The sequence below is a fragment of the Methylomonas sp. HW2-6 genome (assembly GCF_052474525.1).
The window spans coordinates 57,672-114,114 of sequence record NZ_CP184122.1; the positions used below are offsets into that span (position 1 = coordinate 57,672).

Consider the following 56,443-nt stretch of genomic DNA (forward strand, 5'->3'; position numbering starts at 1 on the left):
GAACGAAAAGAGTGGTCATAGTCACATAACAATACTCAACAACGACCGTCGCTACCACGTCGGTTGATTCGCTTCGGGGCTAGGCGGAATACAAGGCGCTCATATGCACGTGAAAAAACATGAAACGTTTACCATCCCCAAAAAACACTTTTTTTGTCTTGTATTGCTACTGATTGGCAGTCAGGCAGGTGCCTATCTGGCTGAAGACTTTTTAATGAAAAATAACCATCTTATTGGGTATATCGTAATTTTCATTCTTGGATATGGTTGCCTGGTTTTCGCCATGATTTTTTACAAGCTATACCATGTTGCATGTCCAAGTTGTCTTGGAAAGACGATAACAAAAAATTCAAGAAAAGAAGTTCCAGACAGTTGGAGCGCATACTGTCGCAAATGCAATGTGCTTTGGGATTTAGGTATTGCCAATGGCGACTAAATCGCCGGACGATTAATATTCAGAAAACGGAGATTCGCCGGCTTGAATACGATGAAGATGGTTGCATTTTCGAGTAGAAAATCGATAGTTATAGGATCCATCGGCGCTCCTTATCGTTTCCTCAATCAACGCATCAATCTTGTCTCGCACTACCCTTCTACGTCGCCATTGCTCTTTGCCTGGAAATGAAAGAACCGAATTTAGGATCAACTCTTCCAACGCTGGCCAGCGCCTAAAGGCCAGAAAATTTTATGTCGGCTTTCGGCTTTTTTTCCGAATCCTGTTGCTACAGATTTTGAGGATAGCTTTGACGACAATCCACCGAACTATCACTCCTCGTTGAGAAGTATCATAGGCACATTCCGAGCACTGTGTAAAACTCGCAGGACGTCAATATGGTTTTCCCGTTCGAGATAAAATACCAAGTGTTTTTCAAACCCTTCAACTGGCCAAAAACGTAAACCGCTCAGCATGGGTAGGTGGGCATACCGCCGCGAACCAATCCCGGGTTGTTCGCGAATGCGATCAAAAGTTTGCTGTGTGGCCTCCAGAAAGCGCAGCGCCGCGTGGGGGTTGTCGCGGGCGATATAATCCGCCAAAGCGTCGATTTCTGTGTCAGCCAACGGGCGGACACGAACGGGTTTTGTCATTGCCCCGGATGCTTCTGCTGGAGAGCCTCGCGTTTAGCCTTCCAATAGGCATCATCAATGGCAACGGCAGGGCCGGATTCCAAGCCTTCCGCCATGAGCGCGACAATCCGTAGCTCAGCCTGTTGAACCTGATCCTTACGAATCAAGGTGCGGACATACTCGCTGGAGGTGCTATAACCGTGTTCTTGCACCTGTTCATCAACAAATTCCTTCAGGGGTTCGGGGAGGGAAATATTCATCGTGGCCATTGTTCGACCTTAGTAATGGATTCTGTTGCCGATCATGGCAAACTTTGCCAAATGAGTCCAGCGAAAGTCTGTCACCCAGCCAGTCGACTGGCTGGCTCTCCGCCTGATTTAATTTGCAGTTAAAGCGGACCCACAGAAATGGATTGATGCCCTGAGCGAATAAATCCAAGCTAATTTGCATTTAATTTGAGCCGAAATCGGCGATATACGTTTAGTCCCTATCGGACGCATCACGCTAATCGATTTGGCATGTACGAGCTTCGGGAGAGGGATTTGGAGCCGATTGACTACGGTGTGACATTCCAGATGTAACCAAAACCAGGGATGTTACTCATTTACGAAGGAATCCTTACGGTCCCCCATATATTTGAGTTCGATCATTTTTCATTGCGAGCCGTTACATCTAGTGGTCGCTATACGTCGTCGTGCAGACTTGTTGGGCATTGCAATTTACCGTCTTTTTCACCTTGGTCACTCGCTTAATTTCAGGTGTTGCAATCGGTTGCTCGACGGCCAGTGTGGCGGGTCGAACTGGGGCCGGGAACATAACAGGCGCCCTGACTATTTGTTCCGGTGAAGAACCATTGGCCACCAGCGTCATCCTGTTATGGCTTTGGGTAATGGTGAAATATTTCAAGGTGTTCATGCCAACTAAGACTTCATCCAGATGCTGATTGATCGTCGCATCGAGATTTCTGATTTCAGCATTCCCAATTTTCAGGCTATTTATTTGGGTCAGCCGATCAATAACCTGTCCACCCGCGGTATTGCTATTAATGGGCCTGCCGACCGGTAGATCAGCGGCATCGGCAAAGCGCGCTGGAATGGAGGTCATGGTCGCGCCGGTATCGATCAAAAAAGGCATCGGCACATTATTGATCAACACGGTTCCCCGGAAATGTCCTTGTCGATCGGCCACTATTTCAAGCCCCCCAGAAATAGGCATAGCAACCGGGGTGTTCTCTGCAGGAATTGATACAGAGGGTGATGCTGGAAGATGCCCCCCTTTCAGCTTTATAAACTTATCGGTCCCCCACCAAAGGCTAAAGAGGATCATGGCCGGCGTTATGAGGTATTTTAAGCTCCCAGTAGACCGGTTGGTCGGTTGTGGACGGTGTCGCCGCAACTTGTCGAAGTCAGAAACGTTTACTTTTGATGCCGCCTGATGTCTTTCCCAGTAATAGTCTCGATCTTGTATGCCCATAATGCGTCCTTAAGGTTGTAACGCCCGCCATAATCCGCCTAATATAAGCTGGGAAGCGTCATCAGGATGATAAGTACCGCATGCAGCGAGCAAATCACTCTCCGACTTGTGCAACCAAGCATTCCGGATCAGCAGACCAAGACTAAAATGGAGGTCGCACAAATCATCCTCGGTCATTGCCGCGATAGTTCGTTTATCTTCCTCACGCAAAATCAATAGCAATCTCTCGATCGCATCGGAAAGTGTAGTGGGCTGGCTGTCCAGTTTTAATTTGAACGCTGACCAAGTGTTAGCCAATTGGAACGATCCCGGCAGTAGTGGCAAGTTAAATTGTTTAGATGCATGTTCCCGCAAATTCCTCCCGTTTGCTACGATGCAAGTCACAATCTGAGGGATGGTGAATATTCCAACCCAAATCCACCACCCATTCCGGTCGAAAAGTCGTCATTGGTCTGCTTAAAACTCAGCCAGATTTTGAAGGCCTTGGATCGGCCAAGAGCTGTCATTGACGATTACCCTTTAACTGGATCTAATGACAGCTCTGTGGTGACATCAAAGAATTGGCGAAACCATCAATTGCAGACATTCACACATCAATGCAATGGTTTTAAAACTCATTCACTGATTTGTACTCAGTCGGTCGCGGGTTCGATTCCCTTCACCAGCTCCATTTATTTAAGGCCTGTATAGTATTTCCTTAACATCTTTGTTATCTCCATACTCTTCTGCAACAGTTTTAATCAAACTATCGACATTTATATTACCCCCCCCACCTAACTTCAATATTCTAATAGCTTCGACCCATTGACCTTTACCTGATTGACCTAGATTTATTAAAGACAAATCCCCGCCAGCAGCTATCCATATTTGATTATCTCGCAATCCTCCTGGATAAAGCTTACACATAATTTCAACTAGCTTTTCTTCTCGGGTGCTTTTGGTTGTTGCATCTGAAAAATCCAGTTGCTCCAGTAGGCCAAACAGGAAGGCGGCTACGTTGGCCGAAGCGTATGATTGGGAGCCCTTGCCGTCCATTTGCCCTTTATCTTGCACAAGATCGGAAATTCCGCGAAGAAGCAGGGTTTTGACAAGTGGACGCATGCGGCATACTTCGAGAAAACCGAGGCCTTCCATTTCGATGGCGAGGGCATGGCTGGCGTTTTGTTCCAGGAATTGATGAAGTTCTGAATCAATGGAAGAATCTACCTTTTCACCAGAAGCAATGGTGCCGGTGTAAGTACTGATGACGGGAGCAAATTCCGGGTTCAGTAGCTCCTCAGCTGTTTGTTTCCAGGCTTCGCTTTTTGCATACTGACCAGCCAACCGCTCGAGCGCATAAGTGGAAGCGCCAAATTGTGGCCGGGGTTTAAAATTGTTTTTTTCGGCCTTTCCGCGCTCGTAACCGTAAACATCCCGACCAATGACAATGTCTCCGACTTTTACGTCCTTCAATCCACCGGCCACGCCAACAAAAAAAGTGTATTCGGGATCAAAATGAGCGATAGCGCGTTCAGTTTCGATGGCGGCATTCACATTGGTTTGATCGGTACGGGCAACAATGACTTCAAAGGATTTACCGTTGGAGCGGTAGGTGCCTTTGGTGTAGTCAGTGCCGGTTGCGTGGTGTGCTACCGGCTCAATGTTTTTTAAATACTGCTCGATGGCCAGTCGCTCCACTTCCAAAGCGGTAAGGATAAGGATAGGTTTGTTCATAACGTTTCTTGTAGGTTTTTGAGCGTTTCGTTGCCAGTATATGTTTCGCGCATCTTACGTAGCAGTTTTTTTGTTGTTGGTTTTCCATTGTTACGCAATATTTGAACAGCGAGGCTCCACTTGTAACGACCAGTGCCAGTTGCGCAAAGTTGTGATAAGTCACCTCCTGCACTAATCCACAATCCATTTTCCTCGGGTCCGTTTGGGAACAGCTTACACGCAGCTTCCAAAAATTCATTCCACCATTCCTCTGAGCTGATAGCATCTCGTTTTAACCCACTAGCTGAAAGTTTGAGGCGTTGCCAAACCCCGAGTAAGTGGCTACATTGCAATAAGGCAGGTACCAAGTCCTTTCTATCAGATCTATGTTCATACAGATCGTCAGCTACCGTTTCCCATCTGTTTTTAGAAACAAGCCGACCAAATTCTTCCGCTTCTGCGGGTGAAAAGCGATTGTCTCGTATCAACTGCTGTGCGTGACATTCTCCCAAACTAGGCAGTACATCAAACAGCCGCAGTTTCTTGGTAAGCGGAATGGTTTTGCTGCTGACAACATGCTGTTGCACATTCTGCGATTGCACTCCGTTTTTTAACTCAGCTTCGAGGTCGTTGAAGCTTAATTTACTGGTGGAGAGGTCATCGAATAGCTCGAAAAGCGTTGCGGTAATGAACCCGGTACGTGCTTTCTCTGGAAGCGCATGCCAGATGGACGCCCGCTGGGGATAGTCTTTTAAGCTGCTATACTTTCCAATGCTTATGGCATGTAGCAGAGTTCCGCTAAACGGATTTCCAGCCAGCAGGTGATCGAGAATTTCGAACAGGGTGTGCTGTGGGTTAGAAATGCCCGACCACACATCACTGCCTCGCTGAACAGCTAATTCCCAGCACTTCTGCCAACCTTCGCTGGCAATGTCGATGCCTTTCAGTAACTGTTTGTTCTCATAAATAAATTTTCCAGCGATGCGGTGCAAGCGGGCATCGGTATGACTGGCTGCTACAGACACAAAGGAGCTTTCGCTGATGCATTCAGACAAGGCTTCTAGCGCTACGGTATGATCTTCATCAGTGTCGATACGCAACTGGGCTTCGATGGCTTTTTCAGCAGAATAAAGCTGCGCAGCCACTTTCGCGTGTAGCACAAGCCAGCCCTTTTGTTCTGCCATGTACAGAACCGCTTCGGCAACTGCAGTTTCCAGCTTTGGGATTTTTGGGGTTAGCTCGTTTTCAGCATCATACGGCAACCAAGAAGTGTGTTGGGTGATCAACGCAGGTTCATTTTTCATCCACTGCCACAAAATGGAGGCGTCACTGGGTTGTCGTCTTTTCAGCCGGTTATTGACATACTCCAAAACCGCATTGACCCACCAGTTTTTCGTTTCAGCTTCCAATGCTTTTACAAGCACAGCCCCGCACTCTTTAACTTGTCTTCCTTGAAGAAGATGGTTGGTGAGCCATTCAAGTACCGCACCAGAAACGGAAGTTATTGCATCCGGGAATCCTTTCCAGCTTTGGTACGTGAGAGCCATGAACATCTTGACCGGTGCAGTTGGAATGGCTTGAAGAATTGCGGTCATCAGCTTGTTTTTGCCTTTGATGCCAACCCTTTCATTTGGACTAATCTGTGAAACAAAATGGGCCAAGACCAACAAGTGGTTAAGCCCAGGGGCCTTGTCGATTTGGTGGTAGGCCTTACCATAATCCTCAAGCCGGTTGAGCGTTTCTATGGAGTCAATTATCGGGGCAAAATCATTGAGCAAGATTTCAAAGGGGATAGCCTTTTTAACATCTCCTACCAACCAGTTTGCGGCTGAGGATCGCAGGGGCTGTGATTCACCCACACCAAGCACACGAAAGGAATGCCGCTCCCATAGGGTTTTAGCGTCTTCGGGAATATAGAGTAGGCTGAGGCATTCTTTATTAACATAAGATGGACCGAATGCAGCTCCGATTTTTAGCATGTGCTTTACTTTGGCCGGTAGCTTGGGCCAGATTCGGGCTACCCACTCCCAGTAGCCTTCCTCCCCCAACCAAACAAATGGCTGTTTTTCCAGCAAGGCATTGGTGGCGGCAGCTTCCCTTCCATTCACTGCCCCCGTTATCGTCATAGCTTCCTGCGAGAGGTATTCCAGTGAGTGCATTTTTGCTTCTTTTTGAATATCGGGCAGGTGATATTGAAACAGGTCGCTGAGCTCGCGAACTCGGTGCAGGTCAGCTTTTGGTATGAATAGGGCGTGCGAAAACACCCTCCCCGAACGAAGCCCAGGACTTTTATCGGGAAATGTTTTAATCAGCAAAAAATGATCTTCGGCAAAGAAACCACGTACCACGGGACTGGACAAAATTCCTCCTACAGGTCGGTCGGCCAAATCGGTGTAGCCGCTTACTCGTCTAAACAGCTCGTTTTTTTCATCGGAAGCAGCTAGCAGATCGTGCCCGGAGGTTTTCCCCTGCAATTCTCCGTATATGGCCTGGTGGATAACTATCATAGGCTCAGGACTTCTTCGATGAGGCGGGTCAGGTCTTTTTCCTTCGGATTGTCGTCCAGCACCAGATAGCCGAAATTTTGAGGCATCTCGTCCAAGTATTTGTCGCGGGCCTCATCAGTTTTTAGCGGGAATTCCTGCGCGGATACTCCAATGATCTTAAAGCCTCCTGCCAACCAGTTGGCGGCAATAAAATGGGCGAATAGTGGCATCTTCTGCCGCAAGATTTCTTCCGGTGTCGAATCGGTGCTCAGCTCGTCCCAGCAGGTTAATGCAATGAGCAATCGGGGAGTATCAATTGGGTTTTTCATGCCTGTGCCGCGCGCGTGCAGCAGCACTTGCACCAGCTCAATGAATTGCGATTGATCGGATGTACTGGAGATTGGGGCATTCATTTCTTTCGGATCTTTTGTAGCATGCCCCTTCTTGCTTAAATCGAAGCGGTGTTCAATCTCCGACGGGCGAATGAATAGGATCCATCGGTCGTTCGTTTTCGCCCGAACAATCCACGTTTTATCGTATTCCATCAGGGCCACGAGGTCGCGTACCTGTTCCCCACCATAATCTTTGCAATGCAACACAAAATCCTGCCCTTCATAAATGACCGGGATTTTTACCTCCAGGTTATCGGTAGAAGCAGTCGGTTCCGTTTCTTCCCCGACAGCTAATCGATCGTAGGCGTTTTTGATACCATCGATGTTGTCAGGTGCGGAAGCCAATTGCAGCTTTCCTTTTTTATCCATCAGGCGACCATATAATTGGGCCAGAAAGGTGGTTTTCCCTGAGCTCGGCGGTCCGATGATCAATATCTCGTTATTTGTTGCCATAGCGGCCTCGGTATAAAAAGAAAAAATCATCTGTTTGGATGGCTGCAGGTGTGATTTGCAGAGGATGAGGGTTGGCTAGATGGTTGAGCACTGTTTTTGCCACTTCTACATTATTGACGTGACAAAGCTGGTCGGAATCGGATTTCGAATAATTGCTAATCTCCAGTGATACAGCACCGGGAAAGGTTTCGGCTAGGCTGCCTGTGATCGCCTCGACAATATTTTCACGCATCTGCCCGGCTAGGTCAGCTTTAGACCATACAATCACCACCGGTCTGCCCCGCAGCCCCCTTTTCACCTGTTCGGCCAATTGAACGATGTCGCGCTTCGCCCTGCCCCGCTGCTCGATAATTGCCTCGCAATCCACAAACAACAGGAATGCATGGGCGTTGTCATAGATCCAACGGGCATTTTCAGCAGCGGGGTCGTTCACGTTATCCGCCCATTTTGAAAATACTTCGCCTGATGAGTCAGCAAACAAAATATCGTTTAAAAAACCATCGTGGCGCAGCGCTAGGTGGTAGAGGCTGTAAAAATCCTTGTCAGAAGGCGTGGCATCAGGATTTCGAATTGATCCATCTTCTTGAATTTGCAAAGTTTTTGCCTGCAACTCCCACCCGTTCAAAGTATAGCTTCCCGCAAACTCCCAGTTTTCGATGCATTTACCGTTGAACAAGAGCGAGTACAGCATGGCGAGGTAGGTGGTTTTCCCTGCCCCAGACGATCCGACCAAACCGATGATCCTGGGCGTACCTCGGTGCGTCAAAAGGTCGAGCTGATCGGGTCGCAACCATTCTCCCGTCCAAGGAATAGACTTAGCCACAGCCAACCTTTTCACAGCTTTTGCCGGTGCTTCTACTGCTCCTACTTTTTCGAAGAACTGACATTGCTCGTGCAGTGGGCCAGCTAGTTCCAGACAAAAATCATCAGGAGCATAGCAGTCATCTTTGTTACATCTTCGCTTTGCCATATCCTGCCTTAGTTATCAATTGCCAGTTTTTGCGCTTGCAACCCGTGAAACAACCACACTGCCAGATCGGATGCAGTCAGTTTGGCTGTTTTGTCGATACCCGTTTCGCTGAAAAAGTCGGTGGGATCACCCGATTGGACGACATTGGCCCACGCGTTAAGAAAGGGCTTACGTTCGTCTCCTCCAGCAGCATGTTCTTTCAACGCTGATTGAATATCACCGTGCAGGCTGCCGCGGTCCATTAACCAGTCGGAGATCAAGCGTTCTTCCTCCGCTTGTTCATCGTGCACGTCTTTCAGGGTTTCCCGCAGCAGGTAATCAACACTTTCCGGGGAAATAGCACCTACTTCTTCGGCCAGGTCGAGCGCCATGCAAACGGCTGCATTCATTGGGTTTAGGCTGCGGTAGCTGGCGTTCAACAAACGGGAATACATCGATTCCTTCCACCAGAGCAGCTCGCTGCGCTTGTTGTTGGCAGTTATGCTGTTGGCGAAGGAAGTATTCAGGTCTTCAAAAAAAGGTTGAAGCTGGGCAAAGTAAGTGTCCAAGCTATCTTGGATGGAGGTAGAAATAGAGGAAATGGACTTGGCTTGTTGGGATAAGGCGGAGTTCACAACTTTAGTAATTCCCATAGCTGAATGTTCAGCCATAAACTGAGGCCACTGCCAACTGTTGTTACCTTGAGATTGAGGGTTCTTTCCTCCTCCAGCTTGCGAACTCCATCCAGAGTGGACCATCGCATCGAGTAAATGTACCTTTAGAACTTCTCCATTAATTTGAGCCGCGTTTACTGCAGAAATGGAAATCTCAGCACCTTTAAATTTATTTGCCTGAAATTTGTGGCTGATTCCCCAGGCCGCCCGTCCATTTTCCTCCGTTCGATCGGCCAACTTCTGTAAAAACCCGCTGATTACGTTCTCTTCCGAATCAAGCTGGTAATGCCCGATCACATCGCGGGCTGTCAGCCAGACCAGTGCTGTCGTAGCCGCATCGTCTTTCGATAGTTGGCTCAGCGATTCTAGGATCACTGCCCGTATGTAGGTGGTGGATTTATCCTGGGTGGCAGTCACACTGTTTTTAAAAGTAGGCCACTTTTTGATAATGATCGTTTCAACCTGCTGCACCACCGGGTCGATGTCTTTCACCTTCGGGTCGAGCGCCACTAGGGTATAGGGGATGATGTCGGATTTTATCTTTCTTCTTGTTAGGTGTTTTTTAACTTCGTTCACAGCCTTATTCAGGCTATCAATGTTGTCTTGGACATCAGTTTTGATGTGCTGTTCGTTAAGGTAGGATTGAAGTATTGCTTCAGTCATTCAAAATTGTTCCTTTTATATTGTCAAATTGGTTGTAAAAAAGCCATATAACAAGTGTTTATCAAGACCTGCATATCTACGCTCAGAATTAGCTAAAATGCCACTGAAACGACTTTAGGATAATTTGTCAAAACTGGATGCGAAACAACCTTCTACTTGCACACTTGTAACTGTCCGTGATGAACACTACTTGTTTTTCCAGTTGCACACCAATTGCATTTAACTGCACGATTAACAAATTTAACCTTTCCGGTCTTTAACGAGCCAGAGCAGTTGAGAACCCAAATGATACGCACCGAATCAATGGCAGGTGATCAGTCTGAGGCACGATTGTCGAAAAAGGATAGAAACCTTCATCGCGATCGAAAACGCCAACAATTTTTGGCTTTTCAGACGAGAGCGAATTTCGCAATGGGCATCCGATACCACGTCCGGTGGCTGTGCTGCTTTCAATTTCAGCGGTGCGCGGCACCTACACCCCGAGATTAGAATTTCTCTGGTCATTTTTGCCGCGTCACATCGTTGCGCAACCTAACGTTCGAGATAAACGGTCTGCGGAGGCCGAAGGTTGGAGCAAACCTACAAGTGCAACTTGCAGGCGGTCCGGTTGACGGAAGTGTTGGGCGTCGCGCTAACCATGCAGACAAGCTTCGACGATTTGCTGAACACGAGCCATTGTGATGCCATGCTGCTGTTCAAGTGACAGCGGATGATCGGAGGGCTCCAGAACAATGTTGGGGCGCTCGCCAACAGGCATGGTTTGGACGCTGGTCTTGAGACTCAACGTGTTGGGTTCATAGGGCAATTCACTTTGTAGCCACCCGAAATATGGCGGCTCAGTTTTTTCGCGGCCTTCTCTATGCCAGAGTTTGCACGCACGAAGGAAGTTCTTCTCGCTCAGCGAGACCCACGCTAGCCAAATGAACGGGCCAGGCCCATCAATGACCGGGATAAGAATGCGGCCGAGGACAAAGAAGTGTTTGTCATCCAATATACATTGGTCGGAGTTGAGTTCGCCGCGAGCATTGCGCTCAGCCTCCGGCAGAGAAAGCCAGAGTTCGGGAGCGCTAGCACTGAAGCACATGGGCAGTTCATCGTGATACTGCTTGCAAGTGGTGCAAACGAAGCCTGTCATTGAAACACCCAACGCCAAGCGAAGTTGCGCGGAGCCGTATCGCGGCTGAGCGTCCCTTTGAGCGACTTGTTAGACTGCGCGCTCAACGCAACGAGCCCCAAAATAAAAATAAAAAGCCAGCCACAATTAAGGCCGCGCCATACATGGGCAACCATCTCCGAGAATTAGCATACATAGCTTCCACCTTGTTTTCGGCCTCGACATGACCATGAGAGCGCCAGTTTTGAGTATTGCGCAGATTGTCTTGTTTCTATGGATTGCCAATAATCACTGCGCGGCGTGTACCAGAATGCAGCGCCTATTGAGGCAAGGGTAATTTCCGTCGTCATGCAGTCTATGTTTCGTAAAATTTCGATTATGAAATCCATTGAATCTTCTGGATGAGATAAGAGAGTTCGATCACTCTAACGCATAGCAAACCGTTGCTGCCCGGTTTTATCGCGCAGGGTCCAGCGACTCTGAAGAGGTCCAGGCTGAGCGCAGGGTTAGAAACTCTCTGTTCTTGCACTTTTGGATTCCTTTCTTGGATTATGCGGCCCGCAGTAACCGTGCCCGGAAACAGTATGATTTTTCTTCATATCGTCTGTAATATTCACCACGAGCTTGAAAAGACTACCCCACGTTGCGATTGTAATGTGCTTTCCGGAAGGCGGTTCAGGCTTGAAATCAAGCTCGACGGTCACGGATGCTAACCAGTTTTCCGGAATGCCCTCTGCATAAAGATGCTTTTTCAGGAGTGAGTGGTAGCCACAAATAAGCTTTGAAAATTCTAAACTCACTGGAATTATTGATTTCGCAAGAAGATCAATGCGAACTACTTGCACGCCATTTTGTTGCGCAAGAAGACGAAGTTTTCCAATACCCCAATAGCCGCCTACATCGTTGTTGCGGCTTATGAACGAACCATACAACCCGGATGCAATGTTTTTGAATTGTTTCCGTCGTGCCATGATGAGCCTCTAACGTGGAGCAAACCCAACGCCCGTCAAGTCGGTCGCGTTAAGCGCAGGATTAAGCGTTAAAATCCGTACAGTGAACGGATTCACAACAAACCTCCACGAGCTGCTCGATCTCTAAGTAAGGCGACCCATTCATCGCTTGAATCAACCAAGCAATCGGCCAATGGCCAGCCTGGCGAGGATTCGATTAGATGAAGTATTGACCACGCCAAACCAAAACAACCATCAGGCCCAAACAGTTTGACCAGAGCGCGAGCCTCTTCATTTGACACCGGCTTGGTTACGGAAAGAAGCAATGCCTCCACTTGACGCAGATGCTCTACCGACGCCTCAGGCTCGGGCGACAGTGGACCTAGCAGAACGAGGCGATTAATCTCAGGACGCATAGATCATCTCATCCGACGAAAACCACAAAGCGATTTTTGGTCGGGTAAAGCGCCGTGTTATGCGCTTTGCCAAATATTAAACCTGATAACGTCGTTATGTATGCCATATACCATAGCGACTTTTGATTTTTCGTTGAAATAGTAGTCCATCCATCCGTTATTCATTCTTAACTCCCAGTCTTCCTTGTTGCCATATCTTTCCAGGTAGAGGCTGATTTTTCTTTTCTTACCAAACTTCCATTTTCTGCCCAGCGGGTCGTTATACCAAACAGACTTAACAAAAGCATTTTCTTCATATATTGCCATGTCAAACTCAGGTGTATTTATACGATAAGAAATATCTTCACCAGTTTTTTCTATTTCCGGCATACCTAATGTGCTCAATATCTCCAAGCCTCCTTCGATTGAAATGCCTAGAGGTATTACAGGAGTGCATAACTTCTTTGGGAGAATAATGTTCATTTTTGTTAATTGCGCTTAACGTAAAATTCAGCCGACGCTTGAAGCGTAGTGCAAAGTGATGGGCTGAAATAAGTAGTTAGGTTTCATTGGCTTTCAAACCATTTTCCAATCAAAAAACCAATTAGCCCCAAAAGCAAGAAAAACCCGATAATGGTGTGAAAGATTTTTTTTTGAGACGAAAAATCTTTTTGCAGCAATGCAGCCGACTTTTCCTCGTCAATTTTTCTCAAAACAACATCATCAGGATGAGTGAAGATTTCGTCAGCAGAGGTATAAGTTTCAAACTCATCGCCTCGAACCCTGCCGCCAAGCTCTTTTGCAAAATTGATTACATGGTCAATTTCCCAAATTTCAGGGGTCTTTATCCAAAGCTCGCCATCGTTGTACCAAAGCGTGGACTCTCCGTTTTCAGTTAACAACTTAAATGAGTCCGGCGTTTCTGAATATTTCCAACCTCCGATTTTAGTTGCTGCAAACTTTGCTTCTTCGAGAGAAATTGGTAGCTGTTTGCTATTTTCACTGCGTAGTATTGTGAGATGGTAGCTCATAACTATTTTTTTAAATCTAAAGTAGAGCTAACCCGGCGCGGTACGGAAAGCTGAAAAAGCATAACGGCATCGTAACCGCACTCCGGTTGAGCGACATGTTATACCTTTGATTTATCCTGGAACCCGTATCCATAAAAAATATTATTACCAAGGGATTATAAAGTGATAAAAATCGCCAAAAATTTGCATTGCTTTAGATGCTGAAGTTTTAATTGATCTGCCTTTAAATAACCAAAAAGTGAAAATAGGAATAAACAGTGCAACAAAAACCAATATTTCAATTGCATAAAAACCGAAAAAATAAATAGCGGTATTTATCCCACCAAAATATCCTCCAGTTAACGCAAGGATGGAAACCATGGCATTAACTATAATTAGATATTTAAGCTTTAACTTTGCACTTAAAATTAGTTCTTTGTTTTCCATCTCTCAACATGTCCTTAACTTGCATAACGTAGAAGTATGAGGCAGCGGACGCATCGCATTGAAAACGCGGCACGACGCTTCCGCCCGTCCGCACCAATGCGTTATTAAATGGCACGAACTGATTGACCTGCGCCGTGAGGAACAAGGAAAAAATTTTCATATTTTTGAACATAGCCTCTCTCTAATTTTGCCAGCGGCTCTGGATAAGCGAGAAAAGCTTTGTCTAAATTTTCCAGAATATCTTCTTGCTCGGGACCCCATGACTCCATTTGTTTCTCCCGTTGAGCTTGATCTGTGGGTGGTTGACTATTGGGAAATAGCTCAAGCGCTTTTTCAACAATAGATGCGACTTGAGATGCGCCCATAGCGCGCAATGCAGAGGGTGTTGCGGCTGCAATATTGCCACTTAAGTTATGGAAATACTGCTCAAATCCGCCGTTGTTTATTTCCTGTTCCAGTTTGTCGAGACAAAAGACTACTCTTTCTGGATCAGTAAGCGCATCGAAACCGATCGTGGCTTCGCGAGCGTAGACCAGATTGCTCATCGCAATGGCAAAATCGTTGTCGGAAACGTGATTTAGCGCCTCCTGCACAGAATTTGGGATGCGCTCATATATAGGAAGGTTGCTCATTATTGTGCCATTTTAGGTTGAAAATCACCGGACGAAGGCAAGCTATGCTTGCCTTCGTCCGGTGGATTGGAAGGTTAGGCATTTTCACCATAAGTGCCACCATGGCTTAGAGACGGCGGCAAGCAAGCCCTCACGAGAGAGCTCAAGAATCTCAAAACTTCCGTCTTCGACCCCAGGAATGTCTTCATCGTGCTTGAAGCCGACATAGGATTTTGCGAGTTCTAGCGGAATCTCAAAAATCCAGTCGACCTCGGCTTTTTTTCCACCTTCAGCGTCTTGCTTCGAGCCATAGTGCACGCGTAAATCTGAAAACAATTCGGGAGGTGCGCCCTCAAAACTGAGGTCTGTAGGTCCGTAGTCCCCACCTCTGTGCTGGATGCGCCAGTTTTGTTGACCATCGTTCCATTCAGCAGACGATGAGAACATGACGTGTTCCTCAATCGAGCACGCTATCGCAGTGCAGTTCGACGATACGTGTTGAACGACTACATTGGAGATGAGTTTGTGATCACAACCTTTGGCCACCATCAAATACCAACCCGAATGCAGTTGACGCCCCACGACGAGGGCATGGCCATAGTCACTAAGTTTTCCAGTCGTGCTGAGTCCCAGTTGCTGATGGATAGCTTCAACCGTTTTGCCTTTTATGGCGAGCCACGACAATGCGTACCCCATGGTTTCTCCTATGTCCAACGATAAGGGTAAGTTGACAGCGAAGGCGTAGAGACAATAGCCGCGTAGCTTTTACCGGCCAAATTTACCTGTTGTTTAGGGTTTACCAAAATTTCCACCAAGACTTCCCTTTTCGAGTAGCGATTTTCAGGTTTCCATTTTTGAATTCATTAAACTTGACATCCAGAAAGCTAGCGAGCCGGTCAAAGTCGATACTTTCCCATTCGCCGTAAACAACATTTGGGAAAAAGATACCAAGATCAGCAAGATAACTCTCGTAGTACGCTGATGTGAATTGGTTGCCGACATCATTCAAGTTCCATTCTCCAAATTTCCAATCCATGTACTCATCGAAGTACGTCGCTGCGGATAGTTCCCCCTTCCGAACTTGTTCCAGCACCTCTGAATCTTCCTTCGCAATTTCTTCAGCGATCAGATTTCGTTGAATACACCAACGAACGTAGGCGGCGATATGGGTCGCTGCATTTTCCTCAGGCAGACTTTTTTCAGCGCAAGTATCCGTATGCCAATCAGCTCGATCATAAGACATTTTTTAAACCCTAGCGATAAAGTTCACTCGTTGGTTAGCCATTAGCCCATTGCATGTAGGTTTCCCAATTTTTTTCAATAGTAGCAATGCATTGCACGTTATGAGAAGGAATTCCGTTTTTTAATTCCTGATGGAAAGATGCAACGTCAATCTCAGGCTTGGTGCAGTAAACAAACTCTTTAAACGTGCCAGTTGTGATTGCTAAAGCTTGAACAGCAGATCCTTTTGATTTCAGCATCTCTAAAACTTTGTCCTCAATGATACTGACAGTCTTATTTTCTTCCGGATCGGGCATTTCACCGTGGCGAGGATTATTTAACGGAATTGCAATTCCAATTTTCAATACGAGTTCTGAGTTACCGACAAACGAACGAAGATTTGCATTTATTCTGACGACGATGGGGCTACCATCATACTCACCCTGAGCGACTTGCCAGTTGTCATCGGCGAACATCATTGATGAATCATGCACTTTCTTAAAAAGTCCAAACATTATGTATTTTCCTTTTTGGCACTTGATGGCTAACGCCGAGCCCACCCGACGAAAACTGCATAGCGATTTTTGAACGGGTAAATCGACGTATTATGCGTTTGTAAGCCCAACTAGACTCATTTTTGTTTGTTCATATTTGTCTCCGACTAGCCCTACTGTGGGATGGTAGCGAAATCCTGATTTTTCCTGCGCTGCTGCTTCAAGCGCTGCCTTTGCATACTGCTGTGCCTCGGAGATGTTTCCTGCGTTTTGCAACAGGATTGCATAGGTGGCGGACCAAATAAAGTGATCAACTGGAAACATTAATCTGGTTTTGGTCTTTTCCAGGAGTGTAATGCACCCCTGATAATATTCCTTTAGGCCATAAGTCGCGACCAAGTATGGATATTCGAGGTAAGCTCGGGTTTGTAGTTGAGGATACGCAACTTCCCTAGCAAGAGCAGATTGATACGCTTGGATTGCTAGATTCAATTGGTCAAGCGATAAATGTGCTTTGGCTTTATCAACCCATGCTTGTGCGCAATCGAAGTGCTCGCCAAGAGCAAAGTACTGATCAAGTAGTTGTAAAGTTATCTCTGGTTGGGATTCGGCAAGTATGCTGGCTTGGATGCGCAGGTATTGACTTTTATCACGCGCACGCTTCAGTTTTGCCGTAAAAGCAACTTCGATAACTCCATCCCACGTATTGTTTCGATACCAGTCGTGGCGGCTCATTTTAGCGACACATCATGTAAATCTAATATGTGGGAGCGATAGCCACCGTACCGCTTGAGCGTTAAGTTATAAGGTATTATTGATTCCATTCGTCACCAGTTGATCTGCGATATGGCTTTGGTTTGTCATCTGCCGGTATGGAGAACTTACAGTTACAGCAAGAAAGTTTTTTGATATTTATGAAGCAGGACAAAGCCCATATGCTAAAAAATCTTTTATCGCAGTTTGGGCACGTCGCCGAAATAACATGGAATGCTATCAACGCCCAAGTGGAATAAGCTCCTATAGAAAATATAAGATCATAATTATTAATGCCGAGTCCGACCATTTCAGATGTTGCAACTGAAATAAATGCTAATAGTGCAGGGATGCCACAATATTGCAATTTCCGTTTGATTTTATGTAACTCTATGAGTTTTTGATCTTTGTTCATTATTATCTCAAGGACTTATAACGTGCTAGGTAACCGACCGCCGCAGCGCGCAGCCTAAAGGCGGTCCGGTTGGGCGTCACTTTACGTAGCCCTGTAATGGTCAACAAAAACCGGACACCACATCAGGCAGCGTTTCTATAAAATTCCCGCTCGAATTCAAGCGGGGATTGATAGCCCAATGTTGAGTGCGATCGGCGGCCGTTATAAAAAGCCAAATAATCGATCACGCTCAGTTTTGCCGCTTCTTGGGTTTTGAATTTTTCGTAGTTGAGTTGCTCATGCTTCAAACTGCGAAAAAATCGTTCGGTTGGGGAGTTGTCCCAACAGTTGCCTTTGCGGCTCATGCTTTGTTGCATCTTCATCACCGCCAAATGTTGACGGTATTCACGACTCGCATACTGACTGCCACGATCCGAGTGATGCAGCAAGCCGGGTGGCGGTTTACGGCGCCAGAAGGCCATTTGCAAGGCCCGTGCGCAGAGCGAGGTGCGCATGTGATCGTCAATCGCCCAGCCCACGACTTGGCGGGAAAACAGATCGATCACTACCGCGACATAAAGCCAACCTTGCAGGGTCCATACGTAGGTAATATCGGTCGTCCATACTTGATTGGGCTTAGCCACTTGGAATTGCCGATCCAGCCGGTTGGGCGAAATGGCCTCGTTATGATGACTGTCGGTCGTGACTTTAAATCGCTTGGGATAGCGAACCTGTAATTTTAAATCTCGCATGATGCGGCGCATTTTAAAGCGCCCAACGGTAAAGCCTTGTTTTTGCAACCGATCCGCTAAACGACGCGAACCAAAGCACTGCTTATTGTCGATGAAAATCTGCCTCGCCTTTTCGGCAACACTTTGATCTTGTTGATCTTTGTCGCGTTCTTGCGGGGCTTTTAACCATTCATAATACGCACTGGTGCTCACCTGCATCACTCGACAGAGCACGGTCACTGGATACGTCTTCTGTTGCGCCTGAATAAACCCGTACTTTATTCGGCTTCTTTCGCAAAGAAGACGGCGGCCTTTTTTAATATCTCACGCTCCATTCGCAACTGTTCATTTTCCTTGCGCAAGCGAATCAGTTCATCGTGATCCCCCAAACTCAAGCTTGGCTTTTTCGTCGACGAGCCCTTGGTAGACGGCTTGCTCTCCGCTCGAACCCAGCGCCTCAGGGCGCTTAATGATATGCCCAGATGATCGGCGGCTTGTTGCTGGCTGTAGCCTTTTTCAAGAACCAGCTTGGCGGCATCTTGCTTAAATTCCAGACTGTATTTGGGCCGTTTGTGTTTTTGCTCGTTTGTCATGGTCACCTCTGCTGACAGTATAAAGTCTGCCTTTTGAAGTGTCCGGGTTCATTAAACCATTTCACCCAAGGCGGCTGTTCTTGGAGTGCGCCAAGGATGGAATGCTTGATCGCGATAAGTTGCCACAAACGTGATTGCCTCCTTGAGCGTTCGTGGATAGGGCACTACTTGATTTCCACCCGCAGGACTATGGATATAGATAGATTGAAAGAGAAAGCCATGGGCTGCGAGAAGTTGAACTTTCTTCCATTGCATTGCCTCGGTCTTTTTCGGTGCATGAAACTTGCGGCCCAACATTGTCATTGGCGTTGAGCACTGCGGGCAGAGGCGAACGTCGAGTGAGTGAGGCATTCGGAACGACTTACGGCATTTGAAGCAAACAAAAGGAAAAAGATAGCGCTGGATGTCACGCTCCTTTGGGAAGTAGGTGTGATGATTAAAGCCGACCATGGGTGCGAATTATTATGACGCCCAACGTCTGTACACACTGACGCTACGTGGTTTCATCGCGTAGCGTCCGGCGGAATGATAGGTTGGGCAACAGGTTGATTAAGCAGTGCGAGAACGTTGCGCTCAATATCAGTTGGTTCGACATCGTAGCCTGTTGCATTTGGGCCGCTCCAGTTTAAACCAGCCAGCATTCCGTCCTTCATTAGCCCAGGAATCCAGCGCTGGTTAAATGTTTCCCAAGCAATTGGCTCTGGCCTGAAATCTCGATAAGCCTCCACGTTTGTGATGATTTGCAAGGCTCTGGATTTTGACGACCAGAATGGCATCGCGCGTTTTTTATCTCCGTTGATTGGCGCAGGAAATCCCGCGCTATCTCGAATGGCCCAAACAACGCGGGCTGCAGCAACCTCGCGGTAAAAACTAGCGGCGTTTGGGGCGGCGATGCTCATGGTATCCAACCTGGAGTTAAGCGACCGACGGGGCTGTTTGCTGCAACGCCGGGTTGGGCGTCTGACGTTGGTGATATGTGTGCTGTTCCACAAGGGCTCCTTTGTATTCGATCTCGTCTGTTTTTATAGACGAGCTACAAACAAAGTCGAAGGAAATGATCTTCTTCCGATTTGTGCTAATTCGTTCGGTACTATGCTTGAGTTCAATGGATGCGGCTCTTATTTGGTCACGATCAATATTCTCCGCTGCAAAACGATTGTTCAGCCACATGCTCAATTCGCCAGTGATCCTCAGCGCAGGAATTGAGCCGGAACTGTGTGAGTTGCTCGCATTGATGAGGTCGACATGAAGTATTCCGTCTGGCAACTCAGCCAAGGTTTCGTAATCTTCGCCCAGACGCCAGCCAACAATCATCTGACAAATGGTGTCGCTATACCTTGTAGCACTTTTCGTCTCATTCTGACACCCAGCGATAAGGTTAACTTGACGGTGAAAGCTTAGCGACGACAGGCGCGCGGCTTTTGCCGGTCAGTTTGACTCGCGGATTAGGGTTGCTTTGATAATTCATCCAATTTCTCTCCAATATCCATTCGATTTGGGTTCTCTCGTTGAGCCTTTTTGAGTAATTCAATTGCTTGCTTATCCTGCCCGTAAGCCATGTAGACTTCAGCTTCCGCAATAGGATCAGATTTTTGCCCCTTACGTTTAGGGTACTTGATCCGTTGCCAAATCGTCAGTCCGAGAAACGCAATAAAGAATGTTCCTGCAAGTAACAATCCGGCTAGCTGTGAGTTCTGAACGACCATAGTCACCCGACAGCAGAGTTAACCGGCTGCCGGAGCCAATGCGGAGGGGCCTGCAAGCCTAGCTTGCAGTCGGTCCGGTTGAGCGCCAAGTCATGCGAACTTTTCGGCGAGTTGCGGATAGAGTTCATAGACTTTGTCTTCATCCCATGCTTGGCCAGACGGTTCATCGGGATGGGGACTTTCGCGATTGACGATTGACCCCACGGCGGCCTTGACACCGTCGGTCACCGCATACTGATAGCCCTCATAAAACCATGCGTCTTCGTCAAAATCTTCCGCGGCCAATGACTCAGGATCTGCGAGTGCGCGCTCAAACGCAGTGCGACCGCGAGAAATAAGTGAGGCTCGAAAATCAGAAAAGGTGTCGTCGCCGCAGCCACCGTTGATGACATATGCCGCGCCCCACAATGGATACGAATAGGCACGATCCATCATTGCACGGAAAAGAGCCGAAAACGCTCTCGCATCATCTTTGGGTAGTTCGGAGAGCGCTGTGCGAATCAACTCGCATTTCTGATCCATGTCGCCGTTAGATTGCTCGTGCGCCGAGTCGATGATCGTCCAGAATTTCATTTCATCCATAAACACCTCCTTGAGTGCCATGTTAGGAATTATTGATTTGCTGCTGAATAGCGGGGATAGCTTTGTTGCAAATTGCGTCTACGACTTCACTAACTAGGCCCTGCAAATTAGTGGTTGAATCAACTGACCACCAATAATCTTCGCCTTGTGGCATTAAATAGCCAATCCGTTTAACCCACCCAACCGGCCAATGAATATTTGCTGAAGGTTTGACAGGCAAATAACTCAACTTTTGCCGGGCAGACTCCCAATCTTCCTTAGGCACGACATAAAGATTGATTGTGAACTTTAGGCCATTAGAATCGCTAAACATGGATTTTTGTAGCCCGATTAATGCCCAATGCTTATCTGATTTTATAGTGTAATTCTGGCCCGAACCCTTAAGGCCATATTCTCTTAACTTTGGAGCTACTGAGTCTTTTAATAGATATTTAAACGTGTCTTGGATCTTGGTCATTCTGATGCCTAACGTAAAAGTGAGGGGTGCGACGCCGATAGGCAGAGTTTCTTACTCGGCTGTCGGGTTGGGCCGCTTATCGCTGGAAGAACCATTGCATAAATTCCTCGGCGACTTTCGGCGATAACTCCTGAGCCGCCTCAGCAACTGCAACTTGACCTTTTGATGCAGCGATGGCCGAAAGAGCACAAGCCAAAAAGGTTTCATCCCATTCACGGGCAGAGGCGGCTGCAACTAAAGCAGGCAGCCGCGACAGCGCATTGAAGTACGAAGGCGCAATATCTTCTGGAACGGATATACCATTCTTTTTGCGACATATTTCCACCCAAGCGGGAAACTGAAAATAAGTGAATTCCGCTTTCAACGGTGACGAAGCAAGAACTTTGACCACATGCGGAACTGCGGCAAACGAGGCCGTATAAACATCACCTTGATGAGCAAGTGAACTCCACAATGAAAACCAAGGCTCCTTATCGTCTGACGAATCAGGAACTTCAGCGAGTTGCTTCAACAAACCAGGTATATCGGACGCCTGCCCATAAGCGTGCTGCAACTCAGACCAGCGCGAACTTTCGAGACTTAGCAATACGACCTCCTTTTGATAGTTCACTCAATCAAAACCGCATCGCGGTATTTGGGCGGGTGGAGCGCCGTGTTATGCGATTTAGACAACACTTACTCTGTCTTTACTGGTGAAAAGCCCACCTGTATTTGTCACAATTAATTCCTTTAGCTCATCTGACGATGCTTTCTTGGCGAATTCTAGTTCTGCCGGAGTAATGCCTACCACTTGCAGTAAATCAACTCGCCCTGACTTAATAGAAAAACTTTTCGGAAAATTAATTGGTTGTGTAAACATCATGGTTTTTATACCCGCTGATAAAGTGAGAGGAACACGGTTCCCATAATCAAGAGGCGGATAATCCCCTATTTTCCCGGCAAAAAGCAGCAAGTTATACGCCATTAAAGTTTGTAACACCTCAACAGCCCACATTTCTTCTTCATTGGTTTCCATCAGAAACTCTACACCCTGACCTGAATAGTCTTCTGGGGATTCGGCTTCCCATGGATTTGACATACCAGATGTAATATATGCCCATGTTTTTCTATTTTCAGTTGGAGGGCATTTAAATACACCGTGCGTCAACCAGCGAGGGTCAACGGCATCTGCATTCATCCGGTTAAATATCTCGGTTGATAATGGGTAAATGCCTAGTCCAGTATCACCAAATATTTGTTTGTATGCTTTTTCTTCCCGCTCTTCCCAACATTCTTCAAGAAAACTCATAGCCTTTCCTTAGCATAACACTGAGCTAAACCGAACGCTGAAGCATAGCGGAAGCTGGTTGGATTGAGAAACATCTTATGTTTTTCATGACCATCCTTTAAATTCATGCACTCTGAATTCTTCAGGCGTTAATGAATTTTCATACTCGCACACTTCTTTAAGTGCTTGGGAAACTATCGTATCACTACTAGGCCACGTGTCTGAAAACGCTTGCCAGCATATACCTTTCGTTACCTCAGTGATTGTTGCAGATGCAAGTAATGCCATTCTCAGATCAAAAGTATCCGATGAGCCAAAATTGAATAAGGTTGATTTCGTGCACTTTTTAAGATGTTGATCTATTTCCGCATTAGCGAAGTATGCAACCGGTACTGGTTTTTTGAGGAGTTTATCTAACCAAGATTGCTTAGGCTGCTTTATATGCTTATTGACATCGAAATCGTCGTAATAGAACTCAAATCCTGCATAGTAATCTTTGCCTATTAATTCAGGGTGTGAATGGTCCTGTATATTGATTTTAAAAGGCAAAAATCCCGAATGCTTGCTAAACGAGAACTCAGGATGAATTTGGCACGACATGCCGAGCTCTTGCATTTTTTGTAACCAAATTGGAACAATTAAATCGTCCAACTCATTTAGAAATACATTTATATCCATGCTCATGTTAGTTCTCTCCAAGAAACATAAAGTGCTAAGTGAGGGAGGCTACGCCGGCTTGCCAGCGTAGCCTCCCTGCGGCGAACCAGATACCTCGAACGTATGTTAGGTGCCATGCCGTGTCGCCCCTGATACGGGTTGAATTGACCGAAACGATTCGGATACCGCAGCGTGCCAAGGGAAGAGGCCTTCGCGAGACGGCCAAACGACTTGGTATAGTGGGAAGGCGTCACCCTCATAAAACCACCTGCAAAAGCCCACGTTTTCGCGATAGTGGGAAATAGGAACCTCGACAAAACAGCATGAATAACCCTCCAGCAGTTCTTCTGTGGGGAGCGCGAGACCAATGGGATTGCCGTCTTTTATGGCTTCTGCGGCGATATGCAGTATTTGATGCGCTACGTTAGCAGGCAGCCCGAAAATGATGAGTTCGGGATGCTGATAAGAGTGAAACAGCCCAACAGTGAACGAGTAAGGGGGCAGTTCGCCTTCAGCCAAAATATTGAGGCAATGCCAACCAAATTTCTCGACATCTTCGAGGAGCTTGGTTTCACCGGGATCTGTGCCAACAGTACGAACCATGTTTTTGGAACCTAACTTAGAGCTAATCGGCGCTGCTCGGCTTTTCGCGCAGCGTGGAGGGTTGGGCGCCTAGTGGCTGACCGCTTCTAGTGATTGCGAAGAGTTCGCCGAGCGTGAGGTTCTCGCTCCAGACGCTCGCGAACGGCAACCCGTAATTTGCCTCCATGTCCTTCGCAAGGGTTTCCACCTCAAGAGCGTCCGGTATCCAGTGGCTTGGGTAAAGTGCCCGATATATCGACAAGATTTTGTCGTTGGGGCTAAACTTCAACTTCTCCTTGTTTGGGAAAGCAAACGCATCAACAAAGAGCGCCAAGAACTCGCGAATTTCGGCCTTGGGTGCATTGGGGAATGCTTCGCGCCAGCCCTTGCCTTGGCAGCCCCGGCTAGCAAACGGCCCGGGTAAACGACCAGCCGACACGACGCCCCACAGAATGACGGAGGTAACCGCAATCACAAGGACGACGGTTGAGAGAGCCATGGTTTATGACGCCCAACGTAGAGCTAATCGGCGCTGCGCGGCTTTATCGCGCAGCGTCCAGCGACCGAAGGGAGAGAGGTTGAGCGCAGGGTTAGCCACGACTGAAGAACCGCAACAGAGTTGATAGCCAATAGCCATAGAGCCACCGATTTAACAATGGCCCGACTTTGACGCCCACACATTGTCCCAATTGGTTGTAGTAGAAGCAGAGATATTCTCGGTCTTCGGTATCGAACGGCTTTTCGACAGAACGAAGTGAGGTCGCGATACAAGCTTTGAGCTGAGTCGGCTGTGCACCACGTTGCACGAGCAACGACAGGTCTGTGGCGCACTCATTGAGTGCGGCCACCATAGGTTGTGTTACCGATGCGGGCGACGGATTGATAAGACGAAACTCTGGCTCGATGCACCGAAACTTTTTTGTGTCTCGAAAAGCAGCTAGAGCAGAGAGCATAGTGTTGGCGTCGGAGTTCATTGAGTGACTAACGAATAGAGTTAACCTGCCAAAATGGAGCGAAGCGGAGTTTTGGTCAGGTTGAACGACTGGTTAAATGCCGTAGCGACATTTCGAAACAACAATTCTGATTCAAGCAAAGAAACTCGACTGACGCTGAAAATCATGGCTTAACCTGGAGGGAAAAACCTTGTCTGGTTGAACGCATGTTAACCTGCAAGGTTTTTCCCTCCAGGTAATAGCATATTTTCATGATTTCTTCAGCTATTATTTGCCGTTTCTTCGCAATCATCTTTTATTGTTTTCTAAGCCTTTTGAGATTGGCCCGCATTTAACTATCGATTATCAGGCAAATCTGCCCGACAAGTTGATATTCCGGGTCTTTTCGGGCGCTTTTGCCCTGATGGCAGCCGATTCGCACACACATGCCTTAATAACCTTATATTCGCCATAGATTCGGAAGGAATTGCCTCTATAAATAATAAGCGCCTCACTATATTTGTTAATCATTTGAAGTCAAGCACAAAATCGCCGATCTTGCTGGAAGATGTTATTGGGATCGTGCGGATCAAGCATTATCCGCCGTATACCGAGCGCACCTATTGTGAGTGGATCAAACAAGTTCATGAAGTTTCATCGACTGGCGAAAGGGCTGCTTTGTTTGAGGATGCGGCGGCCAAGATCGCGACGTTTTTGAGCTATCTGGCCACCCAGCGTCAAGTGGCTTCTGCCACGAAGAATCAGGCGATGACAGCAGTGCCAGCGGCGGCTGCGTATTGGCTGAGGCCGTTGCTGGTGTATTTGCCAATACCGTTGGTGTAGCCGGTCCATTGGTAGCTGTCGTTAGTCCAGCTGGCCGCCTTGATGTCTTGCACCTGGTTACGGGTGTAGCTCCAGGTGTTGTCCTGGGCGGTGCCGGCCAGGTTTTGGGTGAGGCTGGCCAGCGCCGACTGGGTGTCGTAGCTGGCCAGATGGTACTTATCTTTTATCGAATTTGATTTTGTGCTCCCCTAAAAGTATTGCATTCTTTCTCCAGCTCTAACCAAAGCCAATCCTGACCGTACGATCCCACCGTTTCCATACACAGGTGTATCCAGCCCCATTGCCATGTCATGAAATCAGTCTGCCAACTTATCAATTGCCGCTCGGTGGGTGGTCCATAGCGCCAGTTCGGGCTCAGCACGATGTCTAGACCGAATCGCGCGTAAAGGCCGTATTGACCATCCAATAGCTTATACATAAGCTTGCAACGATCAGTCCAGGATGTGACCGACTGCGCCGGTAGCCGATAAAGCGTGCTATGCAGCAATTCGACGGCCCATGAGTAGTGAACAGGGTTGACCGCGAACTTTCTGTCGCCCCAGTCGGTTTGGCAAAAGACTTGGGCTAAAAACACCACATACAATTCTTCAGCGATACGCCTGTCATAAAAGTCTACCCCCATCATCAGTAACAACCGGTAAATATCTTCGGCTTGCCAGCGGTTGTGGTCATGATTCCCCCGTTGTTTGGACTCTCGCCAATACAACACTAAGGCCGTCAAGGCGTCGAGATTGCCTAATTTGAGCAACTTGCGGTGTAGTTCCGATGAGTAAGACTGACGCTGCTTTACGATGCTGATACCACCCTCCTTCGAAGCGCCATAGACAATGGCTTGAACGCGCGGCTCCAGCTTTTCCAGCCAGACATCGATTTTGGGTAGCGCCCGGTCGCCCAGACGTAGCACTTCCCAGAGCGGGTGATTGATTTCTCGGGCGGAACCCGGCGCCTTGGCGTCCACTAGAGCAATCAATGTGGGACCTGGCTTGTGTTTTCCGGCTGGATATTTGCTCCATTTATTCTTCGCTGGTGTTCCAATATTGTTCTGCGGCTCGAAGTGCTTTTCCAGCTGATACGCGGTGGTTAATTGGGTTTTCTGCTGGAGGCCAACATACCAATAATGTGTTCTTAGTCGATTGATAAGACGACGATCATAGGGATTATTGGCAAATTGTTGCAGATAATTTATTTTCGCGTCGTCGAGGCGAAAATTGATAAATGCTTGTTTTAATTGATCTAGGCTTGCCATTTTAGGGTAAAACTTTGCTCAATCTCTCCTGTTTCGCGGATAGCGTACATCAGTTACCCTATTGCGCATCAAAAATTGCTACCGAACGTGACATGACACAACCCGAGCCAATCGAGCCATTAGTACAGGAATTGCTGGAAACATTGACTCGCCTGTACGGCCCGCTCTTGGCAAGTCGCGACCTCTGGAAATTGTTGGGATTTACCAATCCGGCGGCTTATCGCCAAGCCCGTTTGCGGCAACGGATACCGGTAGTGGAATTCGAAATTGAGGGCCGGCGTGGCCGTTTTGCGTTGACGCAGGATGTTGCACGTTGGCTAGCCGAACAGCGCTTATCTTTCCCACAAACTAATAAAGAACAGGAGCCAACGAATGAACTAACTGACAAGCCCAAATAATTCACAGACTCAGAACGACAAAAGCCCAGGGCGGCAACCCCGGGCTTTTCAAGAAACCGTCAAGAAATTCATACACTCATGACGATTTCATTGTCGATCTAATCCAGGCCGGCGTCAAGTCGGCCGTCTGTTCCAAAACCCATTTTTTAATACATCGCAACGGGCGAAGGATTTCGCACGCCCGTTGCGAAGGAATGACAATGAAAATATCCATCACCACTTTGCGCCAAGTGATTCGACTCTTGGCAGACCCAGACCTTTCGATGCGCTCCATTGGCATCTCCTGCCGCATTTCACCCAATACCGTCAGAGCGGTCCGAGCGGTGTTGCTCGGAAAACAATTGACATGGGCTGACCTCCACGCCTTGGATGACGGCAAGCTTTACCAAGCGTTGTTCGGCGATAAAAAGTCGGGCGATTCTCGAAAACCTGTTCCAGACTGGATTCAGGTGCATTCCTCATTGCAGCAGCGCGATATGACCTTGCAATTGCTTTGGGACGAATATCGCCAACGCAATCAAGAGGGGTTTTCCTACGAGCAATATTGCCGCCGTTACCGAACCTGGAAACGCAGTTGTAAGATCAGTCTGCGGCAAATCTATTATCCGGGCGAATACATTTTCGTCGACTTTTGCGGGCGCACTATGCCGATTCGTAACGCTGAAACTGGCGAAGTCTGGTTCGCCCAGGTATTTGTCGGGGTGTTAGGCGCTTCCGGGTATTTGTTTGCCGTTGCCGTCGCATCCCAGAAAATCGCCGACTGGCTCAAGGCTCACACGCTCATGTTGGCGCACATCGGCGGCGTACCGCGTTACATCGTCCCGGACAATCTAAAATCCGCCGTGCTGAAGAACAACAAGCAGGGATTATTGCTCAACTCCGCGTATCAGGAACTTGCCGAGCATTACGATTTCATCATAATGCCGGCTAGACCGCGTAAGCCTAAGGATAAATCACTCGGCGAAATCGGCGTACAAATCGTGCAGCGTTGGGTGCTGGCCCGGTTACGCGATCAAGTGTTCTTTAGTTTGGACGCATTGAATACCGCCATCAGCTACTGGATGGAAAAACTCAATGAGCGTACCACTCGCACTTATCCGAATAGTCGGTTCCAACGCTTTTTCGAATTGGATGCACCGGTGTTAGAAGGGCTTCGCAGCGACCCCTATCCTTACAGCCAATGGCGCTACCAGGTGAGAGTCGATGAAAGTTACCATGTTGACTATGAGCAACACCAGTATTCAGTGCTGTATACCTACGCCCATCAACACGTCGATATTCGGGCCAACGACGAGTTTGTTCACGTCTACTACCAACGCCAGCTAGTAGCATCGCATATCCGCCAAATTGGCCCAGGCCGAACCACCTTGGACGAGCATATGCCGCCCAACCATCGTTTGTTTCGCGAAGGGACACTGGAAGGATTACAAACCTGGGCGCAATCCCTCGGCCCGTCTACCGTGACGTTTCTGCAACGTAGCTTGGAAGACAAGCGCCACTTTGCCAGCCGTCTGAAAGCCGCGCAATTACTAAGGCGAGAAGCCCAGAAAGACAACTGGCAGGGGCGCATTGAATCAGCTTGTACCCATGCACTACGGTTGAATTGCCTGGGTTTTGACCGGCTAAGGGGGATTATTCGTACCAATGCCGATAGTCGACAGTCTACGGTGCCCACCGTCAAGGTAATTGAACACGAGAACTTGCGTGGCGCCGATTATTTCACCACCACATCGGAGGCACCCTAATGATCATCGCTGGAACCATACCCCATAAACTCGCGCAGCTTGGCCTACACGGCATGGCCGAGGCCTTGGAAAAACAGCAGTCCGAGCCGAAATTTACCGACATGCCGTTTGAGCAACGTCTGGGTTTGTTAATCGAGCAGGAGTTGTTGAGTAAAGACGCCCGCAAGATCGAACGACTATTGAAAAACGCCAAACTCCGTTACTCCCAGGCGGTACTCGAAGACATCGATTACCGGAATCAGCGTAGCCTGGACCCTTTGCAATTACAAACCTTGGCGACCGGTGAATGGATGCGGCAAAAGCAAAACCTGATTCTGACCGGTACGACCGGCACCGGAAAAAGCTGGATCGCCTGTGCCTTTGGTCAACAAGCTTGTCGGCGAGGGTTAAGTACGCTCTATATGACCGCAACCCGCTTATTTGAGAATTTAACCCTGGGGATGGCCGACGGCAGTTTGCCCAAACTGCGACGTCAATTAATCAGCGCATCGTTGTTAATCATCGACGATGTCGGCATTGGCGGCGTACCCGCTCAATTAGGGCCGATACTTTTAGAAATCCTGGATCAGCAATCGATGGTCGGCTCCTTAATCCTCACCAGTCAATACCCGACTAATAAATGGTACGAATTATTCGAAGACGCCACGGTCGCGGACGCGATTTTGGACCGGATCGTCCATCGAGCCCATCCGATAGAGCTCAAGGGTGAATCAATGCGGAAGCTGAAAGGTAAAAACACGTCTTAAGGACCTAAAATCTATTACTTGTGCACCTGTCAGACCGTGGGTGTGCAAGTAATGCACTTAGGTGCGTGCACTTGGGTGTGCAAGTGCGTGCAATTACGCACTGGATAACAAACGATTCGTAAAGATGGCTAGAAACTAGATATCTACCCATCATATTTGTTAGAAACAATTGTATTCGATAATCTCTGTACCATACAGTTATTGATAGGACTCGAACTCCAAAGGGTCAAAATTTAGGATAGAAAACAATATATTTCACCGTCGGCAATAGAGAAAGTTACTTGCTGATATACCAAAAAAGCTGCCTTTCATTAACTGCCGCTTTTGGTCGAGTTGAATAGCCGAAATGGGTCGATTGCGCCAAGTTGCCACGTCCAAAAGCAGTCATTCAAAACGAGCATAATCGTTCCGGAAACGATGCCTTGGTTTGATTTAGAAATGGATGGCGGTTTGACTAGATTATGCCGATAGCGCTATAGCAAGTCCCCATTATCCTGGTGACCTAAGTTAGCCATAATTTCGACTATCCCGCCATTGATCCGATAAAAATGGCTATTTTTGCCCATCCCCTCGAAAAGGTAAAAATTAGCAATAGAAGATGCTGTCGGCACCATAAATCCTTCGTCTATACCCTGCACGGATATAGTCAACGGCCTGATATAAATAGGGCTTCTCCGCGATCTACTCAAAACGCCGAGCATCCTTTGATGATATTGATCCGCCCTCTGGATGCCATGTGTTCTAACACCATATAGCCAAAGTCTCTTCAAATCGGTGCGGGCTTTTTCCGAGATCTTATGCGACTTCGCGGGCCTTGGGGAAATCTGGCGATTAGACCGCCAACCGGCACAGGGCTAGATAAAGTGTTTTCGCGGGCGCGAAAAAACATAGTTGCGGGGTAATTATATGCGCTTGTGTAGCGACGCATCCCAAATTTTTCTAAGCAAGTCCCTCTCTTCCGCTCAACCAAGGATGATTGGCTGTTTCCCGCGGTTGCCCTGGCTTCCGGACGTTTGGTGACACTAATACAAAATAATTAATTCAGTCATTCACTGAATTAATTAACTTATAATAATTTCTACTACTGATTATTATCCTTATCAGCAGTAGCCGCATTAAACCTTGATATATTTGTGCAGTCTTATAACCAAGTGAATATCAAAAGAATTCTGCGGCCCTCCCCCGTTTTAACGACCAATCTAGCTCCGGTTACTCCGAATAAATGCGAAAGCCCTCTTATCTGGCCCCCTGCCTATTTCATGACAGTCCGTCAAATATGTCGCCGCAAGCCGCACGGGGCCAGAGAGCGGTGCTGCATTAGGTTTTGATATTGACACCTATTCGATCGGCTAATCCGAAAAGTGTGTCGTAAGCTTCGGCGTCGCCCAACAAGCTGCGTGAATTCCTTTCCGACTTAATAGGAATGCAGTTACCAAAATCCACGACAGCGCGTGTGGAATCGTCTTGCCTGGATATTCGGCACAGCCCTTGGATTTGTGGACAGTGATGATGGAAGACCTCGGCCCACTTGCTGTGGCCGGATATTGGTCCTTCTCGGTATCGATGAGTTGAAACTACTGATTGACCATAACAGTTGAATGAACCTGGTCAACTAACTTGCCATTTTCGAAGTTCTTAAAACCTGCTGTGTAAGGGACATCGTGAAACACTCTCTCTATGCAAGCACATTTCATCGCCGTCCCACCTTACAGCGCGGGAAAGGTTTACACAATTTATCTTGAATAGGACTAAAACGCACATTCCCATGTATGCTCGGATCGGATTGGCGCTTAGATGGAGCCTGTGGAAAACCTCACCCTTCGTAAGCGAGATGACCGTAACATGAAGCTGATGTGGTGGACTGGGTGCGAAAACTTTTCCTTATCGACAGGTAACGGAGAAGCTCATCCTTTAACTATGCGCCAGTTCCTGAACCTCGTCCATGGCAGCCTCGGCCACCCGCTCCGGCGCGGCAACAAATTCTGAGGTCGATTGCCCTCAAAAAGCTGTTGTCCGTGTGAATCCAGTATGCTGTTCCTGTGGCCTCTAAAGATTCCAATGATCTTGGCCATGACTTTTATTGGCGGCAAGCCTCCCGCACTGTCCAGCCTGTAATCCGGAAAATAATCGACGCCGCCATGGTTTATCGCAAAAATCATTCCCTGCTTTTTCCATTTATTAGGCTGAGCGCTCGAAGTTCGTGTACTCAATCCTGCCAGTTGCGCGGATGTTGGCGGAAAGGTCGGCAACGCTAATGTGCCGTGCCGGACAGAGGCGCCTGCTTCTTGGTATAAGCCTATCCATTTACGCAGCAGATTGGCATTGATGCCGTGTTCTAACGCGATCTTGGCAACCGATAGTCCCGGTTGCAAACAGATTCGGACCAGTTCCCGTTTCGCTTCCGGATCATAAAGACATCGGCCATCTCGCCCGTGTCCTGCAATCAATGGGCGCGATAAGCGAGTAGTCTGCTCCTTCATAAGTGCCCACCTGATTATAAGTGGACACTATCTCTTCGCTTCTTTCGAGCAAGTGATATAGACGCTGTCTATAGATCGCCTACCAGTCAACTAATCACTACTTTTCATTACAGCCCTACGTGCTCGCACAAGCATGGCAGCCTCCTTAAGCATTCGTGGAGATGGCGGAATCGCGGCACCAAGACCTCGGCCAAAGCCTGGAAAACATTTGGCTCGATGTGACCGAACGCGACCACGACAACGCGGCCTGCATACGAATGCTTGAATTTATTTGGGAATACCGACTAAGGTCGATATTCGCGGGTGGTTTGCAACGATGGCCATGCCCTACTCCTTTGCGAAGATAATAGGGTTCTATAGTTATTTCTAATAACCTTAATACATCCCCTCTTCCAAGTAGCTCAACTGACTTGATCTAGAATAAAGCAATGCACTTCATCACCTACACTTATCGCCGATCTTCTGGTAAACGAATGTTTCGGAAGAAACTCAATCCATAGTCATTCAGGCTTTTGGAAAAAGCCTATTAACCGCCTGTTAATGGCCGCCCGAATAATTGTAGATTGATTGGCATTAAGACTGGGATTCTGCAATGCTACTCGATGAGCTTCCATATTGATTTTTGCAACTAATTCGTCTGGAATACTGAATACATCTTGTGAATTTGGTTTGACAACCAATTCGGAAAGCAAAGCCCCTTCCCATCCATTCTTTGCTAATAAGGATTGTATTGCTTCGACAACCCATTTACTTTTCTGGCGCATGTTATAACCATCTGCCAATATCTTGGCTGGTAACGACAATTTAAGAGTCGCTGGTAGCTTTACAGTGACTTTCCTAATTGATGCATTTGCCTTGATACCCTGGGGACGAACATCAGCCATTTTTTTCTATCCAATAGTCTAAAAATGTTGCAAAGGCTTTCTTTACACTTTTAGGATCATCCCAGTTTAGAGCCTTGAACTCTTCCAAATGATCGTCGTCGACGTTAGCTAGAACCAACGATTTCAGAGCATTTAGATTTGTCGTGTGCCCCAGGGAAACCTTTGCCGTATTGCCACGCCCTCCTCTTTCACCAAACCATTGGCGAAATTGATGAGCTCGTTGGTCAGAGTCCGCTTTAGCTAATTCTAGTAACCTCGCAAACGATGCGTTTCCCTCAATAACGAATTGGATGACCTGTCTAACGTATTCATCATTTCGCGTTTGGACTACATTCATCCATTCATAAGCTTGCGATCTCGAAAGCCCTAAGGTATCAACCAAATCCCGCCACCGGACTGCCCTACCCTTTTCTTCTTGATGCGCTGAGAACTTTATCAGCCACCGTAGTTTGTCACCAATAGATAAATCATCACGTTGAACATTGTCGATGATGCCCAAGCGTTCTACCGTTTGTGCTTGTGGTTTCCGTAAAAATACCTTTACTGTAATTCGTTCAACATGCAAGAGGGTTAAATCCGGCTCCGGATTGATGGTTAGCTCATGTACTCTGTTCTCCTCCTCATCAATGATTGTTTCCAGGTGAAATAAACCGAAAATAGCAGCCATCGTTCGACGCTGCCCACCCATTAACTGAACGTGTTTTCCAGGCAATGCAAATGCAATTGGTGGATTAAGCAAACCAAATTCCTTTAAGCTCATCGCCAAAGTGATAATGCCTTCCAACTCCTCGGTTTTGTTCATTCGATACGGATCATCCTCTTGGATATATCCACGATAGATGTCACTAAGCGTTAAATGAAATGTCCTTGGCTGATCTTCCCATAGCTGAATATCTGCCAACGGTACTTGCCGTAGTTCGTACTCTTGCTGTTTTGCATTTTCAGCTGCCGCAATTTGCGCGGCTACTTTTGAGATCGTACCAGGTTGTACGCCTACTGCATTTCTTTTTAAAAGCCCCGGCTTTCTGGGTAGTCCTTCTTCGTTCATTTGAAGATCCTCTCAAAAATTACTTTGCAAAATTGTTCTGCCTCATTTCGAGCTGGTGTATTTTCGTGCATCTCAAAGAGTGAGCGCGGGTTCGCAAAGGTTGAAGAACTATTAGCATATGTCTGTAAATAACGCATTGGTGGGTAAATTAACTTGTCCCCTAATACTTCATTCTGAATTAGCTGTTCCATTGTTTTTCTTTGGGCAGCTGACTGTGGATCGTATTTTGTTGCCAGGATTCCAACCAATTGTAATTTATTGGTATCGCGCACCTGATTCTCGGCTTGCCATAGTTGCGCCATATCGGCCATACCGGCAACGGAATCTTCTTGCATCTCAGTGGGTATTAATAGGTGGGTGGCTGCACGAGCTGCTGATGCTGTTAATGCGGAGGTTTGGGGTGGGGTATCGATAATGACGAGATCGAACTCGTCTTGGTAATACTCCATCGACAACATAGCCCTCATATGCTCCACAACGGCTTCTTGAATACTATTCCTCTCAACTTGCTCGAGAAAGGATGTCAATTCTCTTTTGTGTGATGGGATAAAACTTAGAGTAGGATGATCTGTGGGATAAGGTTCTGCGTATCCTAATCGGAAAAATTCCGCGATGGACCAATATCCTGGCGGTGCATATGGTAATTCGTCCCATGTCGGATCCTTAGGATCAAAATTTGGATGAAAAGGTGGCGTACCGCCGTCTTCTGTCATCTGTACAAACCTTGCGGAGAAATTGCATTGTGGATCAATGTCAATGCCCAGCACTCGTTTCCCTTCACGGACGCTGTACTCTGTCAACAACTTTGACAAAGTTGTCTTTGCTACTCCACCTTTATGATTACCGATTGTGAGTACTTTCAGTTTTGCGTAATCCGGTATAGTTGTGATCTGTTCTGCTGCCATTTTGCTTTCACCCTATTTTTTTAGAGTCGATTCCTAAGTGTCCGGTACCGGACAGTTCTATTCCTAACTGTACTATACGCTTGATAGTACCACACTGCTTAGTGTATTGTACATTGACCAATTAGTATTTTACGATCATACTTGTTACTAGATATACCGTTTGAGACCTATATTGGAGTTATGAATGGCAGCTTCGCAATCTAAAATGGACAGTTTCCTTGCTAAGCGTGTTGCAGAGTCGAACCAACGACAAAAGGATTTATTCGACGCTGATAAAGAACAGGCAATTGATTTAGCGACGATGAATACAATAGTCAATGAAGCTACACCTATTCTGCCTGTTGAAAATCGAAAAAAAATAAAGGGGATCGGTAGAAAGTTAGTGAAGGCTGCTGATGCACGTTTACTAGAAGCAGAGCAATTAGGTTTATTCACTTCACTATCTGTTTCAGATACGAATGCCATCCCAACTCTTTTAGCGCGTTTACCAATTTTTGTTCCAATTCCAGCACGTTGTCAGCGCAACATGCTTGATAAAGATTTGGCATTCGCGTTTGAAACGCCATTTGGTCGGGGCAGACGTTTTGGACCACCAGTGACTATCGAGGACGAAGATGTTTTATTCGCAATGCTTCAGTTATCGGGTAGGCGCTTAATTGGGCAAGGATCAAAATTACCAGTTCCTCTTAACGATTCATCATGGCTAAACGATGAGCGGGGAAACCTGACTGTCCAAGTTATGATCGCAACAGTAGGACAGATCAACAAAGAACTTGGTATCAATGATTCGGGTCTGAATTACAAAGCAACTATTGAATCAATAAGAAGGCTTGCCCACGTCAGCATCGAACTGGAAACACGAAAAAAGGATTTATACCTTGGAGAAAGTTGGGATGGCCAAACGATCAGACTAGTCGATATTCAATGGCGTGCTTATGAAGAAGACGGGTTGATATTTGCTCAATTCTCACCGCTTATGGTTAAGTGGCTTAGGGAACAGGCAACCTTTCATAACTGGAAAATGCGCCGGAAGATATCCTCAGCAAACGGTAGGGCACTTTATCGTTTTCTTTGCACCCAAGGTAACTATTATAAAAAAGAACTTGAATACATAGCGGATGTGATCCATTGGCATGGCGATCGTTCCCGTTTACGGCCGCGTATGGAAGCAGTATTAAAGCAACTTCGTGACCAGTTTGATTGGTGCGATTTTGTCATACACGGCACAGGAAGAAGTGAACCTTTTGTTCTTGAATTTTCAAGGCGGCGGAAGAATTAAATGAACGAGTATTTAGTTTTTCCGACCTGAAGAGGATCTCTTTGTAAGAACTGCTCTAGTCATGAAATTTCTGAATCTGCCAAACGTTAATTCCCTCGTTAACTTCAAACAGAGCAGGGCATACGTTATATGTTTCAAAGCTACCGCGACCATCCATTCGGTATTCTCGGACTATTTTGAATGCACGTAGCAGATACTTCATTTATTCGTAATACTGAGTAAGAACGTTATCAACTCAAGAAGTGTCCGGCACCGGACAAAATTTTGACTTAAGAATTTCTTAAATTTCTACCCAATTTGACCTCGTCACCTGCCTTAAGGAAAGAGCACCCCTTGGCACTCCGGCTGCGACAGCCTGAGCACTACTGTGGGTTCTTGGCTTAAGACCCTAATCGCACGAGGAATCTCCGTACAATCTAATCCGCCATGTCTTACCCGTAGTGCATTGATTGCACCGACCAGATACGCGATTTCTCTCAAACTCATTTCACATACCTTAATTACGCTTGAGTTAGCCCATTCTCTTTGGCGACACAGGAATAATTCCTACGGATTTTTGGGTGGTGAAACACTGAAATGTCCGCTATACCAAGCCAGTTAGCTCAATTGTTTCTGGAACTGATACCAGCATTGATCTCGGATGCCCATGTCTGGCCCTAACGCGCTTTCCCAGTTCCTTGGACAGTTTATGTATCTGCAGCCCTTCCATACACACTATCGCGGCATATTAGCTGTCGCTTAAAGCAGTACCTATAAAGACAGCGGAAGCACTCTAATTGGCCTCAATTTTCACTTCTGCTTTAATCCACCGCGGTGGTCAAAGCTAAATTGACGCTGATGGCTAGTGGTACCGAGGGCAATCAATATAGAGTCCTGATTTTCGATCCTTGTATGGGTGAAAATCTTATCAACTAGAAGAGGTCGTTTGCCGATTTTGCTCAGTTGTTTTCTTCGTGTACTGAAACTACGGTGAACTAAAGGCTCGTTAAGTTTGGGTTAGCAGGCTGTTGAATTTATATCTTTGGTACTTTAGGGAGTCTATCCCTATTGGCACTCTTTGCAACAGTCAGCAATATTTAGTCATTTTTGCACTGCGCAAACGTCTATCAACCAGTTCTTCAACGGCGTGCTAATTAAGCATATCCTTCATGTAGCCCTACTACGGAGAAAGAAATTGAAATTTTATACTTCCTCGAGCTCTATTGAGTACGTAACTAGCTGATTTTAATTCACATACCAGTAAATTAAGCTCAATTGAATGGGTTAGAAAGTACCTTAATGTAGCGACACTACGGAGAGAAAGTAGAACTTGGGGCCAACGAAAATTCGATATCTCAAATTCCATCACTAGTAAAATCAATGGGTTAAAGGTTAATTCCTCACGAGAATAGCATTCATCAGAGGTTACCTGAGCTTGAATTTAGAAGATTCAATAATTCTTATGTGTAGCAATACTACGGAGATTTGATGTGATCCTTAGTTAAAATGTCCGGTGCCGGACAGAAGGTATCCTTATCAATTAAATCGTACCAACAAAAAATTGCGCGGTTAAGAGGATCAAACAGAACTAATTCGCAACGAATTCGTTCTCGCCCCAACACTACTTTTATGTCGTACTACTACGGAGTAAGCAGCTGATATCGCCTAATTTTGCGGCAAATTGTCTCTTGGAGGTTGAAGTTCCTAAAATTTAGCAGGGTACCGCTGAGTTGAAATTGGACATTTCTTTATGTAGTGCTACTACGGTAGTAAGAAAAGTAGAGGTTGCTGTGCGTTATTTACGAGTTCGACATAACGCTTATGGAGGCATACCAGGGTACACAGTCGTTATTACGGATTGGTGTCCGGTACCGGACATGGCACCAAAAGAAATATTAGATAAGTAGGGTATTGATCTTCATGTAGCATGACTACGGTAAATAATTGGCTAAACCCCTGTAAAAAACCCAAGGATACAAACGATCCTTAATGTCGTTATACTACGGAGAAAGCAATGGGTTTTGTAGACAATTGCTGCGTTAGGCAGGGCAGGGCAGGGCAGACATCCTAATGTTGTAAGACAATTGCAGTCAACCGTTTTAGTCTTAGGGACTTTCTAACAACCTCTGCTTTTAGCAGAAAAAGCAATATAACCTATTGATTTTATTCTGGTGTAATTAAGGTAGGTTTGATGTCGCGACACTACGGATGATTCTGGTCCCTAATTATTAAAGAATCCATGCGGAAACTAGAAATTAGTGGTTTCTTTATGCTTCTGGGATGGGATCACCTTAAATGTCGAATGCGGCGTTTAGCTTCATGTCGTTAGATTACGGAGTAAGAAATTAGCTGTAGAGCCATTAATTCATACTGCTCCGCAATATATTTCATGTCATCTTTGTGTTCTCCGAAATGGGTATCAAAGTCAACTCAAATTGGATTTAACGAAATTATTTTGGTTTTACCCGCCGATGACTGCGGCGGTACTTAGAAAGACTTAATTAATACTATAAAAAGACTATAATCTCAGTCCAACTGGTTTTCTTTATTTATTTCAGTGAGTTACCGTTTGAATTCGTTTATTTCATGTTACTTTAAAACGGAATAAACGGAGCGCTACTACGGTCTTGATGGTTAAAAAAAACGGGAATAGTGTTCGCAAACAACGAAATTAACGCAGTTTGAACACGGAATGTTGTGGATAACTATGATTGGCTGTTGATAACTGTTGCGCATTTCTCCGCTCCATGAGGAATTTGTATTGGAACTGAATCAATATCACAATAAATCGTTTGATAGGTTGCTGATCTGACAATAAGGGCTTGTGGTGCTCAGAGTTCAAGAACAAATGCTTTGCCTACTTCATTGTTATTTTCATTTTCTTATCGAGCCGTTCTGTGGATTTTTCAAACCAACGGTTCCCTATGTACGATGATGATCGGCAGTTTTCCCAAAGGCATCTTGCTAGATTACGATTACATTAATTAGTCGACTGCAGTTCGGGACTTCGCCAGGCTTCTAAGACAAATTCCACCAATTCGGTAACGCATAAGCGAATTAGCTGAAACCCTGCGATCAGCAGAATCGCCGCAGAAAACAGCACGGTCATAGTAACTAATAATATTTTCATCAGATCCTCCATCAAACCAGTCGTGTTGGCTGTGGGGGAGCATTGTTTCAGTTTTTATTGATATATCAAGTCGATATGGAGCAACAATCTGTTGCGTGACTTAGGCGATTTGGCACACTTCAATGGGTTGGCTAACAAACTTGATGTGAAATATTTTTGGGTAATGATCTGAGCAAGACGCAGCGTAACAAACTCTAACTAGTAGGTTGTCGATTTTCTAGGCACGCGTAACCCCTTTGAATCCTAATTTGTCCAGGTCGAGTTGTTCAACAAAGACATCAACGACCCGAATAGGATTGTCCGCGGCGAAAAGTCCAATTGCTCAGGAAATAGGGTTACCTAAGTTCGGTCTGTACTCTGAATGAAGCGCTTCATCTACACTCCCGGCTAATTGGCCGCGAGATTTTTTAATAAATCTCGCGATTCTACACAGCCTGGGTCGATAGCGACACAAACTCTGGAAAAAGTATTGCTCATTCTCGAGTCGTTTACAGAACGATATCCCCTTTATTGGTTTGTCCCTCTTGTAAGCGTTTTTGCATCTCGCTTTCCTTTTCGGCATCAAATATATCGATGGCAGTATTTAGCGGAACGATGTTTTTTAATACCAGATTACATAAACCAGAACGCAAGGCTACAAGCTTCACCAATCGCTCATCCTCAGGATGCTCTTTAGCTAAATTTTCGCTTTTGGTCTCCAAGGATGGATCTAGGCAAAAGTTTTTTGGTTTGTCTTCAGGCCAAAGCTTTTCATCACCCGCTGCAAAGGCCCCACTTCAGAATATCCACAGCGCCAATATTATTCTTTCCACGCCTATTACCTGCTTTTGACTTCTTTGATGAAAGTGTAGCGTCAACTGTGATTGACGCCAACATTGCGCGTTAGTCTAAATCGGTGCTATGCAACGCTCATCATCATGCCGAGGATTATTAACCCAATCGCCAACCGGTGTCGCAACCATGTGGGTGTAGGATGGTTTATCGAATAACCCATAGACATCGTCCGCATTTGCAGCTTTGTTTAGCCAGTCGTGATAATGCTCCGGCGAAATGATCACCGGCATCCGCTCATGAATCGATTGCATCAATGCGTTGGCAGCGGTGGTGATGATGGTGCATGAATACAAGGTTTCGGCTTCGTGCTGCCACTGTTCCCATAATCCAGCAAAGGCGAAGGGCTGAAGATCATCGCGGTGGATGTGAAACGCTTGTTTGCCGTTACGGCGTTCCCATTCGTAAAAGCCGTCTGCGGGTATCAAGCAGCGTCGATGTTTAAACGCACTGCGAAACGAGGGCTTTTCCCGTAGGCTCTCCATGCGGGCGTTGATCAGGTGCGAACTGTTTTTGCTGTCTTTCGCCCAGGAGGGCACCAATCCCCAAAACAGATTCACCGCCTTGCGCGAGCCATCATCGAGCTCGACGATGTTCAAAATCTTCCGGCTCGGCGCGATATTGTAGCTGGGCTGAAATCGAATCTGCCTCAACACCTGAAAATGCTCGGCCAAGGTTGCCGCGTCAGTGGTCAGGCTGTAGCGACCGCACATGACTGACACGCGAATAAAGAACAAATATAGAACAAATGCATTTTCGACGGTAGACTATGCAGCCCTAGAAGTTGCCATGGAGCGATGATGTCGAATCTGCCGTTACAGTTCAAGTTGAAGCGTCGCGCGTTTGCTGGGTTGCATCTGGACCAACCTGCCATCTTGACGCCTAAGCGGCCACTGTCTGCATGCCGTTTGCCATTATTCGCCAGCAAAGTCTCTGCGGGCTTCCCGTCGCCGGCAGCGGATTATGTCGACAAAACCCTTGATCTGAACGAACTGCTGGTGCAAAAACCGGCAGCCACTTTTTTTGTCCGTGCTCAAGGCGATTCGATGCTGGGGGCCGGCATCCATCCCAACGACATTCTGGTGGTGGATCGCTCGATAGAGCCGGTTTCAGGCAAAATCGTGATCTGCGCGTTGAATGGCGAGCTGACGGTCAAACGCTTGGTATTGGAAGACGAGCAATGGAAACTGCGCGCTGAAAATCCGGCCTATCCCGATTTTCCACTCCACGACGACCTGGAGCTGGTGGTTTGGGGTGTGGTGACCAACGTCATTCATGCCGTGTGACGGAGTTCGTTACCCCACCAGCCAAGCTGATCGGCCTGGTCGATTGCAACAATTTTTACGTCAGCTGTGAACGGGTGTTTCGGCCCGATCTGATCGGCAAACCGGTGGCCGTACTCAGTAACAACGATGGCTGCATCGTTGCCCGCAGCAATGAAGTCAAAGCGCTGGGTATCAAAATGGGCGTACCGCTGTTTCAGGTGCGGCAGTTGGTGGATCAGCATCAGATCCAGCTATTCTCGTCCAATTACACGCTGTAGTAAGTTATTTGGAATCAAAATTATTGGTGCCATAATCTGGTGAACAGATTTAGTTCCGAGTGGAGTTACACGTTCATGACTAATCTCGTTTGGGAACGTTACCCCTTTCTTTCTGAAAACCCGTACGGTAGATCATGGCTGGTTCTGCTGGGTAACTTGGGACGTGCCGACGCAACGCTCGACGCCTATGCGCGCGCACTCAGCAATTACTTTAGATTTTGCCAAGGCTTGGGAGTGGAAGCCGAAAAAGCCACGCTGGAGCACGTCTCCCTTTATGTTCGGTATCTGGGTGGCGATGCTCAGGATGGAAAAACGTCATACCGCCACTCGAATGCTACGATGCAGCAGTACCTTACGGCAGTTCGCCTGTGGTATGACCATTTGGTTTACCAAGATATTCGGGACTTTAATCCAGTCCCTCGTGGCACTTATCTGAATCGAAATAGCGACTACCATCCTGGATTTGCGCACGGCTTGATTCGGCGACTTAAACTACTACCTGCTATTCCCTCGGAAGAGGATTGGAAAAAACTCATCGAAGCGGTTACTCAGGAATCTCTTCGAAATAGATTGATGTTCGCGCTAGCTTATTATGGCGCTTTGCGGCGTGAAGAATTGGTGAACTTGCGTGTCACCGATTTCGATTTTGCTCATCGCCTCATTCGTATTCGACCCGAAACCACAAAGAGCAGTACACCTCGAACAGTCTGTTATGCCGCTACTGCTGGAAATGCATTGAGCGAATATTTGGTTTATCGTCATCGGATCAATCAGCAAGCCGGATTAGTATTTTTCTCCGAATCACGCCGCAACGCTGGTCAGCCAATTTCGAAATGGACCTGGAGCAAGATTGTCGAAGGCTTGGCAAAACAGGCCGGTGTCGAGGGCTTTAGTACGCATAGCTTGCGCCATCTGCGTTTGACTCACCTCGCACAAGCTGGCTGGAAACTGCATGAGCTGAGTGCCTATGCGGGACACCGCAACCCGCAAACGACATTGATGTACCTTCATCTTTCCGGCGCAGACCTACTAAACCGGATGACTGAGGCCATCCGTTATGCCGATGCCAAAATCGACGCGGCTTTATTTGCGAAGATGGAGTAATGCCCTATGGCTCAATTAGATTCTGTAAGTGCGAAGAATTGGCAATGGCCTCTTGATTTGGCTCAGTATGATCGAAGTCCATATCTATCGGAAACTGAAGAATGTTCATTGGTCAGTTGGAGTAATACCATGAGGGTTAGAGCTGCTGTGCCAAGGCTTTATTTGCCGCTACGGGATGTGGCGGCTTTGAGTTCGAAGCAAAGCCTGCTAGAAAGGCACGCCAAAGCTCAGACCGCCATCCTGCAAGAGATTCAGCGAACTCAGCAGCCCTACTGGGCTTGGAGTCAGCAGGCTTGGATTGATTTAGTCCGCCACCCATTAATCCACTCAAGCGCACGACTTTTCATCACTGCGAATGCTTATCTTCTTTGCGATTTCCGCCTCGTCCATTGCATTGGCCCTATATTTTATTTATCCGGTCTTGGGCGATTGATTTTCGGAGAAGAACTTTTCGAACGCGAATGTGGGCGTTTACATCAGGCTTTACAGAAAATTGGGTATGGCAAAGTTAATCTGCAACAGAATTTTCCATCCATCCTGGCAGCGGTAATGCTGGAAAACCGCAACCCCTACCTAGAAAGTTTCGATACCGAACTCTTGGAACGCACCCGTGAAAAGTACAGCGCCCAAGCTCACGGTATCGGCAAGCTCTCCCACGGGTTGGCCGCACTGGGAATCCTGCCCGAGCCACTCCGGATGCGCAATTATGTCTCATGGAAGGAAAAAAGCGGTGGTGGTATTGCGCCGCAATGGGTCGATTATTGCCGGCGATGGCGGGAAACATCGACCTTGCAACCTAAAACACGGGAGTCTAACTACAGCTATATTCTGCGTGCTGGCCTGTGGCTAGCCCAAATTCATCCAGAAATCACCAGTCCGGCGGATTGGACGGTCGAAACCTGTGCTGATTTTCTCGCAGCCCTAAATCGGCTCAAGGTTGGCGAATGGCAGCTTCATTCGTTCGACTATACTGGGCGAGTTAATCTAGGAACGCCGCTTGGCGCTAATTCCAAACGCTCCGTACTGTATGCCATGCGGCGTTTCTTCCGTGACATTCAACATTGGGGCTGGGTCCGGCTGAAGTTTAATCCGTATTATCATTTGGCCACACCGAATTCAATCTTGAGATTATGCGGCCCCAATCCGCGAGCCATAGACGACAATTTTTGGCTCAAATTGGTATGGGCCAGCCTCAATCTTGAAGCGAACGATAAACTGAGTGAGATTTGGTATCCCTTAGAAATGTTGCGGGCGATCAGCGTCGTATGGACTCATGCCGGACTGCGGCAGAACGAAATCATCCGCCTTCGCGTCGGCTGTGCGCGAGCCCAAAATGATCCCATTATTGATGAAACGACCGGCACAACAATTGCCGCCGGTACATTATGCTATTTAGATGTGCCGGCCGGCAAAACCTTCACCGCCTTCGCAAAACCGGTGAGTGCAATCGTCCGGCAGTTTATCACTGAATGGGAAGCAATTCGGCCTGAACAAGGTTTCTTAATCGATCCCAAGACAGGTGAACGCGTACGGTTTTTGTTTCAGTACCGTGGCAAGACGATTGGACACTCGGCAATCAATGATACGATCATCCCGATGTTATGCGCCAAAGCCGGATTGCCTGTAGAGGACAGCAGAGGCAAAATCAGCAGCCACAGGGGACGGGCCTCGGCTGTCACTGCCTTAGCTAGCGTACCTCAAGGGATGTCCCTATTTGATTTGATGCGATGGTCAGGCCATCGCAGTCCAAAATCTACTTTGTACTATATTCGCACGAAACCTACGCAGTTAGCCGGCGCTTTTGCGAAAGCTGATCAGATGTCACACCTAATCGAAGTACTTATCGACCATACAGCCGTGGTCAGTGGAGCCGCAGCCAAGGGTGAGCCTTACCGATATTATGATTTAGGCTCCTCTTATTGCTCAAACCCCTTCTGGAGTACCTGCCCACACCGTATGGCCTGCGCTGGCTGCGACTTCAATATACCCAAGGATTCGGTCAAGGGTGAAGCACTGGCGGCCAAAGCGTTTTTGCACCGTTATCTTGAGGAGGTGCCATTAACGCCCGAGGAACAACAGATCGTCAAGGGTGACCTTCAGAAGCTGGAAGCCATGCTGGACAAGCTAAAAAATGTTCCAACCCTGGATGGCAGAACGCCGCAGCAAATTCATGGGAATGAAGTTCCCTAATAAATTAGAACAAAAAGTATACTTTGGCGCCACTTAAAAAGCTTATTCATATGTCCGACCCACGCAATTCCCTTTCTGCACTGCCGCCGCGACCCCTGATTGCCTTAGTGGACTGCAACTCATTTTATGTCAGTTGCGAGTGCGTATTCCGTCCGGATTTATGGGATAAGCCGGTAGGCGTACTCAGCAATAACGATGGTTGCTTTATCGCTAGGAACAAGGCTTTAAAATCCCTCGGTGTCAAAATGGGGGTGCCGCTTTATCAAGTGGCCGACTTGGTTAAAAAACATGATGTCCATCTATTTTCATCAAATTTCGCGTTATATGGCGACATGTCATCCAGAGTGATGTCATTATTAGAGACATTTTCACCGAGCACCGAAATTTATTCGATTGACGAGGCATTCTTAGATTTGACCGGGATTTGTCAGCAAGACCCTATCGGTTATGGTCTCACTATTAAACAATCGATCCAGAAAAATACCGGCATCCCAGTTTGCGTCGGAATGGGGCCGACTAAAACGTTGGCGAAACTGGCAAATTTTGCCGCTAAAAAATGGCCTAAAACCAACGGTGTTGTGGATTTGTCCTGCCCTCAACGGCGGGAGCGGTTAATGCGCCTGTTACCGGTCAATGAAGTCTGGGGTATCGGTTCAAGCCTAAGCCAGCAGCTCTCGCAACTCGGCATTCACACCGTCTGGACTTTGGCGCAGCAGCCCGTTCAACGAATGCAGTCGCAGTTTAGTGTTGTTTTGGCTCGAACGATCATGGAATTAAATGGCATTTCCTGCCTGGAGCTTGCAGAAATAGCGCAGGACAAACAAGAATTCATGTGTTCCCGAAGTTTTAAGCGGCCTTTAGAAAATTTGAAGGAATTATCGGAAGCTTTAGCCGAGTTCTGCAGCCGGGCAGCGGAAAAGCTCAGAGCACAGGATTCGACAGCAGATCGTTTAACCGTGTTTATCAGGACTAACCCGTTTAATCCACAAGAACCTCAATATCAACGTTCAGCAACTTTGAAATTGGCAATAGGCACGCAAGATACACGCAGGTTGATCAATGTTGCCAAGCAGTTGTTGCAGGGTATTTACAAGGAGGGTTACCGTTACCAGAAATGCGGAATCCAATTAAGTGGCCTTTACCCCAATACCATGCCTGGTCAGACGGATTTGTTTGCCAACCCAAAATCTTCAAAGGAGCGAGAGTTAATGGCCTGCTTCGATAAAATCAACCATCGGTTTCCTAAGTCCATATCTATAGCCGCCACAGGATTAAACAAAAGCTGGCAGTTCCAGCCCGAACGCATGTCAAAACGCTATACAACCCAGTGGGATGAGTTGGCGATTGTAAAATGCAGCTAGCTAATCATTACTCAGAGTGGGCAAAAAGATACCTGATGTGCTTACAGGATGGGTAGTGAAAGGGAAGCAACGACCCAAACTTGACGGTCGCACTTCTCCAAACCAGTCAGTCAGCTAAATCCAGCGCCTGGGAACTGGAGATCTACAAAGCGGTCATTGGCGACCGCATCCAACGGCCAATTTTGCGACATCCACATATAGAGGGTGCCTGCCAATATCGAGCCCTCGCCATTTCGGCAAACACAGAGTGAGAAATCAATAAACACCTTTCACTCGGTTTTACTTACAGCCATTTTTTGCGGGACAAGTGATTACTGAAGGTGAACATGATAGCGATTATGTAAGAACCCAATTGAATTTTGTATTTTAAAAAACTGTGCGTAACCATAGGCTGTAATAATAGCTACCCATCACTAAAACGTTAACGAGGTAAGACATGGGTAAAGGTCGGCTGGAGGCATTCAGTGATGGGGTACTGGCCATCATTATCACCATCATGGTATTGGAATTGAAAGTACCCCATTCTGCGGACATCAATTCGCTGATTCCTTTGATTCCTGTGCTTTTAAGCTGAGGGTGTCCTGAATTTTGTGTAAACGGGATTTAATTAACGATTGGGCATCCTGTCTTCAAACTGAATGCTAAACCGATTCAAAGCCGCTTTCCAGTCATGCAACGGCATGGTCCATTTTTGACTGATATTCATCAGGGCCAAGTAGAACAATTTCGACAAGGCTTCATCACTGGGAAATGAGCCGCGATTCTTGGTGATTTTCCGCAAACTCATGTTCACCGACTCGATCGCATTCGTCGTGTAAATGATGCGGCGTATCTCGGGCGGATAGTCGAAGAAGGGAATGATCCTATCCCAATTACGTCGCCAAATTTGAGCAATTGGCGGGTAGGCCTCGTTCCACTGCGCCTCGAACTCAGCCAGCCTTTGCTCAGCTTCAACGACGGTAGCTGATTGGTATATTCGCTTGAGATCGTCGGCGATCTGTTTACGCATCTTCCAACTGACATAGTTCAGGCTGTTGCGGACCAAGTGGACGATACACAGTTGGACGGCAGCCTGTGGATAGACGGCTTCAATCGCTTCAGGAAAGCCTTTCAATCCGTCGACACAGGCGATGAAGATGTCTTGCACGCCGCGATTCTTGAGGTCGGTGACGACCTGTAACCAGAACTTGGCGCCTTCGGTTTGGGCGATCCACAAGCCCAGCACTTCCTTTTCGCCGCTCATGTTGATGCCAATCGCCAGATAAACGGCCTTGACTCGCACCGCGCCGGTATCGCGGACTTTGACGTGGATACAATCGAGATAAACGATGGGGTAAACCGGATCAAGCGGCCGCAATTGCCAGGCTTTCACTTCCTCCATCACGGCGTCCGTCACTGAGGAAATCAAGCTCGACGACACTTCAGTGCCATACAGCTCTTCCAGATGGCTCTGGATTTCCCTGACGGTCAGACCTCGGGCATAGAGTGAAATGATCTTGTCATCAAAGCCCGTCCAGCGGGATTGGTGTTTGCCAATGATTTGCGGCTCGAACTGCCCATGGCGATCACGGGGAATCTCGATCGGCAACTCGCCAAAGTCACCTTTCAGGGTTTTTCGGCTCTTGCCATTGCGGGTATTACCGGTGGCGTTGCAGACTGACCCATGTTTGGCATGGCCTAAATGTTCAGTCATTTCGGCCTCTAAGGCCCGCTCGACCAAGGCCTTGGTCAGTTGTTTCAACAAGCCGTTTGCGCCTAGCAGGTCTTCGGGTTTTTGATAGCCTGAAAGCAAGGCATCGATCAAGTCAGTTGGGATAGATTTAGTTTCGGTCATGGTTACTCCTCAAAGTAAGGGCAGTGTCCTGCCTAAATGACCGTTTACACAAAAATTCTTACACCCTCTTTAAGCTATGTGTTGAGCTTCGTCTATGTAGGCATTTACTGGAATAACCATCACCATTTACTGCAAACATGCCAAAAAGTCACTGGTTCGATACTGTGGGCAAACCTGCATTTATTGTTCTGGTTATCGTTATTTCCTTTCACAACTGCCTGGATGGGGGAAAATCACTTTGCGGCTATACCAACGATGGCTTACGGAGTGGTTCTATTGATGGCAGCAATCGCTTACATATTAATACAATACCTCATCATCGTTTCACAAGGGGCAAATTCGCTATTAAAAAGAGCTGTCGGTAGCGACTGGAAGGGTAAATCCTCACCATTGATTTACTTAATAGCGACACTAAGCACGTTTTGGTCGCCATGGTTAGCTCAAGGGCTTTATGTGCTGGTCGCATTGCTATGGTTAGTGCCAGATCGACGTATTGAGAACGTGATGTCTGAATATTAAAAGGATTTTTGATTTGCCAAGCAAATGACCAAATAAAACTGGGCTTTTCGTTGTAACCTTAACAATAAATTGAGTTGGTGAAGGTCTGCTCAAGCCTATTTGAAGGTCAGCTATTGAGAAACATGTATGGCGGCTTTCTGGCCGATTGGTTCAGCACCAATTAAAGCAATGGCTTGCGCGTCAATTTTTCTTGAAAATCTGCAATAATCAGAGGTTTCCTAACCCCTTTAAACGCCATAATCGGACTTTTGATTTAGTTTTGCCTAACCTGTGATTTTTTAAAAACCTATCCGCAGACTTTTCAATACTTCTGCCACTTCGGGTTTTGCGGCCGATGTGGGCGGGAATATAGCGCAGATGGTGCGACGAATTTCCGGATCTGACAGATAACGAACTCGAATCTGATCTGCATTTTTGGTGATGGTGAATTCCGGCATTAGCGCAACACCGATTCCGGCGCGTACCATACTCAGTATCCACTCTTCGCTATTACTTCTATAGGCAGCATAAAGATTGACCTGCCGCCCCTGGCACACACTCCTCAGTGTTTCACGCAATTCACAGTTCAGGCGATCCAAGTAAGGTTCAGCTTGTATGGTCGCTAAATCAATTTGTTGCATTTGATTGAAACGGTGTTTGTCGTTGAAGACAACGACATAGCGTTCTTCGTAAAGCTCTAAAGACTGGTAATGCTCTGCCAGTAAGGATGTTGGTGCACTGATAACTAAATCCAGGCCCTCTTCATCAAGTTGATTCAATAGATTGCATTCACTGTCGACGACTAATTCCAGTTCTACATGGGGTCGTTCTTGCTGAAAGTCAGTGAAGAATGGACTTAAATGGTGTGCGGCAATTGTCGTCATCACGCCGATGCGAAGTGGCACAGTATTTAAGCGGCTGAAACGCACAGCCTCAGCTTTGACAGCTTGCGTCTTGCGCACTATTTCACGTATAGAAGGTTCGACCAAACGTCCTAAGGCCGTCAACCGACATCCGCTGCGGTCTCGGCTAAATAGCTCACCGCCAAGTTCATCTTCCAATTTCTTAATTGCTTGCGTCAGGGAGGGTTGGGCCACATAGGTTGCTTGTGCAGCGCGAGTGAATGAGCCTTTATCGCAGACGGCCAGAAAATAGCGAATTTGTTGCATTTCCACAGCTTGTCTCCTTTCTTGAATAGGAAAAACCTATTATTTCATAGAAAATTGGTATTTTACAATTAACATAACTCATTATTTAATATAAACACCAAGTCACCTAAATATTCAATATTCCTATGAAAACAGCAAAATTAATCGTAATGTACCCTACACCAACAGATTTAAAAACTTTTGAACGTCGTTATGCTGATGAGCATGTGCCGATGGCTGTCGAAAAGCTGGCCGGCAAAACACGATTTGTCGCCTCATTGATTCTTTCCAATGCAGACAAATCTGCAGCGCAGTTTCATCGGATTGCCGAGGTTTATTTTCCATCCCTCGCCGAATTAGAGGCTTGTCTGAATTCACCAGGCGGCCAAGAAACAGCTCAGCATGCCGTTGAGATTTCTAGCGGTGGTGAGCCGTTGTTTCTGATCTCCGAGGTGGAAACCTTTGATTTCTAATCCGACCATCGGATTTAACATAATCACTGTGGAGGCAAATCAATGCCTAACTCTATCAACAAACTAAAAACGGCGGCTTATAAGCGCATTAGGTGGATGGGTCTGCTGCCTGTTGTCTTTTGGGTCGGATTAATGCCAACTATTGCCCAAGCGCATCGAGGTGCGCCTGACGAGGCCGATGCTTGCGTTACGAGGGTTGGTTTTGAACGAGTCCATTTCACGGCCTATACCCCGACTCTGTCAGGGGATCGGGAATATTGCAGCATCATTCCCGAAATCGGCCCAACTAATTTGGTGTTCGACTACGAAGGTAAAAGTCTGCGCAATGTCAGCGTGGAATTCGAAATCACCAAAGAACCTGAAGGGCAAAGGGTTTTTTATCAGCAGCCGAAAAAAGTTAAAAACGGTACTTTCGATAGTACGGTCGATTTTAGTCAATATGGTGCTGGTAATTATTTGGCACACATCGCTATTGTCGACAAGGATAAGCGTCTTGATACTCATATTCCGTTCTCTGTTGGCCTGGAATCGGTTCCGGGAAAAGGCTATATGCTGCAGATTGTGATGATCGGAAGCTTGTTGTTGCTGGCTTTTATAGTAATGAAGTTGGCGAATAAGGAAGCGCCCAATCACTCACCTGGGGCATGAGCGAATGGTACAGGCGAGTCAAACGTACTTAGGGGGAATATGACTATGAATATGGCTCAATTAAAGGTTTTTCTTTTAAGAACCAATTCTTGGCAGAAAGTGCTATTCGGGTTACCGATATTAGTAATGGTTGTCATGCTTTTGATGGATCATAGCGGCGACTCGGTAGAATTGGGGCAGGCCGTGTATCGACCTGAGATGCTGCAACGTCATTGCAAAGCTGATCAACTCAGTGGAGCCGCTGGAGAGACTTATGGTGAAGAAACCGAAAATGGCATCAAATACAATGTCCGCACACCAGCCAATTATGATGCATCCGTTGCCCACCCACTATTACTGGTATTTTCTCCGGCCGGATCGAATCGGGCTAAAACCGAAAAAACAACTGGGTTCACTTTTCCTGCTACCCAAGCCGGTTTCATCGTAGCCTATGCGGATCACCCGGAATTATCGCCCAGCACTACCGTAGAATTAGGCACCATTCCCAGTTTAATGGCCAAAAAGTGGTGTATTGATGAAAAACAGGTCTATGTTACGGGACATTCCGATGGAGGGACTTCGGCAATGGCATTAGCGTTTATGACTGGCACACGACACATCCCACGTGCAATTGCGCCGAGCGCAGCAGGGGTTGCGTATGATGATTTACGCGACCGCAAATGCCCCGAGCCCTTGCCGGTTATGATCATGCACAGCAGCAAGGATCGCCTGTTTCCTGGTTATGGTCAGCAAGCGGTGGGTTGGTGGGCAGCTTGTAATAAATGTGATCCTATTCCGGATAAAATCGCAAATGGTTGCTCCTCTTATTCAGGGTGTGCCGGGGGCGTAAAAACGTTGTACTGTGAAGGTGATCAAATCCATTCACATTGGCCCGAGCGAAGTCAGGATATTGTCGAGTTTTTTGTGTCAGCGACTCAAGTTAGCCCACTGGCAAAGTGAAATTGGCTCTATATGAATCGTAATGGGTGCAAAGGTAAACCCGAAAGCAAACGGTCACCCGGATTCCTCTCGGGTCTGCCTGCTCCTTTTAGTGGCTGAACAGTTGGTTGACAACCGACCTGGACGTATTGAGCCAGGAGCCATCAAACGACGACCCAAAACGAAGCCGAATACCGGACAGCCGATTGGGTTACATGGTGCCTTAATTATTAAAATGGGATAGCTACTCCGAGCGACGGGTTTTGGCCGATTCTGTTGAAAAGTCGGTTTTGTTAAAATTTTAACCAATTTTGCCGTTCGTCAAAATGATAACTGTTTGTTTTCAAAAATAGCTTGCTTTTTAATTCCACATAAATGCCGATATGTCGGCACGGGTGATGTCGATTCTGGAAACCTTCGCGCCGACAGTGGAAGTCTATTCCATCGACGAAGCCTTTCTCGATTTCACCGAGTTGTACCCTTGTCGTCAAGACCCCATTACCTACGCCAAACAGATTAAACAAACCGTCCAGCGTCAGGTCGGGATTCCGGTCTGCGTCGGCCTGGGTCCGACTAAGACCTTGGCCAAACTCGCCAACTTTGCCGCCAAAAAATGGCCACAAACCGGCGGCGTGCTGAATCTGTCCGATCTGCTCAGACGGGAAAAACTGATGAAGATCGTGCCGATCGATGAAGTCTGGGGCATTGGTCGCCAGTTATCCAAACAACTCAATCAGCTGGGCATAAGCACGGTTTGGGATTTAGCCCGGCAATCACCGCGGGAAATGCAACAACGATTCAGCGTGGTCCTGGCCCGAACCATGATGGAACTCAACGGCATAAGCTGTCTGGATTTGGAAGAAATCGCCCCCAACAAACAGCAAATCGTCTGCTCGCGCAGCTTCAGCCGCAAACTGACCACGCTGCAAGAACTCAGTCCGGCGATGGCCGAATTTGCTTGCCGTGCCACCGAAAAACTCCGCCAGCAACACTCGGTGACCGGCTATGTCACTGCCTTTATTCGCACCAATCCTTTCGCCGAACACGAACCGCAATACCAGCGTGCCGCCAGTCAAAAACTCCAATTCCCCAGCCAGGACAGCCGCATCATTACCGGCATCGTGCAACAATTGCTCAAGGAGATTTACCGCACCGGCTATAGCTATCAAAAATGCGGGGTACAGCTCAGCCAGATTCAACCGCAAACCGCGCCGGAACAATTTGATTTATTCGGCAACAACCAAACCCAGGAAAGCCCTCAGCTGATGCAAGCCGTGGATCAGATCAATCGCCGGTTTCCTAAAGGCATTGCCATTGCCAGCACGCGGATCGATCAAACCTGGAAGCCCAAGGCGGAGAGGATTTCACAGCGCTATACGACGAATTGGCGGGATTTAGCTACGGTGAATTGCCGCTAGCAAATCAATTTAACCTGAATGGGTGATACTGTATTGCCAACTCCCCGCTATAAGGTGTTTGATCGAACTGTATACCCGCGCGACGTTCAAAGCGGCTAAGAGGTCGCGGCTCGGACTGATTCACCACTGATGTTGCGGACGCTCTAGGCCGACAAATCATGAACTTCGTTGATGGCGCTGGAGGAAATCATGCCCATAACGACGCGATTCATTTTTTTGATAATTTCCGGCAAACGGGGGCTGTGAATGCCTTCATCTTCCAGGTGGCACAGGTAGAAAAAGGCCAGCTCGTTTAACGAGCCCAGCACTCGTCTGCTGTTGGTGTTGGCAAACCTGACTTCGGCAAAGTCGGTCATCAGATTTTGAATAAAGGTCTGCTCGAAACCTTCCGCGGCCAATACGCAATGCAGATAGGATTTAAACAGTTGGATCAGTTGGGTAGCGTCAAGCTGGGGTACATCGGCAATCAAGAAATTGAAAAGCGTTTGGTCGTTGGCTACCAACAGACAGGGGCGACCGTCGATCTCGATTAGATTGAGGTGCCACGAGCAGAAATTAGAGGTTTCGACACTCGCATCGACCAGGTCGGTTTTTTTCAGCTTGAGTGCAGTTTGCAGCTTTTTGGTACAGCGTAAAACCAGCATTATTTGCCGCCCCAACGGTTAAACAAGATACGCATGATCGCTGCGTTGGCCAATCGCCGGTCAAATCTCTCAGGGTCGAAATCGCCGTCTGCCCATTCGAGCAAATGGGCGGCTTCTTCAGAATTCGGTTCCTCCTGCAGGACTTCCAGAAAATCGGCATAACCCTCCGGGCCGCCGACATCTTCCGGAGGACCAGAGCGTGCGCCATCCAATACCCAGGCGCCGCCTTTGGGATCGTTGTCTAAGTCGTTGCGAATCTCCTCGACGGTCACCAGGTGTTCCCAGTTATCACCCAAATCGTAGCGATAGAGCATAGTGTCACCGGTAGCCAGCAAGCGATTCAAATAGGCTTTGCGCTCGTCCAGCATATCGAGCTCATCGCCTGGGTCCGGCAGGGCATAAATCTGGTCTCGAATTTTAAACTGATGCAGGTGATAGTCGCTCCAGCCAAAGGCGGCCTGAATAAAGTGGTGTAACTTCGCCAAACTGATACGGCCATCGACTTCCAACCTTCGCCAGATCGGTGGGCGAATTTCATTAGGCCTAAGCTCGATATGCAGCGTGTACAAGCATGGTTGACTGGTACTGTTGGTGTGTTTCTTACGAACGGGCTTTTGCTCGACCATGTCGAATCTCGATATATTAATGCGCTGTAGTTTAACCCTACGGCAACCGAATTCGAATCGACAATATTGATCGCGCGTTTTGATAAAGCGGCTTACACTACCCATTCGACTGATTCACCCGTGCAGGAGTTATCAGATGTCTTTATCCATGTTTGCCATTTCGGTTCCGCCCCTCGTCCGCAGTCTGACGCAATTACGGTCCATTCTGGAAAAAGCGACTGATTTCGCAGAGACCAAAAGGTTTGATCCGTCGGTATTGGTCAACGCACGCCTATATCCCGACATGTACCCGTTGAAGCGTCAGGTGCAAATTGCTAGTGACGTTTCCAAGGGTGCTGTTTCCCGTTTAGCCGGACAGGAGCCTCCGAAGTTCGACGATGTTGAAAACTCGTTTGCCGAGTTGATCGAGCGAGTTGATAAAACATTGGCGCATATCAACTCGTTTCCCGCGGAGCAAATAGATGGATCGGAAGCCAAGACGATTTTGCTGCCCTTGCATGACCGCACATTGACCTTTACCGGCTTAACCTACGTAACAGACTTTGTGCTACCCAATGTTTATTTTCACGTAACCACTACTTACGCCATTCTGCGGCACAACGGGTTGGAAATCGGCAAGAAGGATTACCTGGGTGACTTAGGTTGATTGTGGATTAATTCGAAAGCTGACATCCATTTAGTTTGGCTGACGGTGACATTTCGACCCCAATTTTACCGGTTGCTTTTCTACATTGCGGCCAGTCGGGGAAATCCAGATTTTGGAAATCTGGCGGACTGCAAAGCAGCCGCTGGCGACCTCAACCAACCGGCCAATTGCCGTCCTTCGAGGTTGATCTCTGAATGTCCGGTATAAGTCACAGATTGCTCATTTAACATGGAGTTGTGGGGCTTCGCGCAAAGGTTATGCCTTGGCTGCCTGTAGAAGTGAGATGAACTCAGAGAGGTTTGGTAACTCGTCATAGCATACTCCCTGAAGAATGGTGGGATCCCATGAGGCTTTGTACGCAACACATAGTTGGGCAACGATTTGCAGGTCGCCGTTGTCTTCAAGCAAACCGGTAGGCACCCAGATGTAAGGTAGGTTTCTTAGCGGATTCGGAACGGGAGAGCCGCAGATGGAACAAAAATCAGAGCGGAACCCTGATTCTTTCATCCACGAGGATATGAACTCAGCACCGGCCAACCACCGAAATTTTTCGTTCGGAACAATTGTGGCAGCATTGGATAGCGAGCCGCCTTGCCTCCGGCAAAGAGAGCAGTGGCATTGGTAGAGCTTGAAACTCTCGCCAACAATTTCAAATTCGACTTGTCCGCAAAGGCAATGACCCAGCATAAAACTTCCGATGATTAACGTTTTTTATAATGTGCGCGATTTAGCGAGTCGAGCTTGACTGATGGGGTAGCATTGCTCGATTTACGCAACGCCGTGTGACGGCGTTGCGAAACGGTCAAACACGAACAATCAATAGTTAACCCGGCTCGACAAGGCGCCATCCACATGAATATTGGCGCCGGTTACAAAGGAAGCAGCGGCAGAACACAGAAAAATGGCAACATTGGCCACTTCCCCAGGTGTTCCCATTCTTCCGAATGGATTCTTGTTCAAATAGCTTTGGAACAATTCCGGCATCTGCTGTCTGGCATTGCCCCAAAAACCGTCTTCGACGTAAATCGTTCCAGGGGAGATCACATTGACGCGAATTTTCTGATTGGCCAGTCTTCGAGCCGCACCTTTGGCTACATGAATCAAAGCCGCTTTATAAGCGCCATAAGCGCTTTCT

At 47.3% G+C, this 56,443-nt stretch carries 63 protein-coding genes and 4 pseudogenes (1 of these 67 running past the window's edge); 18 read left to right on the forward strand and 49 right to left on the reverse strand.

Features of this window, described 5'->3' with window-relative positions; genetic code table 11:
• Positions 1-109: 109 nt before the first annotated feature.
• A complete protein-coding gene (locus ACH518_RS00285; protein WP_445370083.1) occupies positions 110-436 on the forward strand; it encodes a hypothetical protein in 327 nt (108 codons plus the stop codon).
• Between the two features lie 329 nt (positions 437-765).
• On the opposite strand, the gene ACH518_RS00290 is transcribed toward ACH518_RS00285, so the two are convergent.
• The 34 genes from ACH518_RS00290 to ACH518_RS00455 all read right to left on the reverse strand — a co-directional run bounded on the left by ACH518_RS00290 (position 766) and on the right by ACH518_RS00455 (position 24,785).
• On the reverse strand, positions 766-1,086 hold the full coding sequence (locus tag ACH518_RS00290) for a type II toxin-antitoxin system RelE/ParE family toxin (RefSeq protein ID WP_064023803.1): 321 nt from the start codon (positions 1,084-1,086) through the stop codon (positions 766-768).
• Positions 1,083-1,334 (reverse strand): type II toxin-antitoxin system ParD family antitoxin, encoded by a 252-nt coding sequence (locus tag ACH518_RS00295; RefSeq protein WP_445370084.1) that lies wholly within the window; start codon positions 1,332-1,334, stop codon positions 1,083-1,085. The genes ACH518_RS00290 and ACH518_RS00295 overlap by 4 nt, the downstream gene beginning before the upstream one ends.
• Positions 1,335-1,737: 403 nt before the next feature.
• On the reverse strand, positions 1,738-2,538 hold the full coding sequence (locus ACH518_RS00300; protein WP_445370085.1) for a retropepsin-like aspartic protease family protein: 801 nt from the start codon (positions 2,536-2,538) through the stop codon (positions 1,738-1,740).
• Between the two features lie 9 nt (positions 2,539-2,547).
• A complete protein-coding gene (locus ACH518_RS00305) occupies positions 2,548-2,835 on the reverse strand; it encodes a DUF6794 domain-containing protein (protein WP_445370086.1) in 288 nt (95 codons plus the stop codon).
• 378 nt (positions 2,836-3,213) lie between these two features.
• The gene (locus ACH518_RS00310; RefSeq protein ID WP_445370087.1) at positions 3,214-4,251 is read right to left on the reverse strand and encodes a phosphorylase family protein; all 1,038 of its coding nucleotides are present in this window, start codon (positions 4,249-4,251) and stop codon (positions 3,214-3,216) included.
• Positions 4,248-6,737: a GAP1-N1 domain-containing protein gene (locus tag ACH518_RS00315; RefSeq protein ID WP_445370088.1), complete on the reverse strand. Its 2,490-nt coding sequence runs from the start codon at positions 6,735-6,737 to the stop codon at positions 4,248-4,250. Before ACH518_RS00315 ends, ACH518_RS00310 begins: the two co-directional genes overlap by 4 nt.
• Positions 6,734-7,561, reverse strand: coding sequence for a TRAFAC clade GTPase domain-containing protein (locus tag ACH518_RS00320; RefSeq protein WP_445370089.1), 828 nt, complete (start codon positions 7,559-7,561; stop codon positions 6,734-6,736). Before ACH518_RS00320 ends, ACH518_RS00315 begins: the two co-directional genes overlap by 4 nt.
• Entirely contained in the window at positions 7,548-8,531 is a 984-nt protein-coding gene (locus ACH518_RS00325) for a TRAFAC clade GTPase domain-containing protein (protein WP_445370090.1), read from the reverse strand. The genes ACH518_RS00320 and ACH518_RS00325 overlap by 14 nt, the downstream gene beginning before the upstream one ends.
• An 8-nt stretch (positions 8,532-8,539) precedes the next feature.
• A complete protein-coding gene (locus tag ACH518_RS00330) occupies positions 8,540-9,847 on the reverse strand; it encodes a GTPase-associated system all-helical protein GASH (RefSeq protein ID WP_445370091.1) in 1,308 nt (435 codons plus the stop codon).
• 631 nt (positions 9,848-10,478) lie between these two features.
• Positions 10,479-10,982 (reverse strand): DUF2199 domain-containing protein, encoded by a 504-nt coding sequence (locus tag ACH518_RS00335; RefSeq protein WP_445370092.1) that lies wholly within the window; start codon positions 10,980-10,982, stop codon positions 10,479-10,481.
• Positions 10,983-11,467: 485 nt separating this feature from the next.
• Entirely contained in the window at positions 11,468-11,932 is a 465-nt protein-coding gene (locus tag ACH518_RS00340; protein ID WP_445370093.1) for a hypothetical protein, read from the reverse strand.
• Positions 11,933-12,384: 452 nt separating this feature from the next.
• Positions 12,385-12,789, reverse strand: coding sequence for a hypothetical protein (locus tag ACH518_RS00345; RefSeq protein ID WP_445370094.1), 405 nt, complete (start codon positions 12,787-12,789; stop codon positions 12,385-12,387).
• 83 nt (positions 12,790-12,872) lie between these two features.
• Positions 12,873-13,337 (reverse strand): hypothetical protein, encoded by a 465-nt coding sequence (locus ACH518_RS00350; RefSeq protein ID WP_445370095.1) that lies wholly within the window; start codon positions 13,335-13,337, stop codon positions 12,873-12,875.
• A 144-nt stretch (positions 13,338-13,481) separates the two neighbouring features.
• A complete protein-coding gene (locus ACH518_RS00355) occupies positions 13,482-13,763 on the reverse strand; it encodes a hypothetical protein (RefSeq protein ID WP_445370096.1) in 282 nt (93 codons plus the stop codon).
• A gap of 104 nt (positions 13,764-13,867) precedes the next feature.
• The gene (locus ACH518_RS00360; protein ID WP_445370097.1) at positions 13,868-14,395 is read right to left on the reverse strand and encodes a DMP19 family protein; all 528 of its coding nucleotides are present in this window, start codon (positions 14,393-14,395) and stop codon (positions 13,868-13,870) included.
• 84 nt (positions 14,396-14,479) lie between these two features.
• Complete coding sequence (locus ACH518_RS00365) at positions 14,480-15,070, reverse strand: hypothetical protein (RefSeq protein ID WP_445370098.1); 591 nt, start codon at positions 15,068-15,070, stop codon at positions 14,480-14,482.
• A gap of 100 nt (positions 15,071-15,170) precedes the next feature.
• Positions 15,171-15,617 carry a DUF7832 domain-containing protein gene (locus ACH518_RS00370; protein WP_445370099.1) on the reverse strand — a complete coding sequence of 149 codons (447 nt, stop codon included), beginning with the start codon at positions 15,615-15,617 and terminating at the stop codon, positions 15,171-15,173.
• Between the two features lie 34 nt (positions 15,618-15,651).
• Positions 15,652-16,110: a DUF695 domain-containing protein gene (locus ACH518_RS00375; protein ID WP_445370100.1), complete on the reverse strand. Its 459-nt coding sequence runs from the start codon at positions 16,108-16,110 to the stop codon at positions 15,652-15,654.
• 90 nt (positions 16,111-16,200) lie between these two features.
• Positions 16,201-16,824 (reverse strand): hypothetical protein, encoded by a 624-nt coding sequence (locus ACH518_RS00380; RefSeq protein ID WP_445370101.1) that lies wholly within the window; start codon positions 16,822-16,824, stop codon positions 16,201-16,203.
• A gap of 76 nt (positions 16,825-16,900) precedes the next feature.
• Positions 16,901-17,257 (reverse strand): hypothetical protein, encoded by a 357-nt coding sequence (locus ACH518_RS00385; protein ID WP_445370102.1) that lies wholly within the window; start codon positions 17,255-17,257, stop codon positions 16,901-16,903.
• Positions 17,258-17,379: 122 nt separating this feature from the next.
• The gene (locus ACH518_RS00390; protein WP_445370121.1) at positions 17,380-18,288 is read right to left on the reverse strand and encodes an IS3 family transposase; all 909 of its coding nucleotides are present in this window, start codon (positions 18,286-18,288) and stop codon (positions 17,380-17,382) included.
• A complete protein-coding gene (locus ACH518_RS00395) occupies positions 18,246-18,560 on the reverse strand; it encodes a transposase (protein ID WP_445370103.1) in 315 nt (104 codons plus the stop codon). The genes ACH518_RS00390 and ACH518_RS00395 overlap by 43 nt, the downstream gene beginning before the upstream one ends.
• 51 nt (positions 18,561-18,611) lie before the next feature.
• Positions 18,612-19,010 carry a hypothetical protein gene (locus tag ACH518_RS00400; protein ID WP_445370104.1) on the reverse strand — a complete coding sequence of 133 codons (399 nt, stop codon included), beginning with the start codon at positions 19,008-19,010 and terminating at the stop codon, positions 18,612-18,614.
• Between the two features lie 53 nt (positions 19,011-19,063).
• Positions 19,064-19,459 (reverse strand): DUF2750 domain-containing protein, encoded by a 396-nt coding sequence (locus ACH518_RS00405; protein ID WP_445370105.1) that lies wholly within the window; start codon positions 19,457-19,459, stop codon positions 19,064-19,066.
• 16 nt (positions 19,460-19,475) lie between these two features.
• Entirely contained in the window at positions 19,476-19,874 is a 399-nt protein-coding gene (locus tag ACH518_RS00410) for a hypothetical protein (protein WP_445370106.1), read from the reverse strand.
• Between the two features lie 131 nt (positions 19,875-20,005).
• A complete protein-coding gene (locus tag ACH518_RS00415) occupies positions 20,006-20,266 on the reverse strand; it encodes a type IV pilus assembly protein FimV (protein WP_445370107.1) in 261 nt (86 codons plus the stop codon).
• A gap of 90 nt (positions 20,267-20,356) precedes the next feature.
• The gene (locus ACH518_RS00420; protein WP_445370108.1) at positions 20,357-20,848 is read right to left on the reverse strand and encodes a DUF4240 domain-containing protein; all 492 of its coding nucleotides are present in this window, start codon (positions 20,846-20,848) and stop codon (positions 20,357-20,359) included.
• 22 nt (positions 20,849-20,870) lie between these two features.
• Positions 20,871-21,305 (reverse strand): DUF4304 domain-containing protein, encoded by a 435-nt coding sequence (locus ACH518_RS00425; protein ID WP_445370109.1) that lies wholly within the window; start codon positions 21,303-21,305, stop codon positions 20,871-20,873.
• A 76-nt stretch (positions 21,306-21,381) separates the two neighbouring features.
• Positions 21,382-21,915 (reverse strand): hypothetical protein, encoded by a 534-nt coding sequence (locus ACH518_RS00430; protein WP_445370110.1) that lies wholly within the window; start codon positions 21,913-21,915, stop codon positions 21,382-21,384.
• A gap of 54 nt (positions 21,916-21,969) precedes the next feature.
• Positions 21,970-22,593, reverse strand: a complete 624-nt coding sequence (locus ACH518_RS00435) for a suppressor of fused domain protein (protein WP_445370111.1) — start codon at positions 22,591-22,593, stop codon at positions 21,970-21,972.
• 84 nt (positions 22,594-22,677) lie between these two features.
• Entirely contained in the window at positions 22,678-23,256 is a 579-nt protein-coding gene (locus ACH518_RS00440) for a hypothetical protein (protein ID WP_445370112.1), read from the reverse strand.
• A 99-nt stretch (positions 23,257-23,355) separates the two neighbouring features.
• Entirely contained in the window at positions 23,356-23,832 is a 477-nt protein-coding gene (locus ACH518_RS00445) for a DUF4262 domain-containing protein (RefSeq protein WP_445370113.1), read from the reverse strand.
• Positions 23,833-23,854: 22 nt separating this feature from the next.
• Positions 23,855-24,310, reverse strand: a complete 456-nt coding sequence (locus tag ACH518_RS00450) for a hypothetical protein (RefSeq protein ID WP_445370114.1) — start codon at positions 24,308-24,310, stop codon at positions 23,855-23,857.
• Between the two features lie 91 nt (positions 24,311-24,401).
• A complete protein-coding gene (locus ACH518_RS00455; protein WP_445370115.1) occupies positions 24,402-24,785 on the reverse strand; it encodes a DUF4844 domain-containing protein in 384 nt (127 codons plus the stop codon).
• A gap of 516 nt (positions 24,786-25,301) precedes the next feature.
• Here ACH518_RS00455 and ACH518_RS00460 point away from each other — a divergent pair.
• Complete coding sequence (locus ACH518_RS00460; protein ID WP_445370116.1) at positions 25,302-25,586, forward strand: phage integrase N-terminal SAM-like domain-containing protein; 285 nt, start codon at positions 25,302-25,304, stop codon at positions 25,584-25,586.
• 163 nt (positions 25,587-25,749) lie between these two features.
• On the opposite strand, the gene ACH518_RS00465 is transcribed toward ACH518_RS00460, so the two are convergent.
• Complete coding sequence (locus ACH518_RS00465; RefSeq protein ID WP_445370117.1) at positions 25,750-26,832, reverse strand: hypothetical protein; 1,083 nt, start codon at positions 26,830-26,832, stop codon at positions 25,750-25,752.
• Between the two features lie 92 nt (positions 26,833-26,924).
• Between ACH518_RS00465 and ACH518_RS00470 the strand changes: the two genes are divergently transcribed.
• The 3 genes from ACH518_RS00470 (at position 26,925) to istB (ending at position 29,721) form a co-directional block, all read left to right on the forward strand.
• Positions 26,925-27,230: a hypothetical protein gene (locus ACH518_RS00470; RefSeq protein ID WP_445370118.1), complete on the forward strand. Its 306-nt coding sequence runs from the start codon at positions 26,925-26,927 to the stop codon at positions 27,228-27,230.
• A 200-nt stretch (positions 27,231-27,430) separates the two neighbouring features.
• Entirely contained in the window at positions 27,431-28,975 is a 1,545-nt protein-coding gene (gene istA, locus ACH518_RS00475; protein ID WP_445370119.1) for an IS21 family transposase, read from the forward strand.
• Complete coding sequence (gene istB / locus ACH518_RS00480) at positions 28,975-29,721, forward strand: IS21-like element helper ATPase IstB (RefSeq protein WP_445370120.1); 747 nt, start codon at positions 28,975-28,977, stop codon at positions 29,719-29,721. Before istA ends, istB begins: the two co-directional genes overlap by 1 nt.
• A 1,904-nt stretch (positions 29,722-31,625) precedes the next feature.
• Here the strand turns inward: istB and ACH518_RS00485 are convergent.
• The 4 genes from ACH518_RS00485 to ACH518_RS00500 all read right to left on the reverse strand — a co-directional run bounded on the left by ACH518_RS00485 (position 31,626) and on the right by ACH518_RS00500 (position 35,038).
• Complete coding sequence (locus tag ACH518_RS00485; protein WP_269770679.1) at positions 31,626-32,201, reverse strand: transposase; 576 nt, start codon at positions 32,199-32,201, stop codon at positions 31,626-31,628.
• Positions 32,202-32,701: 500 nt separating this feature from the next.
• Entirely contained in the window at positions 32,702-33,085 is a 384-nt protein-coding gene (locus ACH518_RS00490) for a hypothetical protein (RefSeq protein WP_096876923.1), read from the reverse strand.
• Positions 33,078-34,133, reverse strand: coding sequence for a ParB N-terminal domain-containing protein (locus ACH518_RS00495; RefSeq protein WP_096876922.1), 1,056 nt, complete (start codon positions 34,131-34,133; stop codon positions 33,078-33,080). Before ACH518_RS00495 ends, ACH518_RS00490 begins: the two co-directional genes overlap by 8 nt.
• The gene (locus ACH518_RS00500) at positions 34,130-35,038 is read right to left on the reverse strand and encodes a ParA family protein (RefSeq protein WP_096876921.1); all 909 of its coding nucleotides are present in this window, start codon (positions 35,036-35,038) and stop codon (positions 34,130-34,132) included. Before ACH518_RS00500 ends, ACH518_RS00495 begins: the two co-directional genes overlap by 4 nt.
• 184 nt (positions 35,039-35,222) lie before the next feature.
• On the opposite strand from ACH518_RS00500, the gene ACH518_RS00505 reads away from it, so the two are divergent.
• On the forward strand, positions 35,223-36,317 hold the full coding sequence (locus ACH518_RS00505; protein WP_157770386.1) for a hypothetical protein: 1,095 nt from the start codon (positions 35,223-35,225) through the stop codon (positions 36,315-36,317).
• 2,959 nt (positions 36,318-39,276) lie between these two features.
• Here ACH518_RS00505 and ACH518_RS00510 read toward each other — a convergent pair.
• From ACH518_RS00510 to ACH518_RS00525, 4 genes and pseudogenes are all read right to left on the reverse strand, one after another.
• Positions 39,277-39,426, reverse strand: coding sequence for a hypothetical protein (locus ACH518_RS00510; RefSeq protein WP_157198352.1), 150 nt, complete (start codon positions 39,424-39,426; stop codon positions 39,277-39,279).
• 220 nt (positions 39,427-39,646) lie between these two features.
• A pseudogene (locus tag ACH518_RS00515) lies at positions 39,647-39,801 on the reverse strand (IS5/IS1182 family transposase); the annotation flags it as partial.
• 113 nt (positions 39,802-39,914) lie between these two features.
• Positions 39,915-40,127 carry a hypothetical protein gene (locus tag ACH518_RS00520; RefSeq protein ID WP_445369974.1) on the reverse strand — a complete coding sequence of 71 codons (213 nt, stop codon included), beginning with the start codon at positions 40,125-40,127 and terminating at the stop codon, positions 39,915-39,917.
• A gap of 186 nt (positions 40,128-40,313) precedes the next feature.
• Complete coding sequence (locus ACH518_RS00525; protein ID WP_445370122.1) at positions 40,314-40,970, reverse strand: SOS response-associated peptidase; 657 nt, start codon at positions 40,968-40,970, stop codon at positions 40,314-40,316.
• Positions 40,971-41,057: 87 nt separating this feature from the next.
• On the opposite strand from ACH518_RS00525, the gene ACH518_RS00530 reads away from it, so the two are divergent.
• The 6 genes and pseudogenes from ACH518_RS00530 to ACH518_RS00555 all read left to right on the forward strand — a co-directional run.
• Positions 41,058-41,543 carry a LexA family protein gene (locus tag ACH518_RS00530; protein WP_096876934.1) on the forward strand — a complete coding sequence of 162 codons (486 nt, stop codon included), beginning with the start codon at positions 41,058-41,060 and terminating at the stop codon, positions 41,541-41,543.
• A 26-nt stretch (positions 41,544-41,569) separates the two neighbouring features.
• Positions 41,570-41,797: pseudogene (locus ACH518_RS00535) on the forward strand (Y-family DNA polymerase); the annotation flags it as partial.
• 78 nt (positions 41,798-41,875) lie between these two features.
• Positions 41,876-42,904, forward strand: coding sequence for a tyrosine-type recombinase/integrase (locus tag ACH518_RS00540; RefSeq protein ID WP_096876916.1), 1,029 nt, complete (start codon positions 41,876-41,878; stop codon positions 42,902-42,904).
• Between the two features lie 6 nt (positions 42,905-42,910).
• A complete protein-coding gene (locus ACH518_RS00545; protein ID WP_445369975.1) occupies positions 42,911-45,094 on the forward strand; it encodes a hypothetical protein in 2,184 nt (727 codons plus the stop codon).
• Positions 45,095-45,144: 50 nt separating this feature from the next.
• Complete coding sequence (locus ACH518_RS00550; protein ID WP_445369476.1) at positions 45,145-46,455, forward strand: Y-family DNA polymerase; 1,311 nt, start codon at positions 45,145-45,147, stop codon at positions 46,453-46,455.
• Between the two features lie 436 nt (positions 46,456-46,891).
• Positions 46,892-47,026, forward strand: a pseudogene (locus ACH518_RS00555) (TMEM175 family protein); the annotation flags it as partial.
• A 36-nt stretch (positions 47,027-47,062) separates the two neighbouring features.
• Here the strand turns inward: ACH518_RS00555 and ACH518_RS00560 are convergent.
• On the reverse strand, positions 47,063-48,289 hold the full coding sequence (locus tag ACH518_RS00560) for an IS256 family transposase (RefSeq protein WP_445369976.1): 1,227 nt from the start codon (positions 48,287-48,289) through the stop codon (positions 47,063-47,065).
• 36 nt (positions 48,290-48,325) lie between these two features.
• Here ACH518_RS00560 and ACH518_RS00565 point away from each other — a divergent pair, with 36 nt between their 5' ends.
• Positions 48,326-48,808 carry a TMEM175 family protein gene (locus tag ACH518_RS00565; RefSeq protein ID WP_445369977.1) on the forward strand — a complete coding sequence of 161 codons (483 nt, stop codon included), beginning with the start codon at positions 48,326-48,328 and terminating at the stop codon, positions 48,806-48,808.
• 278 nt (positions 48,809-49,086) lie between these two features.
• Here ACH518_RS00565 and ACH518_RS00570 read toward each other — a convergent pair whose 3' ends face one another.
• Positions 49,087-49,962: a LysR family transcriptional regulator gene (locus tag ACH518_RS00570; protein WP_445369978.1), complete on the reverse strand. Its 876-nt coding sequence runs from the start codon at positions 49,960-49,962 to the stop codon at positions 49,087-49,089.
• Positions 49,963-50,081: 119 nt separating this feature from the next.
• Here ACH518_RS00570 and ACH518_RS00575 point away from each other — a divergent pair, with 119 nt between their 5' ends.
• The 4 genes and pseudogenes from ACH518_RS00575 to ACH518_RS00590 all read left to right on the forward strand — a co-directional run.
• The gene (locus ACH518_RS00575) at positions 50,082-50,408 is read left to right on the forward strand and encodes an EthD family reductase (RefSeq protein ID WP_205453080.1); all 327 of its coding nucleotides are present in this window, start codon (positions 50,082-50,084) and stop codon (positions 50,406-50,408) included.
• 42 nt (positions 50,409-50,450) lie between these two features.
• Positions 50,451-51,056 carry a hypothetical protein gene (locus tag ACH518_RS00580; RefSeq protein ID WP_445369979.1) on the forward strand — a complete coding sequence of 202 codons (606 nt, stop codon included), beginning with the start codon at positions 50,451-50,453 and terminating at the stop codon, positions 51,054-51,056.
• A 45-nt stretch (positions 51,057-51,101) separates the two neighbouring features.
• Positions 51,102-51,995: an alpha/beta hydrolase family esterase gene (locus ACH518_RS00585; protein WP_445369980.1), complete on the forward strand. Its 894-nt coding sequence runs from the start codon at positions 51,102-51,104 to the stop codon at positions 51,993-51,995.
• A gap of 356 nt (positions 51,996-52,351) precedes the next feature.
• Positions 52,352-53,392 (forward strand): annotated as a pseudogene (locus tag ACH518_RS00590) (Y-family DNA polymerase); the annotation flags it as partial.
• 143 nt (positions 53,393-53,535) lie between these two features.
• Here ACH518_RS00590 and ACH518_RS00595 read toward each other — a convergent pair.
• Together ACH518_RS00595 and ACH518_RS00600 are read right to left on the reverse strand one after the other, a co-directional pair.
• Positions 53,536-54,036, reverse strand: a complete 501-nt coding sequence (locus ACH518_RS00595; protein ID WP_445369981.1) for a DUF6933 domain-containing protein — start codon at positions 54,034-54,036, stop codon at positions 53,536-53,538.
• Complete coding sequence (locus ACH518_RS00600) at positions 54,036-54,662, reverse strand: plasmid pRiA4b ORF-3 family protein (RefSeq protein ID WP_445369982.1); 627 nt, start codon at positions 54,660-54,662, stop codon at positions 54,036-54,038. Before ACH518_RS00600 ends, ACH518_RS00595 begins: the two co-directional genes overlap by 1 nt.
• Positions 54,663-54,798: 136 nt before the next feature.
• Between ACH518_RS00600 and ACH518_RS00605 the strand changes: the two genes are divergently transcribed.
• Positions 54,799-55,308, forward strand: coding sequence for a DUF1993 domain-containing protein (locus ACH518_RS00605; RefSeq protein WP_256612431.1), 510 nt, complete (start codon positions 54,799-54,801; stop codon positions 55,306-55,308).
• 255 nt (positions 55,309-55,563) lie between these two features.
• Here the strand turns inward: ACH518_RS00605 and ACH518_RS00610 are convergent, their stop codons facing one another.
• Together ACH518_RS00610 and ACH518_RS00615 are read right to left on the reverse strand one after the other, a co-directional pair.
• Complete coding sequence (locus tag ACH518_RS00610; protein ID WP_445369983.1) at positions 55,564-55,995, reverse strand: GFA family protein; 432 nt, start codon at positions 55,993-55,995, stop codon at positions 55,564-55,566.
• Between the two features lie 129 nt (positions 55,996-56,124).
• Positions 56,125-56,443, reverse strand: the end of a protein-coding gene (locus ACH518_RS00615) for an SDR family NAD(P)-dependent oxidoreductase (protein ID WP_140912934.1). 452 nt of this gene lie beyond the right edge of the window; only the last 319 of its 771 coding nucleotides appear in the window; the start codon falls outside the window, past its right edge — the gene reads right to left on this strand; the stop codon is at positions 56,125-56,127.

Bases quoted from the DNA above. Each gene is read 5' to 3' on its own strand.
- ACH518_RS00290 (WP_064023803.1), bottom strand. From the start codon at position 1,086: ATGACAAAACCCGTTCGTGTCCGCCCGTTGGCTGACACAGAAATCGAC.
- ACH518_RS00295 (WP_445370084.1), bottom strand. From the start codon at position 1,334: ATGGCCACGATGAATATTTCCCTCCCCGAACCCCTGAAGGAATTTGTT.
- ACH518_RS00300 (WP_445370085.1), bottom strand. From the start codon at position 2,538: ATGGGCATACAAGATCGAGACTATTACTGGGAAAGACATCAGGCGGCA.
- ACH518_RS00310 (WP_445370087.1), bottom strand. From the start codon at position 4,251: ATGAACAAACCTATCCTTATCCTTACCGCTTTGGAAGTGGAGCGACTG.
- ACH518_RS00315 (WP_445370088.1), bottom strand. From the start codon at position 6,737: ATGATAGTTATCCACCAGGCCATATACGGAGAATTGCAGGGGAAAACC.
- ACH518_RS00320 (WP_445370089.1), bottom strand. From the start codon at position 7,561: ATGGCAACAAATAACGAGATATTGATCATCGGACCGCCGAGCTCAGGG.
- ACH518_RS00325 (WP_445370090.1), bottom strand. From the start codon at position 8,531: ATGGCAAAGCGAAGATGTAACAAAGATGACTGCTATGCTCCTGATGAT.
- ACH518_RS00330 (WP_445370091.1), bottom strand. From the start codon at position 9,847: ATGACTGAAGCAATACTTCAATCCTACCTTAACGAACAGCACATCAAA.
- ACH518_RS00335 (WP_445370092.1), bottom strand. From the start codon at position 10,982: ATGACAGGCTTCGTTTGCACCACTTGCAAGCAGTATCACGATGAACTG.
- ACH518_RS00340 (WP_445370093.1), bottom strand. From the start codon at position 11,932: ATGGCACGACGGAAACAATTCAAAAACATTGCATCCGGGTTGTATGGT.
- ACH518_RS00345 (WP_445370094.1), bottom strand. From the start codon at position 12,789: ATGAACATTATTCTCCCAAAGAAGTTATGCACTCCTGTAATACCTCTA.
- ACH518_RS00350 (WP_445370095.1), bottom strand. From the start codon at position 13,337: ATGAGCTACCATCTCACAATACTACGCAGTGAAAATAGCAAACAGCTA.
- ACH518_RS00355 (WP_445370096.1), bottom strand. From the start codon at position 13,763: ATGGAAAACAAAGAACTAATTTTAAGTGCAAAGTTAAAGCTTAAATAT.
- ACH518_RS00360 (WP_445370097.1), bottom strand. From the start codon at position 14,395: ATGAGCAACCTTCCTATATATGAGCGCATCCCAAATTCTGTGCAGGAG.
- ACH518_RS00365 (WP_445370098.1), bottom strand. From the start codon at position 15,070: ATGGGGTACGCATTGTCGTGGCTCGCCATAAAAGGCAAAACGGTTGAA.
- ACH518_RS00370 (WP_445370099.1), bottom strand. From the start codon at position 15,617: ATGTCTTATGATCGAGCTGATTGGCATACGGATACTTGCGCTGAAAAA.
- ACH518_RS00375 (WP_445370100.1), bottom strand. From the start codon at position 16,110: ATGTTTGGACTTTTTAAGAAAGTGCATGATTCATCAATGATGTTCGCC.
- ACH518_RS00380 (WP_445370101.1), bottom strand. From the start codon at position 16,824: ATGAGCCGCCACGACTGGTATCGAAACAATACGTGGGATGGAGTTATC.
- ACH518_RS00385 (WP_445370102.1), bottom strand. From the start codon at position 17,257: ATGAACAAAGATCAAAAACTCATAGAGTTACATAAAATCAAACGGAAA.
- ACH518_RS00395 (WP_445370103.1), bottom strand. From the start codon at position 18,560: ATGACAAACGAGCAAAAACACAAACGGCCCAAATACAGTCTGGAATTT.
- ACH518_RS00400 (WP_445370104.1), bottom strand. From the start codon at position 19,010: ATGGTCGGCTTTAATCATCACACCTACTTCCCAAAGGAGCGTGACATC.
- ACH518_RS00405 (WP_445370105.1), bottom strand. From the start codon at position 19,459: ATGAGCATCGCCGCCCCAAACGCCGCTAGTTTTTACCGCGAGGTTGCT.
- ACH518_RS00410 (WP_445370106.1), bottom strand. From the start codon at position 19,874: ATGATTGTTGGCTGGCGTCTGGGCGAAGATTACGAAACCTTGGCTGAG.
- ACH518_RS00415 (WP_445370107.1), bottom strand. From the start codon at position 20,266: ATGGTCGTTCAGAACTCACAGCTAGCCGGATTGTTACTTGCAGGAACA.
- ACH518_RS00420 (WP_445370108.1), bottom strand. From the start codon at position 20,848: ATGGATGAAATGAAATTCTGGACGATCATCGACTCGGCGCACGAGCAA.
- ACH518_RS00425 (WP_445370109.1), bottom strand. From the start codon at position 21,305: ATGACCAAGATCCAAGACACGTTTAAATATCTATTAAAAGACTCAGTA.
- ACH518_RS00435 (WP_445370111.1), bottom strand. From the start codon at position 22,593: ATGAGTTTTCTTGAAGAATGTTGGGAAGAGCGGGAAGAAAAAGCATAC.
- ACH518_RS00440 (WP_445370112.1), bottom strand. From the start codon at position 23,256: ATGAGCATGGATATAAATGTATTTCTAAATGAGTTGGACGATTTAATT.
- ACH518_RS00445 (WP_445370113.1), bottom strand. From the start codon at position 23,832: ATGGTTCGTACTGTTGGCACAGATCCCGGTGAAACCAAGCTCCTCGAA.
- ACH518_RS00450 (WP_445370114.1), bottom strand. From the start codon at position 24,310: ATGGCTCTCTCAACCGTCGTCCTTGTGATTGCGGTTACCTCCGTCATT.
- ACH518_RS00455 (WP_445370115.1), bottom strand. From the start codon at position 24,785: ATGAACTCCGACGCCAACACTATGCTCTCTGCTCTAGCTGCTTTTCGA.
- ACH518_RS00465 (WP_445370117.1), bottom strand. From the start codon at position 26,832: ATGGCAAGCCTAGATCAATTAAAACAAGCATTTATCAATTTTCGCCTC.
- ACH518_RS00470 (WP_445370118.1), top strand. From the start codon at position 26,925: ATGACACAACCCGAGCCAATCGAGCCATTAGTACAGGAATTGCTGGAA.
- istA (WP_445370119.1), top strand. From the start codon at position 27,431: ATGAAAATATCCATCACCACTTTGCGCCAAGTGATTCGACTCTTGGCA.
- istB (WP_445370120.1), top strand. From the start codon at position 28,975: ATGATCATCGCTGGAACCATACCCCATAAACTCGCGCAGCTTGGCCTA.
- ACH518_RS00485 (WP_269770679.1), bottom strand. From the start codon at position 32,201: ATGAAGGAGCAGACTACTCGCTTATCGCGCCCATTGATTGCAGGACAC.
- ACH518_RS00490 (WP_096876923.1), bottom strand. From the start codon at position 33,085: ATGGCTGATGTTCGTCCCCAGGGTATCAAGGCAAATGCATCAATTAGG.
- ACH518_RS00495 (WP_096876922.1), bottom strand. From the start codon at position 34,133: ATGAACGAAGAAGGACTACCCAGAAAGCCGGGGCTTTTAAAAAGAAAT.
- ACH518_RS00500 (WP_096876921.1), bottom strand. From the start codon at position 35,038: ATGGCAGCAGAACAGATCACAACTATACCGGATTACGCAAAACTGAAA.
- ACH518_RS00505 (WP_157770386.1), top strand. From the start codon at position 35,223: ATGGCAGCTTCGCAATCTAAAATGGACAGTTTCCTTGCTAAGCGTGTT.
- ACH518_RS00510 (WP_157198352.1), bottom strand. From the start codon at position 39,426: ATGAAAATATTATTAGTTACTATGACCGTGCTGTTTTCTGCGGCGATT.
- ACH518_RS00525 (WP_445370122.1), bottom strand. From the start codon at position 40,970: ATGTGCGGTCGCTACAGCCTGACCACTGACGCGGCAACCTTGGCCGAG.
- ACH518_RS00530 (WP_096876934.1), top strand. From the start codon at position 41,058: ATGTCGAATCTGCCGTTACAGTTCAAGTTGAAGCGTCGCGCGTTTGCT.
- ACH518_RS00540 (WP_096876916.1), top strand. From the start codon at position 41,876: ATGACTAATCTCGTTTGGGAACGTTACCCCTTTCTTTCTGAAAACCCG.
- ACH518_RS00545 (WP_445369975.1), top strand. From the start codon at position 42,911: ATGGCTCAATTAGATTCTGTAAGTGCGAAGAATTGGCAATGGCCTCTT.
- ACH518_RS00550 (WP_445369476.1), top strand. From the start codon at position 45,145: ATGTCCGACCCACGCAATTCCCTTTCTGCACTGCCGCCGCGACCCCTG.
- ACH518_RS00560 (WP_445369976.1), bottom strand. From the start codon at position 48,289: ATGACCGAAACTAAATCTATCCCAACTGACTTGATCGATGCCTTGCTT.
- ACH518_RS00565 (WP_445369977.1), top strand. From the start codon at position 48,326: ATGACCGTTTACACAAAAATTCTTACACCCTCTTTAAGCTATGTGTTG.
- ACH518_RS00575 (WP_205453080.1), top strand. From the start codon at position 50,082: ATGAAAACAGCAAAATTAATCGTAATGTACCCTACACCAACAGATTTA.
- ACH518_RS00580 (WP_445369979.1), top strand. From the start codon at position 50,451: ATGCCTAACTCTATCAACAAACTAAAAACGGCGGCTTATAAGCGCATT.
- ACH518_RS00585 (WP_445369980.1), top strand. From the start codon at position 51,102: ATGAATATGGCTCAATTAAAGGTTTTTCTTTTAAGAACCAATTCTTGG.
- ACH518_RS00595 (WP_445369981.1), bottom strand. From the start codon at position 54,036: ATGCTGGTTTTACGCTGTACCAAAAAGCTGCAAACTGCACTCAAGCTG.
- ACH518_RS00600 (WP_445369982.1), bottom strand. From the start codon at position 54,662: ATGGTCGAGCAAAAGCCCGTTCGTAAGAAACACACCAACAGTACCAGT.
- ACH518_RS00605 (WP_256612431.1), top strand. From the start codon at position 54,799: ATGTCTTTATCCATGTTTGCCATTTCGGTTCCGCCCCTCGTCCGCAGT.
- ACH518_RS00610 (WP_445369983.1), bottom strand. From the start codon at position 55,995: ATGCTGGGTCATTGCCTTTGCGGACAAGTCGAATTTGAAATTGTTGGC.